The organism is Amycolatopsis orientalis, from assembly GCF_000943515.2.
GTDB lineage: Bacteria > Actinomycetota > Actinomycetes > Mycobacteriales > Pseudonocardiaceae > Amycolatopsis > Amycolatopsis orientalis.
The window spans coordinates 2,278,625-2,336,295 of record NZ_CP016174.1 but is presented as its reverse complement, the minus strand read 5'-3'; the positions used below and the strand labels follow the sequence as shown (position 1 = coordinate 2,336,295).

The following is a 57,671-nucleotide window of genomic DNA, read 5'->3' as shown; positions in this document are numbered from 1 at the left end:
GAGGAACTCCGAGAGCAGGTATCCATGCGCCAGGTGAAGCTCGGCGAAGTCGAACCCCGCGGATCGGGCGCGCTGGGCCGCGCGGGTGAACGATGCCTTGACACCCGCGATTTCGTCGCTGTCAATCGCGTGGAGCGTCCCGGTGCGGGCCTGGCCGCTGACAGACGGTACCCACTGCCGCTGTCCCGCCGGGATTCGCTGAGGCCCGGCATGGCACAACTGCAGCGCCGCGCGAGCACCTGACTTCTGGATCGCCGCGGCGATCCGCGAGAGGCCCGTGACATCCGAATCCTCGCTGGCTGACAACTGGCGAGGCCACGACCTGCTCACCATGCGGTCGATGAACGCGAACTCGACGATCACCAAACCCGTTCCGCCGGCAGCGATTGAACCGTAGTACTCGACCAGCCGATCCGTCACGCGACCCGCACTGGTCGCGTAGTTCGTTGCCATGGCGGCACGTACGACCCGGTTTCGCAGGACATGCGGACCGATCGGTATCGGGCTGAGCAAGACGTCCGGGTAGTTCAAGGCGCCCGAATCGTCAACACGGTAAGGCAAGGGACCACGAGGCACGACATCTCACCCCTACAGAGAACTCTTGCTACTGCTGTCCAGGAGATATGGTCGATCACCGACCTCGAGCGGAATATCCAATGCAGATCAAGAAAAGCCAAGAAGGCATTCTTGCTATTCTATGGTCGACTTATCGGGTGAGAGGAGGCCCAGATCGTGAACAAGTCGCCGACATGGTCATGGCCGGAGGCGCACGCCGCGTCAGCGATGTCATGGGTCGAGTTGGCGAATGACGTTCGTACGCAGAAATTCCCGGCCGCTTATCCTGGAACCTTGTGGCCATCTGACGGTTCTCCTGCCGAGCCGCAGATATCGGTGATGGTCCGGCTTACCCTGCAGTATACGCTGGTAGCGCGCGCTCAGTATCCATCCGACCAAGAACCATCACGCTGAAACGCGGTACTTTAGGGCAACCGTGTTACCTGATAACACATTCGGCGGCTGCTGGAATGGGGACGAAACCTCCGATCCGCGGCTAGTCGTTGTCGATCGAGGCCGCCGACCAACTCGCCCCCCGCAGGCCTAGGATCGGCGTCATGATCACGAACTTCCTGCTCGAGCACTCCGCCCTCGTGCCGGTGGCGATCCTGCTGGTCGCGCTCGTCTGCGCCGTCCTCGGCCATCTGTTCGCGGGCAGGCGACGAGTCCTCTGGACGCTCGCGGCAGTGGCACTCGTGCCGGTCTTCGCGCTGACGCTGGTGCCCACCGGGCGCACGATCGACGAGATCCTGTGCACGGTCCAGTTCTCCCTGCCCACGCTCGGCTCGGTGGAACTCCTGGCCAACGTCGCGCTGTTCCTGCCGCCGGTCTACTTCGCCGCGCTGGCGTCCCGTCGGCCCGTGACGATGTTCGCGGCAGGCTCGGCGCTGTCCGCGGTGATCGAGGCGCTGCAGGCGTTCGTGCCCGCGATCGGCCGTGCCTGCGACACCAACGACTGGATGATGAACACGATCGGCGCGATTTTCGGCGCCCTCCTCGCCGCGGGTACCGCCCGGCTCGCTCAGCCGGGCAGGTCCGCGCGCACGATGTCGTCATAGACGTCGCCGGGTCCGTCTCGCCACCGACGTGATGCAGGACGCCCCACACGGCGTCGAGCGCCGTCTGCACCGCACCTTCGGCCCAGCCCTCCGCCGGGGGCCGGTAGCCACCGTCAGGTAACAGGCTTGCAACTCCGTTCTCTCGGCACGCATGTGAGCGTTCGGCGCTGCACCGGGAGCACTAACGTTCCCATGACGCCTGATGGAGGAGTGGTGGAGTGCGATCACATTGCGCGGTCTACGTGGACGTCGGCTATCTGCTTGCCGCTGCCGCAACGCGGGCGACGGGCACGTCCCTCCGCTCCAGTGTCTTTGTGGACTACCAGTCGCTGATCGACAGTCTCGCCGCACAGGCTTCTGCGGAGTCTGGGCTGCCTTTGCTCCGCATCTACTGGTACGACTCGGCCCCCAATGGAGTGCCGAACACCACGCAGGAGAGCATCGGCTTGCTGCGCCGGGTGAAGCTCCGTCTTGGACGTTTAGGGGTCGGCGGCGAGCAGAAGGGCGTAGATCTTCGAATCGGGCTTGATCTCGCGACGCACGCCCGCAATGCCGCAGTCGACTCCATGTATCTGGTGTCCGGAGACGACGATCTCACCGAGGCCGTTGACGAGGCACAAGCGCACGGGGTACAGGTGACGATACTTGCTGTTCCGACCCAGGAAGGCCGTCCACATGGCGTAAGCCGCCATCTGCAGGGTGCGGCGGACGGATTGGACCTGCTCGATGGCGATGCGCTGGACGCCGCCGTGCGCGCTCGCGCGGTCGCCGGCAGCCCTCAGCAGATTGTCGAACGCAAGCGCGAGGCGACTGTCCCATCCCCATCGGTTCTGGCGAGCGGCAATCGCGTGCCGGAGCCGACGGACACAACCCCGCCTCGCGCGTCGAGCATAAGGACTTCCGAGTCTCCGTCGTCCGTGGTCTATACGAGCACCACCGGCTCCGAGCCCGTCGTCGCGTCGCAGTACCGCGCAGTGAGTGATCATGATCCGGTCATAGACCGAGTCGTCGGCAACGTTCTGAACACCTGGCTCGATGCCGCGCCCGCCAGCCGCCGGACAGAACTGTCTCGCAGCCGGCCATCGATCCCGAGCGAGGTCGATCGTGCCCTGCTCACGGACCTTTCCGACGACATCGGCGTCTACGACCTCAGCCCGGAGATCCGATATCGACTCCGGGAACGCTTCTGGCACAAGGTCGACGAGTCGAGTACGCGCACACACGACGATCGCCGGGTAGCCACGGAGCAGGCCCATGGCCACGAACGTGAAGAGCCAAGATCAACGGAAGATCGGGAAAGTTGAGCGCCCAGCGGACCTGCCAGGCCCGCCCTCTCCGAATCACGAAGACGGAGGCCGGACTCGGATCACAGTAAACGCGAGATCATCTCTTTCATGATCTCGTTGGTACCGCCGAAGATCCGCTGGGCACGGACGTCCGCCCAGGCCCTGGCGATCGGATACTCGGTCATGTAGCCGTACCCGCCGTGGAGTTGCACGCACTCGTCCACCACCCGATACGCACGGTCACTGCACCACCACTTCGCGATCGCCGCGGTGGCCATGTCCAACTCGTCCGCCAGATACGACCGGATGCAGTGATCGACGAAAACCCGGCACACGGCCGCCTCCGACGCACACTCGGCCAGGCTGAACCTGGTGTTCTGGAAATCGAACAAAGTGCCGCCGAACGCGGTGCGCTCCTTGGTATAGGCCACCGTCTCGGCCACCGCGGTCTCCATTGTCGCCACTGAGGTCACCGCGATGATCAGACGTTCCCGAACCAGCTGCTCCATCAACTGGAGTGAGCCAAGCCCCTCCGCGCCGCCGAGCAAGTGCTCCACCGGAACCCGGACGTCGTCAAAGAACAGTTCCGTGGTGTCCTGTCCCGTCATGCCGGTCTTGTCCAGGGGCCGGCCACGTCGAAAACCTTGCCGGTCTGCCTCCACCACCAGCAGCGAGATGTCATAACCGCCAGGCCCGCCCTCCGTCTTGGCGGCCACGATGACCAGATCGGCCTGGCCACCGTTCGTGATGAACGTCTTCGACCCGTTCAGTACGTATTCGGCGCCCTCCCGGACCGCTTTGGTCTTGATGCCCTGCAGGTCCGAACCGGTGCCGGGTTCGGTGATGGCGATCGCGCCGACCAGTTCACCGCTGGCGAGTTTGGGCAGCCAATGGTGCTTTTGCCGGGTCGTGCAGTAGTCCAGCAAGTAGTGCGCCACCATCGCGCTGTGCACGCTGCCGCCCCAACTCGAATCCCCGGCACGGGTCTGTTCCTCCAGCAAGACCGCCTCGTGCGCGAACGTTCCCCCTCCTCCGCCGAATTCCTCCGGGATGGACAGGCAGAGCAAACCGGCCTTCCCTGCCTTGATCCACAACTCCCTGTCGACCTGCTTCTGCGCCGCCCAGCGCTTCTGATGCGGCACCAGTTCCTTCGCGCAGAACGTGCGAGCGAGCTCGCGCAACGAGCTCAGTTCGTCGGTCATAGCCCGACGACGGTGGGATGCGCCGCAGGACGGGGAGTTTCGGTGCCGTCCAGTGCCTGTGCCAGCGTGGCGATCGTGGGGTGGGTGAACAAGTGGGCGATCGTGATGTCGGGGAACTCTCGCCGAAGGTCGGCGAAGACCTGAAGGGCCTTCAAAGAGTCACCTCCCGCTTCCAGAAATCGCTCGTCCAGGCCGATTTCCGCGCGGCCGAGCACGGCGCACCAGACCTTGGCCACCGCGAGCTGAACGCTGGTCCGAACAACCTCCGCACCCGGTGAGGCGACCTGGGCGATCATGGCGTGCAGAGCGGTCAGATCGGCCTTTCCAGTGGGTCCAAGCGGAATGAACGGCACCGTGTGGAGATGACTCGGGACGAGCGCGGACGGCAGGACGGCGCGGAGCCGAACGGTGAGGTCCTCAGGTCGTACCGCGGGCTCCGTGACCACGTACGCCACGAGGTGTGGCGGGGCATCCGGGGTCACCGATTGCGGGACCACCAGAGCCTGGACGACTTCCGGCTGTCCGAGGAGAGCGGCTTCCACCTCCCCCGGTTCGACGCGATGTCCGCGGATCTTGAGTTGCCGATCCGCACGGTTGAGGAACTCGTAATCACCATCGGCATTGCGGATGACGATGTCGTCCGTGCGGTACAGACGTTCCCCGGTGGCGGCTACGATGAATTTCCCGCTGGTCGCGTCGGGATCGTTGTAGTAACCCCTGGCCAGGCATTGCCCGCCCAAATGCAGTACGCCGCTGACGCCGTCGGGGACTTCCGCGCCGTTCTCGTCGAGCACGCAGGCGGTGACCCCTTCCAGAGGTCGCCCGATCGGGATACGGGGACGCTGGACGTCCCGTTCACGAACTCTGTGCTGCATGACTTCGATCGTCGCCTCCGACGGCCCATATGAGTTGAATGTGGGCAAATCGGGTCGTGCCCGCAGGATCGCTCGCGCGAGCCTAGGCGGGAAGGACTCGCCGGCGACGATCACCATCTGGCTGGGCAGAAATCGCTCGAGTCGTTCTCCCCGGCTCAGCGCCTCGAGCAGGGTGGGCGTGTACACCAGGGCATCGACCGGATGACTCGCGAGTTCGGCCGCGAACGCGACAGGGTCCAACAGGGTACGCGGAGAATACACATCCAGACGCCCGCCGGTGAACAACGCGCCGAATACACAATCGAGGCCGAAATCCGCGGTGAACGCCGCGGTGAGGCCGAAACTGCCGGGCTCGATCTCGCCTCTGAACCGCCGGATCGCGGAATGGTGGTTGAGCACCGCCCGATGCTCGACTGCCACGGCTTTCGGCGATCCGGTCGATCCCGAGGTGAACACGAGGTAGGCCAGATCCTCCGGAGAGACATCGGGCTCCACTTCATACGGCATCAGCGGTATGCCGTCGTCGACGGCGAGGCTCGGAAGTGAACCATCCGGTATGCGCCGCTGATGCGACGAGTCGGCGAGGAGGGCACTGGGCCGCACGGTCTCAAGCATGGCCATGAGGCGCCGGTCGGGGTCGGACGGGTCAAGATGGACATAGGCGGCGCCGACCGCCCAGACCGCGAGCATCGACACGACAGGGCGATCCGACCGGTCGTGCAAGGTCGCCACGATGTCGCCTCGGCCGATGCCCTTTTCCCGCAGCCAAGTCGCTATGCCTCCGGCACGTTGGGCGACTTCCGTGTAAGTCGTCGCGGTCGCCCCGCACCGGATCGCTGTACGGCCACCGTCAACCGCGGCCACCTGGTGGAAGATCGCCGACGGCGACAGGATTTCTCGAACTGGGGTCACGACGCGCATGGGCTTCCTAACGGTGTCGAGGGGAAAGGTGCACACCGGCGCCTTGGGAATCACGTGTTACCTGATCGGAATCCGCACGCGGGGCGATGAGCGCCCTCTCGGCGATACCCGAATTGACAAGATCGCTCACCGCGATGCCATGCCCCAGCAGGGCCACTCTCCGCAACAGGGCGCTGTAGTTCTTCAGCCAAACCTGAACGGTCTCACGGGTAAAAGATTCCTCGGCGAAGTGCAGGTTCAAGCGAATCTCCTGACTGTGCACCAGGACTGTCAAGTTCAGTGGCGACGAGGACGAAACTGGCGTGAGTTCGAGTAGTTCGACACCTGGCCCGTCGTCTCCCAAACGGCTCGTCGGCCCGACGGGGGTACCGGAGAACGTGAACGTCGTACTGGCCAGTGGCGCTGTGCCACGTTTGGCGATCCTGCCGATCCGATCGGCGGGCAGGTGCTGGTGCGAAAAAGTCAACAGGGTCATTTCCCTGACAACGGCGAGTAAATCGCTGAACGATTCGTCCGGGCGGACCCCGGCTCGCAAGACGAGCGTGTTCGCGAAATTGCCTACCAGTGGTTCGTCCTCCGGTGCTCGGCCTGCTGCCATCACGGCCACGGTGACCTCGGGTTCTTTTACGATGTCCCAAAGGAGCGCCACCCATGCCGCCAACATCACCATGTGCAGTGTGCTGCGCTCCCGACGCGCGAATTCACGGAGCGAGTCGGCCGTACCGGCGGGGATGGTCAGCTGTGGGTCCGTGGTCCTCGATGCGGCCAAAGACAGGCCGCCCTCGTGTGACGTGTCCGCCGGTAGCGGTGTGTATCGCGAGCCGGCCAGATAACCGGTCCAGAACGCCGTGAGACTTTCGGCGTCGTCCGACAACAGTCGACGTTGGGCGTGGACATAGTCGAAGTACTGGCGCTGTGGGGCGGGGGTCGCGGCAGGTCCCTCGATGAGTTCCTCGAATACCTTGTGCCATCCCCATTCATCCACGAAAAGCTGATGGAAGACGACCAGCAGAACCTGCCGGGTGCGATCGGGGAAACGGACATCGATCAGCTGATACCTGACCGGCGGGTCGTCATAGGGAGAGACGGGCACGGCCGCCATACGGTTGACCTGCTCGAGCAGCTCCCTGCGCCTGTCCAGTTCTGTTTCGCCGGAGATCACCAGTTCCGCCGCTTCCAGCCCGGCCTTCGCCGTCTCGGCCGGGGCGATGACCTGCCGAGGCTCGTCCGGAGTGTCCCGCAAGCTCGCCCGGAGCATGGAATGCTTGCGCACCAGAGAGGTCAACAGATCGGCGAGTACGTCTGGGTCGGCGTCGCCGTCGAGCAGCAGTGCGGCGGGCCGGTTGCAGGCCCCGGGCTCTTGAGCGTTTCCCATCGCCGCCAGGACCGCCAATTGCTGTTCGGACAACGGGCCTTCACCGGCCGACCGCGTATCGGTTTTCGTGGGTGAGAATTCGGGTGCCGCCGCAGCCACCGCGTTGGCGAACGCTTGTAGATCCGGCAGCTCGAAAAGGTCGAGGACGTCGAGGTCGACATCGAACCGCTCGTTGATCAGCGCGATCAGCTGGGTACCGTTCAACGAGTTGCCGCCGATGCCGAGGAATTCGTCGGTCAAGGCGAGACCGGGCTCGCCGAGGACGTCGCGGGCCATCTCCAGCACGATGTCGTCGATGGATCCGAGCAGCGGCCGTGGTGCCTCGGGTTCGGCAGTCTCCTTCCGCGGATGCGCGATCGGCGGCCAGCAGTGCTCTTCGGAGAGCGGAGCGACCGGCAGCTCGATCCGTCGTCGCGGACGGCCGAGCACGGCCTGCCAATCCAAGGCCCGTCCCTGCAGGTGGAGCCGGCACAGCGCCTCGGCGAAGGGGACGGCGGCGGGCAGCAGAGCGGAGAGCGCGGTACCCGGCGTCAGGTCGACGACCGTGCAATCGCCGGGCAACACCGAACTCAAGGCGGCCGCGTCCGGCGGCTCGACGAACTCGCCGGGTTCGGCGACGGCATCGAGAGCCGCGCCCACGCTCTCGCCGTGCGACGCTCGTGCCGCACGGCCTCCCAGTCCATGCGTGAGGAGCAGCGCGGGCTCGATCCCCGAGTCGGCGAGTACCGCCAGGGAACCGAGCATGCTCAGCAGGGCACGCTGCGTCGGCGACCAACGTCCCTCCGGCAGCTGTTCGGCCGCCTCCGCCAAGACCCGTGCGAAGCCACGGTACGAAGCGGCCAGCTGCCTCAACCGGGCAAGAGGCACGTCCTTGAGATCGCCGAGGGCCACGACGACCGGCGTCGTGGCCTGTGTCGGGTGCGTCACTGGTTCTGCCGTGCTCAGCCTGCCGGCGAGATCGTCGGTGTTCCGCACGACCCAGCCGAGCCGGTAGGGGAAGTGCTCACGACCTGCGGCCAAGACCTCGGCCGCGGCCGCCAGATCGAACCCGGCCGCGTCGCGTGCCACCAGATCTCGAAGACGTTCCACCTGCCTGGCCAGCCCGGTCGTGTCCCGCGCGGACAACAGCACCGTGCACTCGGCGGCCTCTTCATGGGCCGGCCGCGCCGTCACAGGCCCCTCTTCGAACACCATGTGCGCGTTCGTCCCGCTCAGGCCGAAGCTGCTGATAGCGGCGAACCGGCTGTGCTCGCCTGCCGGCCATGCCACTACCCGATCGGCGATACGCAGCGGAACCCCGTCGAGCGCGAGCAGCGGGTTGGGCTGCCGGAATCCAGCGGTCGGAAAGATCTCTCCGCCGCGAAACTGCGCGAGGATGCGCATCAATCCGGCGAACGCCGCCATCCCGCCGAGGTGTCCGAAATTCGCCTTCACCGAGGAGAGCCAGGGAACCGACGAGGGTTCATGCGAGGTCGACAGGGCGCCGGCCAGCCCTTGGACCTCGAGCGGATCACCGATTTTCGTCCCGGTGCCATGCGCCTCGATGTAACCGATCGATGCCGCGCTCACCCCGGCTTCCCGCCATGCCGCGGAGATCACCTCGGTCTGGGCACTGGGGCTGGGCGCCGTCAGCCCGGTGGTTCGTGAGGCGTCTTGGTTGGTCGCGCTGCCCCGGATCACCGCGCGCACACAGTCGCCGTCCCGAAGCGCGTCGGCGAGGCGTTTGACCAGGACAAAGCCGCCGCCTTCGCCAGTGGCGAAGCCATCGGCTTCCGCATCGAACGGCCTGCACCGGCCAACGGGGGAAAGCAGGCCGAGCCCGTCGACGTCGGTGCTGCGCTGCGCCGAGTCACCCAAGGCGAGCTCGTATCCGCCGACGAGGGCCGCGTCACATTCACCACGAGCGAGTTTCCACCGGGCCTCGTGCAGTGCGACCAAGAACGACGAACAGGCGGTGTCGATGACCTCGGCCGTCCCTCTGAGATCCAGATGAAAGGCGATCCTGCCCGCGAGGTAGGCGTGCAGGCTGCCGGTCTCGGCGAGGGCCGTTCGCTGATCGCTCTGGGACAGCAGGTCGAAAAGACTCGCCCGCGGCCCTCCATAATCGGCGGACAGCACAGCGACGTTGGCGCCCGCCAATTCCACGGGCGCGTACCCGGCGTCGCCGATCGCCCGCACGGCAAGCTGGAGCATCCGCCTCTGCCGTGGGTCGATCAGCTCGGCCTCGGCCCGGGACAGGCCGAAGTATCGGTAATCGAACCCGGTGATGTCATCGATCCAGCCCGCGCCGCGCTCACCCGTGGAACGCGCGACACCGGTGCTGTCGGCACGCGCGTCCGGTATCTGACGCATCACGTCGCGTCCTGCACGGAGCAGTTCTGTCAGACTCTCCCAGTCATCGCAGCCTGGGAACTCGAAGGCCACTCCGACGAGGGCGACCGCCTCGGGCTCTGCCGTATCGACCATCAATTCTCCACCACTTAATCAGCGAAAGGATGACCAGGGCGATATCCTGCAAAATCCGGATGCCGGCCGGAAACGTGACGGAACGGAAAGGACACTCATTTCGGCGACCTTATCGGCTTCGTGTCCACGACCTGGACATGGCACGATCTCACCAGTGCAGTCTTGCCTCTCCAGTCTCGGCCTACGAAAGCAGGAATTGCCTTACCCGACAGTAGTTTCAGGTCAATTCCGGGTCAACGCTAGGCATCGTGATCTGGTGGGTCAAGCGATGTTTTCATCCCATGGAACAGCACCTTCGACAGCTTAAGCCAGAACAACGCCGAGGCCGCTGGCCACTCAATCGGGGACGCTGTCAGGACGCTATCTTCAACGTCTCCTGCGCCCGGTGGTGGCGGGTGGCGGCGCCAGTCGGCGGAGGACAGGAGCAGGGAAATCGGAGTGGGTGCACGGGTGGCAAGTGTTGAGCTCGGCCTGAACCAGCGGGCCACGGCGGTGATCGAGCGGCTGGCGTGGTGGATGGCCGGCCAGGAGAAGGCTGTCCGCGACGTGCACTGCTGGCCCCTGGTGCGGGACGTGGACGAGAGCGCGCCGCGGCTGGATGTGCCGGCGAGCGTGCCCGGAGCGATGGCAGCAAGCCATCTACAACAGCATCATGGCGTTGGCGGTCAACCGCATCTGGTCGACGACCAGGCGCACAGTGTTCCCGATCCACCCTCTCCTGGTCGACGAACTGGAGGACAGCACGTCCGGCGAGCTTCCGGGACCGATCTTCGACCGTTTGCCCCGCCCGAACCCGCTGGTGCTCTTTCCTCGACCTCTGTCCGTCACCACCGGACGGACACCGCGGCGAGCTTCTCGGGTTCTACGTCTACGAACGCCGCGCAGAGGCAGAAGGCCAATTCTGCTCGACCGACGATCCCGCGCACGACGCCTTGGGGATCATGGCCGCTACCAGTTTGGTGGATGAATACGGCAACGAAAAGGACATGGACCTTACTCGCTTGACCGTGCCCATCGGGCGCGAGCAATTCACGATCGAGGACGCTACCGAGAACACGCTCAAGGCCTTCGGCGCTGAACCGGGCATGGTGCTGACGTCCGGAGCGATGCAGGACTGGGTCAGCACGCTGACGCGCGCCCGGTCAGGAACTTCGCGGCCTACCTGCAAGCAGACATCAACGAACCCAAGATCTCCGCGACACAACTCGCCACCCGAGAGAGCGAGAGCGTGGTGAACAACCCACGACTGCGCAGCCTGCGCGAACGTCCCGTTCCCACCGACATCTACGCAACCGGCGTCGCCTTGCACCTCGCCCACATCAGGATCAGCCAAACAGCACCGTACCCACGGCTGCACTTCCTCGAGGCCACCGACAAAGCCGAGCTGATCTGCGTCGGCTACCTCGGGCCCCATCTGCTCACCCGGTAACGGTCGCCTTCGAATCGCCTGTAGCGGACGTTCAGTGATTCGATCGCGTTCGTGGAGCAGATCATGTGCCGGATTTCAATTCCTTCGAAGGCTCGTCACACCTGACGCAGGCGCACCGGAAGGCTTTGCACACCGTACATCTGCAGCCCCGGATGATACGGCAGTTCGCTCTCCGGGACGGCCAGGCTGAGTTCCGGCAGCAGTGGCAGCAGTTCCCGTACCGCCACTTCCGCCTCCAGCTGCGCCAGCTGCGCGCCGATGCAGAAGTGGATGCCGAGGCCGAAGCCGAGGTGACCGGTGGTGTCCCTGGCCGGAAGGAACTCGTCCGCCCGCTCGAACTTCTCCGGATCACGGTTGGCCGAGAGCAACGAGACCAGAACCGCGTCGCCACGCCGAATCACCACGTCATCCATCTCGATGTCCTCGGCGGCGAAGCGGACGAGCGAAGTGAGCGCCGGGCTGTCGAATCGGATGATCTCCCTGATGGTGGCGGGGATCAGCGATGGATCGTCCCTCAGTTCACGGACCAGTCCGGGCCTGTGCAGCAGGCTGAAGAGGACGTTGCCGATCAGCCGGACGGCAGGCTCGTGTCCGGTGAGCAGCAGCGACGACGCCATCGAGATCAGTTCATGGCCGTCGAGTTTGTCGTCTCCGGTGTCCTTGATCAGCGCGCTCAGGAGATCGTCCTGCGGATCGTCGCGCTTGCGGGCGATGAGCCTGGCGAAATACTTGGTGATCGAGATGAACAGGTCGTTGTCCGCCTGCCCGGGGACCGTGACGGTGAAGAACGTGTCCGCCCACCCCTGGAAGGTGTCCCGGTCGGCGGCCGGGACACCCAGCAGATCGCAGATCGTGGCGGTGGTCAGCCCGCCGGCGAACTCGGTGACCAGATCGAAGGTCTCGTGCCGCACCATGTTCTCGCGCAGTTCCCGGGCGGCCTTCTCGATACCAGGCCGCATCGCATCGACACGACGTTTCGTGAACGGACGGGCCACGAGCTTGCGCAGCCGAGTGTGGTTCGGCGGGTCGTTACTCGCCAGATCCTTCGACCAGAGCTGGGACGTCTCCATGCCGGGTTGCCATCCCGCGGGCAGGCCGACGGCGGTCGGGTCCTTCACCAACCGGGGGTCGGTGAGCGCGGCGGCTCCTTCCGCGTGCCGGGTGATCAGCCAGATGGGGGCCGAACCGGGTGGTTCGCACCGGTGCACCGGCCCGGTCTCCCGTAGTTCGCCGAGCAGGTCGAACGGATTCGCCGCGAAGTCCGTCGTCCTGAGTTTGCCATGCAGGGAGGTGTCGACAGGGCACCGTCGCTCTTGGACGGTGTGGGTGGTCGAAGGGTCACTCACCGAAGCCACTCCCCTGATTCCCCTTGGGGCGTCGAGAGAAGCATCTCGACCACGAGGTTCACGGTCGGGTACTTCCACAGGGTGTCGACACCCAGCGTGATCCCGAACTCGTCCTCGATGTCGACGGCGAGAGCGACCGCGCTCACCGAATCCAAGCCGTACTGGGACAACGGCGTGTCGGCGTCGATCTCGGCGTTGTCCAGTTTCCCGTACTCGGCGGCCCGGGAGACCAGCCACGCACGCAGCTTTTCTTCGTCGATCTGTCGCAGATCGTTCTGTTCGATCATTTCCTGTCTCCTGCACTCGAGTTCAGCGGGTGTGTTGGTAGATCGGGCGCAACGAGCCGGCGAGATAGCGTTCACGCATTTCCCCGCGTTTCACCTTCCCGCTGGTGGTCCGCTGCACTCCGCCCGGGTGGAGGAACGACACGGCGGCGACCTGGGCACCGAACTCGCGGGCCACCAGGTGCACGACCTTTCGCGCCAGTTCCGCCAGATCTTCGGCCGCTGTTTCGCGCACTTCGTGTGTGATGACGACCCTGTCCGGTTCGTCCTCGGGTCCTGGAAGGCGGAAGGCCGCGGTGATCCCCGGCAGTTCCGGGAATTCCGCGTGCAAGGCGGACTCGATGTCCTGCGGGTAGATTTTCAGCCCCCGCACGACGATGACCTCCTTGATCCGCCCGGTGACATACAGCTCCCCGTCGTGACGGAACCCGAGATCACCGGTCCGGAGATACGGTCCGTCGCCCTGAGCGGTCGTCGCGTGGAACAACTGCCTGGTCTGTTCGTCCTTGTGCCAATACCCCTTGGCGACACTGCGCCCGCGCAGCCAGATCTCACCGACCTGATCCTCTTCGAGGGGCTCGAGCGTGTCCGGATCGACGAGTTCCAGATCGATTTCGTGCGGAAAACCGCAACTGACGATCTGCTTGCCGGTTTCGGCCGGGCCGGCGACCTCGAAGGCCCCACCGTCGAGCGCGTTCCGGTCCGCGTCGAGGACCCGCAGGGCGGACGACCGGCGGCTCGCCACGATCAGCGTGGCCTCCGCCAGGCCGTACGCCGGGCACATGTCAGCACTGAACCCCGCGGCGGAGAACTTGTCCGTGAAGCCTCGCATGGTGGACAGGTTGAGCCAATCGGCACCGTTCGTCGCCATTTTCCAGGTCGACAGGTCGAGCCGGGCGACCTCCTCGTCGGAGATCCGGTCGACGCAGAGGCCGAAGGCGAAGTCCGGTGCCGCCGAAACCGTGGCACGGTACCTGTCGATGGTGCGTAGCCAGGAATAGGGGCGCCGGACGAAGGTAGCGGGATCGAGCAGATACGTGGTGCCACCGAACAACAGCGGGCTCAGCAGCTGTCCGATCAGCCCCATGTCGTGGTAAAGCGGGAGCCAGCAGACCAGGCGGATCTCTTCGGGCGGCAGATCCGTGATCTCGAACAGGATCCGGGAGTTGGTCAGAATATTGTCGTGGGTCAGCACGACTCCCTTGGCGTCCCCCGTGGACCCGGAGGTGTATTGCAGGAACGCGACGGTGTCGGGTCCACCCTCCACCGAGGAGAAGTCCGCCGCCGGAACGGGTCCCAGAGCGTCGGTGAACACGGGAACCAGATCGTCGAGCTCCTCTGAGGACAACCAGTCCTGTAGGACGTCGCTGTCGCCGGAGTGGGCCAGGACCACCGAGACATCGGCGTCCCTCGCGATGGCCGTCAAGCGCCGTTTCTGTTGTTTGGAGCGTACGGGCAGCGGCGCCGGAACGGCGATCAGTCCACTGTAGAGACAGCCGAAGAACGCCGCGGCGAAATGTGGTCCGGACGGATACGTCAGCAGGACGCGGTCTCCCGGCCGGGCCAGCCGTCCGAGGCGGGCCGCGACGGCGCTCGCCTCGTCGTGCAGCCGCCGGTAACTCCAGGACACGGTGGCGTCCGGGTCGTCCGGGTCACGGACGAAGGCCACGGCCTCCCGCTCACCATGCTCCCGGACCCGCTCCTGGAAGATCCGCGCCACACCTGGAGCGGTGGTCACGTCGGTCACGGCCGACTCCCTTCCCGGCCGGCTCCGTGGCCGGCCGTAACCCTGGACGGCACCGGTGCCGCCGCACGCATACCGTCGAACGCGACTTCGAGGACTTCCGGCCCGCGCAGACTCGGGGTCGCCTTGTAGACAAGCCGATCCGCCAGCAGCTTCGGCTCGATCACCCGACCTGCGAACGCCGCGAAGGCGGCGGCTCCTTCGGCACGCGCGAGCCCGCCGCCGAGGCAGAAATGCGGGCCCGACGCGAAAGCCAGATGCCGCACGGGTTCTGTCCTGCCGGGGTCGAATTCGTCCGGCCTGGTGAAGACCGCGGGATCGCGATTGGCCGCACCCAACAGGAGGACCAGGAGGTCACCGGCCGCGATCCGCAGTCCACCGACGGTCAGGTCGGAGACGGCGACCCTCGTGGTGATCTGCGCGGGCGAGTCGTACCGCAGCACCTCGTCCACCACCGCGGGCGCCAGTTCCGGGTCCTCGGCGAGACGCCGCAACTGGTCCGGATGTTCCAGCAACGCCCGGACGCCGTTGCCGACGAGGTCGACGGTCGTCTCGTAACCGGCATTGACCAGCAGCACGCAGATGCCGAGGACTTCGCTTTCACTCAGCCGGTTTTCCTCGTCTCCGGCGTACAGCAGGGTGTCGAGTACAGGCCCACGCGGCGCCGAACGTGGTTCCGCGAGCAGCTTCTTGAAGTAGACGAGCAGACGCCCGCCCGCCCGCGCCGCGTTCTCGGTCGCCTCTTGGTCCACCGAACCCATCGGAAGCGGGTACAGCCCACGGGAAAGTGTCTTGGACCAGCCACCGACCAGCTCGTGATCCTCGGCGGGAATGCCTAGCTGGGCGCAGACCGTCGACAACGCCAGCGGCGAGGCGAAGTCCCTGATGACGTCGAAGGGGCCGTCGGCGGGCACCGCATTGAGGAGGTCGTGCACCGTCGCACTGATCCGCGGTACCGCCGGCACGAGGGCCCGCCCGGTGAACGCCTTGGACACCAGGCTGCGGAGACGGGTGTGGTCCGGCGGATCGAGGTCGACGAGCTTCCGGCTCGCCGGACGGATGTCCTGTCGGAAGATCCGCGCGCGACTCCGGTCGCTGCTGATCCGCGGATCACGCAGGATCGCCGAGCAGTGCTCGTGTTTCGCCACCACGACGACCCCGTCCGAAGCCGGATAAGGCGAGGAATCCCGGAGATCGGCGAGTAGCGGGTAGGGCCGCCTCTCGCGCAGGATCTCCGGTAATCGGGCGAAGACCTCTGCGAGGTCGGTGGTCACAGTCCGGCCCCGGAACGAAAGAGCGTGCCCTCCGACCAGATGAAGCGGACCTTTCCCCAGCGGGCGGCGGAAGCGACGTCCGGGAAGAACCCGGATCCGTTGAAGTTCGCACTGGTGTTGCACAACACCGGCACCCCGGTCCGGCGCCGGTAGGCGGTCAGCAGCTCGTGCGCCACCGGGTTCTCCGCGCCGACGGTCTGCAGCCTCGCGCTGCCGTCTACATGCACCACGGCCGGGACCCGCTCGCGCCATTCCGGGCGGACCTGATGCTCGAACAACATGTACGGGTCACGGGTTCCCGGCGAGAACACGTCGGGAGCCGCGTCTTCCAGGCAGATCGGTGCGACCGGGCGATAGGACGCGCGTTGTTTGAGCTCGTTCAGCCTGTCCAGCATCCCGGCGTCGGTCGCCGGAGCGATGATGCTCCGGTGCCCGAGCGCGCGAGGACCGATTTCGGCACGGCCGGTCAGCACGATCACCGGTTCGCCTTCGACGGCGAGCAGTTCGGCCAGTTCGTCGAGCAAGCACGGCGCCGACGTCCAGCCCGCCGGGACTTCGGTATCGGGGACGACCTCCGGGCCCGCGAAGGCCGACCAGTGCAGCGCGCTGTTGCCGGTGCGGTCGATCATCTCCGCGCAGGCCGCGCCGATGGCCGAACCCGCGTCGTTGGGAAACGGCGGCACCCAGACCTCGGAGAACAGGCCGGAGTCCCGGACCCGGGCGTTCCACTTGATGTTCAGTGCGCATCCCCCGGACAGCGCCAGCGGCGTGCCGCGGAACTCTTCGTGCTCGGTGACGAACCGGCGAAGCGCCTCGACCAGGAGTCCGCCGAGGTATTCCTGCATCGACGCCATCAGCGTGGCATCGGAAAGCTTCTTCGGCGCCAGGTCGCGCAGGACGGAGCGGCTCCACAGGTACATGGGCACGACGTCAGTGGGCTGGTGCTTCTCCGAAGCGGCGGCCATGGCGGCCAAGGCGTCGTCGTCCGGGCTCCCCAACGCCGCGTAAGCCATCGCTTTACCGGACACCGGCAGGATCACCGTCTCCAGCTTCCGGACGTCGGTGTCGAGGGCGCCGTCCCCGGTGCGGAAGGGTTCGAGGTGGGTGGCGAAGATGGGGTACAGACCGCCCAAGACGTCCGACAGCCAGCGCAGCGGCCGCAAGGAGCGGCGGACCGGGTCGTAGTGATACAGGCAGGGCGCCATGCCGCCGTCCCACACCACGATGAGCGCGGAGTCACCCCGCAGGGCGAACGGGCTGCTGCAGTAACCCGCCAGCGCGTGGTCGGTCGCATGGCTGAAACTGCGGAACTTCACCGGGCCGTCACCGAACAATCCGGCCGTTTCGAACGGACGGCTGAGCGGGTCGACATCGGTGCCGGGCCGGTCTCGATAAGGGGCCACTGGCACTGGACGCCGTGCGCCGGCGTCGTCGATCACGTGGACCAGGTGGGTGTCCGCTCCCCCGGTCTTTCCCCAGCCGTCGACCGCGATCGACGTCAGGTCCTCCGGCCGCAGCCCCTGTCCGTTGAGGACACTGAGGAGGTCGCTCCACGTGTTCAACGCCGAGTACCGGGCCCGGTTCTCCAGCTTCTCGGCCTCGATCGAGAACAGCAGTCGATCGTCTTCGATAGCGGCCAAGGAGCCGTCGTGGGTGAGCTTCAATCCACAGAAGATCTCGCGCATGGCAGTTCCCCTCAACCGCAAGCCGATTTCCCGAATAATGGGATCATCTGAACGATGGAATCTTGGTCCCATCCTGTGCGGGAAACCGAAAATGTCCAACACTCTGGCGCAGGCTTGCATTCCGGTATAAAACAGTTGCCCCTTCGGGCACTTGACAGGCTCGACCGATCGATCACGTGTATTTCGTCGTGTACTCCACGAAACAGCAGGGTTCGAGGCCCTCGCTGGGCACGTCCTGATCGCCCACTGCCCGCATACCACATCGCAAGAGACAGCCTGACCGCAGCACGGGTGTTTTCGTACACAACTGCAGTAGATCTGGACATATCCCTCTCTTTGAGATCGGCTTCGGTGCCCCTGATCGCCCAACCTGGAGAGCACTGGGAGTCCGATCGGGAGGTTCAGCCTTGGGGACAGGGGATACGAATGCGGCAAGCACACCGGTCGCAATCGTCGGGATCGGCTGCCGTTTTCCGGGCGGGATCGAGGATATGCCGAGTTTCTGGGAACTGGTCGCGTCCGGGACGGACGCGATCGGTGACATCCCGGCCGACCGGTGGCGGATCGGTGACCACTACGACGCGGATCCGGCCGCACCGGGCCGGATGTTCGTACGGCAGGGAGGATTCCTGCGGGATCCGGTCGACGAGTTCGATGCGGGCTTCTTCGGGATGTCGCCGCGAGAGGCCGCCGCGCTGGATCCGCAGCAGCGCCTGCTGCTGGAGATCACCTGGGAATCCCTGGAGAACGCCGGAATCCCGCCGAAGTCGACCGCGGCCGGCAACATCGGCGTCTACGTCGGTGGGTTCACCTTCGACGCGGCAACGCTGCAACTGACCGACTCGAACCGGCATCTCGTCGGCGCGGCCACTCCGACCGGCGTAAGCATGACAATGCTTGCCGCGCGCTTGTCGTATGCGTTCGACTGGCGTGGCCCGGCGCTGACTCTCGACACCGCATGCTCGTCGTCGCTCGTCGCGCTGCATCATGCGGTGGGCGCACTCGCCCGCGGGGACTGCGACATCGCCGTGGCGGCCGGGGTGAACGTGATGGTCAATCCGGTCACCACGGTCCTGATGTCCAAAGGGCAGTTCCTTTCGCCGGATGCCCGATGCAAGTCGTTCGACCACCGAGCCAACGGTTACGCTCGCGGCGAGGGAGCGGGTGTCCTTCTTCTGAAGCCGTTGCCCGCGGCGGTGCGTGACGGTGACCGCATCCACGCGGTCGTGCGTGGCACGGCGGTGAACCAGGACGGCCGCACGCCGGGGATCACCGTGCCCAGCGTGGACGCCCAACGCACGCTGATCGAGCGAGCATGCCAGGTCGGGGACGTCGAGCCCGCGTCCGTCGGGTACTTCGAAGCCCACGGCACCGGCACCGCGGTGGGTGATCCGATCGAGGCGACCGCGATCGGTGAGGTCCTGGGTGATTCCTCGCGTACACATTGGATCGGATCGGTCAAAGCGAACTTCGGGCACACGGAAGCGGCGGCGGGTATCGCCGGGGTGATCAAGGCGGTGCTGTGTCTCGGCAAGGGGCTGATCCCGCCCAACCTGCATTTCGAACGACCCAATCCGAAGATCCCGTTCGACAAGCTTCCGCTGCGTGTGCCGACGGAGATGGTGCCGTTCCCGGAGTTTGCGGGCCCGCGCCGGGCCGGGGTGAACTCGTTCGGCTTCGGCGGAACGAACGCACACGCCATCCTGGAGCAGTGGACGGCATCCGAGCCGCCCGCGGAGACCGAGGCGGAGACCGGTCCGGTTCTTCTGCCACTGTCTGCGCGAAGCCCGGAAGCCTTGCGTGCACTGGTGGATTCCTACGCGACGATGCTGGAAAGTCCGGAAAGCCATTCTCTGCAGAGGGTTGCGCGGGCGGCATCGCGGCAGCGTGAGCACCATCCACTGCGGACATTCGTGGTGGCCGGGGACACGGCGGAGGCGGCGGCCAAGCTGCGGGAGCTGAACTTCGAGCAGAGGCGGGCCACGCGGCCGGGCAATGCCTTTGTGTACACCGGAATGGGCCCGCAGTGGTGGGGAATGGGTCGTGAGCTCCTGGCGACGGAACCACGTTTCGCCGGGGTTGTCGCAGCTTGTGACGAGGTGCTGGCGAAATTCGGCTTGTGCATGGCGGACGAGCTCGGCCGCGACGAAGCCGATTCACGGCTGACCGAGACTTTGTACGCGCAGGTCGCGAATTTCGTGGTGCAGGCCGGGCTCACCGCGTTGTGGCGGGACTGGGGAATCAAGCCTGCCTTCGTCGTGGGCCACAGTGTCGGCGAGGTCGCCGCCGCTTATGCAGCGGGCGTGTACACGCTCGAAGACGCCCTCACCATCAGCTTCCACCGCGCGAACCTGCAGTCACGCCTTGCCGGGCGCGGCGCGATGGCGGCCGTGGACCTGCCCGCGGACGAGGTCGCCGCGTATCTGCGGGACGGCGTCGCGATCGCCGCGGTCAACAGCACGTACGCGACAACGCTCGCCGGCGACCACGACGCCTTGGCCGAAGTGAGCAAGGAACTGACGGACGCGGGAGCGTCGGTGAAACCGCTCCGCGTCGAGGTGGCGTACCACAGCCACCAGATGGAGGAGATCCGCGAACCGCTGCTCGCCGCGTTGCGGGAGATTCGCCCGCGCCCCGCGGAAATCCCGCTTTTCTCGACGGTCACCGGTGACCAGGTCGAAGGTCCGGAACTCGATGCGGATTACTGGTGGCGCAACGTCCGCGAGACGGTCCGGTTCGCCGACGCGTTCCGGCGCGTGCTCACCCGGGCTCCCGGTGCCGTGCTGGAGGTCGGGCCGCATCCGGTGCTCGCGTCCGCGATCGACGAGGCGCTGGCCGACCGGACCGACACCATCGTCCGCCTGGCTTCGTCGCACCGCAAGGAACCACAGCGCGAGTATCTGCTCACCGCGCTCGGTCACCGGTATTCCGCCGGCGCCGATCCGGCCTGGGACCGTGTGCATCCAGGACCGCGTGAGCACCTGGATCTGCCGCATTATCCGTGGCAGCGGGAGCGGCATTGGCTGGAATCGGTGGCATCGCGGGAAAAGCGGCTGGGCACCAGCGACCTCATGCTCGGCGGAAGACCGGTCGCCGGGATCACGCCGGTCCACGACATCGAGCTGTCGACCTCGACGCTGTCCTACCTCGATGATCACCGGATCGGCGAATCCGTGGTGTTCCCCGGTTCCGGTTATCTGGAAGCCGCCCTGGCCGTCTTCCCGGACGACGAGCCGTGCCTGCTCGAAGACGTCGTGTTCCACCGGCCGCTCGTGCTGGCATCGTCGTCGATTCCGACGCTGCGGGCAGGTTTCGACCCGGCACGGCAGCTACTCACTCTCCACAGCCGCACCCAACCCGACGATCCTGTGTGGACATTGCACGCCGAACTGCGCCGCGGCCATTTCGCCAAGGCGCGGACGCCGGAACGTCGTACCGAACTCGCAGGCCTGGTTGAAGGGCTGCCAGAGCTCGGACACGAAGAGGTGTACTCGTGGCTCGGTGGTACCGGCCTGAACTACGGTCCGGCGTTCCGTGCCGTGGAGCGGCTGTGGTGGCGGCAGGAGAGCCGCGAGGTGTTCGCCGAATTGCGGCTGGACACCGCCGAGCAGAAGGGCCATCGGCTACACCCCGTGGTGCTCGACGCGGCGCTGCAGGCGGTGATCGCCGGTGGGCTGATGATCGGCGACGATGTCGAACCCGGCACCTACGTCCCAGCCAGGATCGATGCGCTGCAGTTCTTCCGCAGCCCGGCCACCCGGCTGTGGGTGCACGGCCGGGGCCGCCCCGCCACAAGCCGGGGCCGGATCGAATGCGATCTGTCCCTGGTGACCGACGACGGTGACGTCGTCGCCGAGGTGAGGGGCCTGCAGGCCAGGCGGCTCGCGGAAGCGGCGGACGAGCCGCCGTCGCTGGTCTACGGGCACGTGTGGCAGCCGGAACCGCTACCGGAGGAGTCGGAGCGGCAACCGGACGGCCGGTGGATCGTCATCGGATCGTCGGCCACGGCAGCCGGGCTCGCCAAGGACCTTGCCGCAGCCGGAGCAGGCGTCGTCGCTGTGGATCCGGCCGGTGAAGATTGGCTCGATCGTGTGCTTTCCGTGGCTTCGGCCTGCCGTGGTGTGGTTTACGTCGACAGCTCCGACGCCGATACCGCGTGCGCGCCGGTCGCCGCACCGTTGCGGCTCGTGCAGGAACTGCCGGTCGTGCCCTTGTTCCTCGTGACCACGGGTGCGCAAGGTGTCTCCACGGTGAACCCGGCGGCGGCTTCGTTGTGGGGCTTCTGCCGCGTCGTCGCTGCAGAGCGCCCGGAGTTGCGATGCCGGTTGGTGGATCTCGCCCCGGGCATGTCGGAGGAGGCACTGGTTGCCGAAGTCCTTCACGACGGAGTCGACGAAGTCTCCCTCCGCCCTGACGGCCGGTACGTGCGGAGGTTGAAAAAGGCCGAAGACGGCTCGGAACTCGACCACCTCCGCACGCGCACCGACGTCACCCCCGTGCGGATGGTGTCGTCCGGTGGTGAACTCGGTTTCCTGGCCACCACTCGTCGGCCGCCCGGTGCCGGCGAGGTCGAGGTCCGGGTGTCCCACGTGGGGCTCAACTTCAAGGACGTCCTCAAGCACACCGGGCTGATCTCCTCGTACGCGATCGAGGGCAACCATTCCGGAGAGACGCTCGGGATGGAATGCGCGGGCACGGTCGTCGCGGTCGGCGACGAGGTGACCGATCTCGAAGTCGGGGACGAGGTGTTCGTGCACAGCCGGGACCTGTTCGTCTCGCATGTGACGCTCGATGCGGTGCGCGTGGTCAAGAAACCGGCCACGCTGTCCCCCGCCGAGGCCGCGTCGCTGTTCCCCGTGGCAACCGCGTATGTATCCCTTGTCCGGCTCGCGGACGTCCGTGCCGACGAGCGAGTGCTCATCCACTCCGCTGCCGGCGGCGTCGGACTCGCGGCGGCTCGGATCGCGAAATGGCTCGGTGCGAAGGTATTCGTCACCGCGGGCAGCGCGCAGCGGCGCGATTTCCTGCGCCATGAGGGCTTCACCCACGTCGCCGATTCGCGGTCGCCGTCGTTCGCGGACGACATTCTGGAGTGGACCGACGGCGCCGGTGTCGACGTGGTGCTGAACTCGTTGCCCGGCACCATGATCGACCACAGCCTCCGGGCGCTGAGCACCTTCGGGCGGTTCGTCGAGCTGGGCAAACCGGGAGATGTCGCGGACCACGCGGTGCGGCTCGCCTCGACCCGGCGGGCGTTGTCGTTCCACTCGTTCGACTACGACCAGCTGATGGCCCTGCACCCCTCTGAAGTCCGGCAATGTATGCGGGAGGTCGCTGAACTCCACGAGCAGAAGGTGATCGAGCCGTTGCCGGTCGCCGAGTTCCCGGCGAAGGACGCCGCCGAGGCCTTCCACGCCATGGCGAGTCCTGAGCACCGCGGGAAGGTCGTGCTGTCCATGGCCGACGAGGAAGTGCTGGTGCCGGCATCGTCGTTGCCGGGGACGCCGGTCCGGTCGGATCGGACGTACGTCCTCACCGGTGGTCTCGGCGGCCTCGGCCGGACTGTGGCGCGCTGGCTTGCCCAGCAGGGCGCGCGGCACCTCGTGCTCGTCGGCCGCAGCGGGGCCACCACACCCGCCGCCGAGCAGCTGGTGACAGACCTGACCGCCGAAGGCGTCGAGGTGCGCGTGGAGAAGGCCGATGTCGGCGACCACGCCCAGGTGCGTGCACTCCTCACGGACGTCCGTGCCGACCTGCCCCCGATCGCCGGTGTCCTGCACGCCGCGGCCGATTTCGACGACGTTCTGCTGTCCAACACCGACGCGGCTCGGCTCATCGCGGCGACCCGGCCGAAGGCGAACGGTGCCTGGCATCTGCACCGGGAAACCTTGGACGACAGGCTCGACTTCTTCGTGCTGTTCTCCTCGTTCGCGGCGCAACTGGGCGCGGTCAGCGTGGGCGCCTACGCCACGGCCAATGAATTCCTCAATGGCCTCGCCCGCTACCGGCGCGCACAGGGGCTGCCCGCGACCAGCATCGGCTGGGGAATGGTCGACGATGTCGGGGTCGCGGTGAGCCGCGACGGCTTCGTCGGCGATGCCCTTCGCCGAGTCGGCCACCTCGGCATTTCCCCCGCGAGGCTGGTCACCGAACTGGGAACGTTGCTGCACACGCAGCCCACGGAGGTGTCGGTCGCCGACATCGACTGGCCGCGGTGGGCACGGGCGAATCCACAACTCGCGCCGTTGCCGACATTCGCCTCCGTGGCTCCGGCCAGCGCCGCGGACAGCGGGGACGAATCCGTCGGAAAACGGCTACGGGAGGCGAACCCCGCCGACCGCGCGTCGATGCTGCCCGCGCTCGTCACGCCGTTGCTCCAGCGCACCACGGGCCTCACCGAGCAGCAGCTCGGCGAAGAGCAGGCCGTCGACGTCGACTCGCTCACAGCGGTCGAGCTACGGGTGCTGCTACAGAGGCAACTCGGGGTCGCGGTGCCCGCGGTACGGCTGCAGCGCAGCCTCAGCGTGGGCGTGCTCGCCGAGCTTCTCGTCGACGAGCTGGACCGTGCACAGCCCGAAACTGCCACTGCGCTACACGAGATCACTTCGGCTGACGGGTTGGTGATCTACGGCCACTTGAGCGTTCCCCCGGTCCCTGGACCGCATCCGGCCGTCGTGGTGTGCGCGCCAGGCGAAGGCGGAGCGTTGAACGCCGACGGCGACTACGCGCACCTCAGCGAGCACGCGCCACTGCTCGCCGCCGGGTTCGCCGTCCTCACCGTCGACCAGCGCGGCGCGCCCGGGCACGGTCCCGATTTCACCGCCAGGGCCGAAATGGGCGGCGGAGACGTCGACGACGTCATCGCGGCCACCCGGTACCTCGCCGACCTGCCCGAGATCGACGGCACCCGGATCAGCATCGTGGGCACCAGCCGTGGCGCCTACACCGCGTTGCTGGCGCTGGAACGCCGACCCGAGCTGTGGCGGCACGCGGCACTGCTGATGGGCTTGTACGACCCGGCGATGCTGGTCGCGGCCGAGCAGTCCCAGCCCGGCACGCTGCTCCCGGCGGACTCCGGGTACAGCCCGGAGGACGTCGAACGCTACTTCGGCGCACCGGAACGGCAGCCGCTCGACGGCGTCGGCACGCTCGGCGCGCCGCTGCTGATCGTGCACGGCGACGCGGACTCCGTCGTGCCCCTCGCACAGTCGGAAGAACTCGCCGCCCGGGTACGGGAAGCGGGCCTGCCCGCGGAAATGATCACCGTGCCCGGGTTGGCACACGACAGTGAGCACGACGATCAGGTATGGACCGGTTTGTGGCCCGAGATCGGCCAGTTCCTCCAGGAAGGCACACGATGACGACCAGGACAGAAGCACTGATCATCGGCGCCGGGCTGTCCGGGATAGGGCAGGCTGTGGCACTTACGCGGTCCGGCATCGATTTCGTGGTGCTGGAGAAGGCGCCGGACCTCGGCGGCACCTGGCAGTCCAACACCTATCCAGGTGCCGCCTGCGACGTCGAAGCGCATCTGTATTCGTACTCGCACACCAAGAATCCTTTCTGGCGCTCGACTTACGCCGGTCAGGAGGAAATCCTCGAATACATTCGCGGCGTCGCGGTGCGACGCGGGTTGTTGCCGCGGATCCGCTTCGGCACCCAAGCGGTGAGTGCGCGCTGGGACGAGGACACGGCGGAGTGGACCGTCGAGACCGCGGACGGCACAACCTACGTCAGCCGGTTCCTCGTGCTCGGAGTCGGTGGCCTGCACATGCCCCAGATTCCCGAGTTGCCCGGCTCGGCGACGTTCCGGGGCAGCACTTGGCACACTTCGTGCTGGAACCACGACGTCGACCTGACGGGCAAGCACGTGACGCTCGTCGGCGTCGGTGCCTCCGGGGTACAGGTCGTGCCTCACCTGGCCGAACGAGCCGCATCGCTGACTATCTTCCAACGCACTCCGCCGTGGGTGCTGCCGAAGGTGGACGCGGCGATCCCGGCCTGGCGGCAACGGCTTTTCGCGTCGCTCCCCGCCACGCAATCCTTACACCGGCTGGGGATCTACCTGCGACGGGAGAAACGCGGCTTCGGCTTCCATACCCGGCCGGACCTGCTGCGCGTCGCCGAGCCGATCGTGCGGCGGAAGATCGACGAGCAGATCGCGGACCCGTCGCTGCGCGCACTCGTGACGCCGGACTATCCCCTGGGCTGCAAGCGAGTCCTGTTCTCCAACGACTACTACGCGACGCTGAACCGGCCGGACGTCCACGTCGTGCCCGGCAGCCCGGCCGAAGTGCGCCCGGACAGGATCGTCGACGAGGCCGGCGGGGAACACCGGACCGACGTACTCGTCTACGCCACCGGATTCGACCTCACCGGCTCGTTCGACCGGATCGAGATCGCCGGCACCGGCGGCCGGCTGCTGAAGGAGGCATGGCGGGACGGCATACACGGCTACCAGGGGCTCGCGATGCCGGACTTCCCGAACATGTTCATGGCCGGAGGGCCGAACGGGTTCGCGCCGTACACGAGCGTCGTGTCGAACATCGAAGCGCAGGCCCGCTACGTGGTTCAGGCCATCCGCACGACGCGGTCGGCCGGTGCCCGAGCCTTGACCGTGCGCCAGGACGCGACCGACCGCTTCCTGGCCGAGATGCGGACACGTTTCGCCCGGACGGTCTGGGCGCCCGCCAACTGCCGCAACTGGTACCAGAACGGCTCACAGGGTGGAACGGTCCTCTGGCCGAGCTCGACCCTGCACTATCGCCTGCGCCTGCGCGCCCTGCGCAGGGACGACTACGAATTCCTGCCCGCACGGGAATCCGTTCCATCGGAGAAGTGACTCGAGTTCCGGGTCAGTCGGAGCTGCCGGGCTCCAGCCCCCACACGGGCTCCCAGGCGCGGCGCATCGCGCGGGCGTCGATTCTGCCGAAGCGTTCGTCGATGCCGTCGCGGGCCTCCTGGACACGCCTTCGGACGGAGTCCCAAGGCTCTCCCTCGAGTTGTCCGGCGCGCTTGCGCACGACGCCGTCGATCCAGACGTATTCGACGTCGCTGGGGTTGGCGTAGAAGACGAGGGCGGCGACGGGGTCACGCAGCGTGGCCGTGTTGACCGCGTCGAGCCGGGTCAGGACGATGTCGGCCTTCTTGCCGGGGGTGAGGCTGCCGATCTCGTTCTCGAGGCCGACGCAGGTCGCCCCGCCGAGTGTCGCGTACTCCAGCATCTTCGCCGCGGGGAACCGGGTGCTGCTCGGCAACCCTCCCGGACAGGTCGACTCGTTGTCTCGGAAGCGGGTGGCCTGCAGCATCAGGCGCATCTGGGTGAACATGTCGCCGTTGAAGCCCGAGACGATGTCGACACCGAGGGACGGTTGCCGCCCGGACTTCACGACGCGCTCCAGGACCGGGAACGTGCCGGACATCTGCAGTTCGGTGTCCGGCGTCGTCGAGAGCCAGCCGCCCTCGCGGGCGATGAGGGCGAGGTCGTCGTCGGTCAGGCAGTTGCCGTGCGAGAGCAGCAGGTCATCGGCGAGGGCGCCGGCGTTCGACAGGCTCTCGATGACGTTGACGTCGTCGTTGATGCCGATGGCCGCGTGGAAGGTGATCCGCGCCGGCTCCAGGGTTCGGCTCCAGGCGAGCTCTTCGAGGACCGGCTCCATGCTCGGGAAGGTGAAGAACTCGCTGCTCGCGATGCCGAAGCGCAGAAGTCCGTCATTGCTCGGGAAATGCTCTTCCCGCACCCGCGCGGCGTTGTCGCGGTGGAACCTCTCGATGGGGCCGGCGATTTCCGTGATGATCGCGGTCGGGTCGATGTCCTCGCCCGGGGTGTATCGGGGGTTGCGGTAGACGCCGTAGCCGAAGATGCCGCGGATCCCGGCGTCCTTGAGTCCCCGGACCAAGGCGTCCGAGTGCTCCGCGGAGATCTGCAGGTGGGAGTGGTCGACCACCGTGGTGACCCCGGCGTTGATCGCCTCCAACGCGCCGTAGTGATTGCCGAGATAGGCGTCTTCCACGCGGTAGCAGACGGGGTACATGGTCCGCATCTCGACCATGTACTCGAACAGGCTCCAATTCACGGCCACCCCGCGCAGCAACGACTGCCACACGTGGCGATGGGTGTCGACGAAACCCGGGCTGGCGATCATCCCGCTCGCGTCGACCACCTCGGCATCGTCGGCGTTGATCGACGGCGCGACGCGCTTGATGCGGTCGCCGACGATGAGAATGTCTCCGGTGGTGAGGTCGCGGGTCGACGGGTCCATCGTCGTCAGCAGCGCGTTCTTGATCAGTGTCTTCTTCATTTCGCGGGGTCCCTCTCTCGTTCGTCATTGAATGCGGTCGAGGCGTATGTGCGTGCCGGCGTGGCTACCGGTCTCATGAATCGGAGAGTGCGTCCCAGGGCCGCGGTCGCCGGCTCGTCGTGCGGGCCCTCGGCAAGTCGATCGGTTCCACCCCGGCGACGACCTGGTTCGAGAGCGAGCCGATGCCTTCCGCCACGAGGGTCACGACATCCCCGGGACGCAACGGCGGCGGCTCATCCCGGCCGGTTCTGGCCCAGTACTCCAGCAGGCATCCACCACCGCACGTGCCCGCTGCCAGGACGTCGCCGGGCCGGAGCTCGGCACCTCGCGACGCATAGGCGACGATCTCCTCGAACGACCACGACATGTTGGCCGAACTGTCGCCCCCACCGGGCAGGGGCATGCCGTTGACCTCGGCGTGCATCTCGAGGGCCAGGCGGTCGCCGCGGCGGTAGGGCTCGAGCTCGTCCGCGGTCACGATCCACGGCCCGAGCGTGTTGGCGAAGTCCTTGCCTTTCACCGGTCCCGCGCCGATCTGCATGACCGACGCCATCAGGTCGCGGGCCGACCAGTCGTTGAAGAGTGTGTAGCCCGCGATATGCTCACCGGCCTGCTCGGGCGCGAGGTCCTTGCCCGGCTTGCCGATGACGGCCGCGAGTTCGAGCTCGAAGTCGAGCCGGCGAGATCCCGGGGGCATCTGCACCGGTTCGTCGTGGCCGCTCACGGCGTTGGTGTTGCAGAAGAAGAAGACCGGCTGCTCGTACCACCCCGGGTGAACATCGATCCCGATCCCCTTGAGGCTCCCCTCGACGTGCTCCTCAAACGTGGCATAGTCCCGCAGGGTCTTCGGCTGGACGGGCGACAGCAGCCGGACCGCGGACAGGTCGACGGGGGCGCCCGCCGCCAGGCGCTGGACCAGTAGCGCACGCTCGGACGGGGCAGCCATCAGGAGTTCATCAAGGTCCGCGCCGGGCGTCAGCGGTTGCACCTGATCGCCGTCGACGATGGCGATGGTGACGACTCCGTCGAACTCGATCCGGGCGATCCTCATCCTGCTCCTCCGGTGCGACCGTGCGGGTGGGCGGCAGCGGCCTGGTGCAGGTGGGCCATATGCGCGAATTGCGTCAGCCGGTCAGCGCGCGGGCGCGTCGGATCGAGCTCCTCGTAGACATTCAGCACATTGGCCGCGATGCGTTCGTGCTCGGCCATGTCGGCGAACGGTGCGAGGTCGATGGAAGCGATCGCGTCCTCGAGGCTGAGCCCGTCCTCGAACCGCGCGATGGACTCCGCCTGGACGTAGGTCAGGTAGTCGCGGACCCGTTGCACCCCTGCCTTGTCGGTGACCGGGCCGTGCCCCGGCACCACGGCGACGACGTCGAGGTCGAGGATCAGGTCGCAGGCGGCGACGCACCGCGAGACCGGGCCCTCCCACACCAGTGGCGCGGCTCCGATGAACAGGACGTCGCCCGTGAACAGCACCCGGGCGTCCGGCACGTGGACGAGAACGTCGCCCGGGGTGTGCGCGGGCCCCACTTCGGTCAACCTCACGTGCCTGCCGCCGACGTCGAGGTCCAATGACCCGCTGAACGTGCGAGTCGGCGGCGTGGCGGTGATTCCCGACGGATCGAAGCCGGAGGCCACGGCGCGGACGAAGTCGCCCACCTCGTCCTCCCGGTGCCACAGGCTCGCGAGCTCTGTCGCTCCAGCCGGTGTCATCAGTTCCGCGGCGGCAGCGGAGGCGACGATCTCGACACCCGGCCCGGCGGCGAGCTGGTTGCCGAACCAGTGGTCTCCGTCGGAGTGCGTGTTGACCACCGTCCGGATCGGGCAGTCCTCGGTGAGCGTGCCGAACGCCTCGAGCATGCGCGCGGTGTGGGCCAGGTCGAGGTGGGTGTCCACGAGCAGGGATTCGCCGTCCCCTTGGACCAGGCCGGTATTGCTCTCTCCCCAGTGTCCCTGGGGCAGCAGCCACGCGTAGCAGTCGCCGCCCAAGTGGTGGGGGCCGTTCGAATATCTGGTCATCACGTCCCATCCTGTGCAGACAGTGGGTCGGATTCGCTCAGCCGCGTCCGACGAAGTCCGGGGGACCGACGATGTGCGACGCCGCCGGTCGTGTTATCTCGCTCACTTCTTGTTGCACCCGAGTGCAGGGTGTCGCCGCATTCTGCACTCGGGTGCAGAATGCGTCAAGCGTCACGTCGCGGAAAGCTGCGGAGGCCGGACCTGCGGGGATTGCGCAAACTTGCACCCGGGTGCAGTATGGCCCCTCGCAGGGCGATCAGCAGGGGCCACCACGTGGTTCCAGGAGGCATCGAAAGGGGCGAGCGATGCGCGCGATGGTGTGCGATGACTTCGGCGGACCGGACCGGTTCGACGAGCGTGAGGTCGAGCGGCCGCCGCTCGGCCCGAACAGCGTGCTGGTCAGACTGACCCACGCGGGGGTCAACCCCGGCGACTCCCGGATCCGGCAGGGCCAGTTCGCGCCTCGCGCGCGGCACCACTTCCCGCTCGTGCTGGGGCTGGAGGGTGCGGGATTCGTCGAGGAGATCGGCGTGTCCGGCTCGCCGTTCAAACCTGGTCAAGCTGTGTTCGGCTTCTTCCTGCACGACTACGCGGGCGACGGGACGTACGCCGAGCTGGCGCCGGCCCGCTCGACCCAGCTGGCCGCGGTGCCGCCCGGCGTGTCCCTGCGGGACGCTGCCGCGGTCGCGTGCGCGGGCGGTACGGCGATGGTCCTGGTGGAGGAGCTGCTGGAGGTCCAGCCTGGGGACACAGTCGTCGTCCTCGGTGCCGCGGGCGGCGTGGGTCACTTCGCCGTCCAGGTGGCCGTCGCGCTGGGTGCGGAGGTCATCGCGGTGGCTCGGGCGTCGAACCACGACTTCGTCCGGGAGCTGGGCGCCGCTCACGCGGTCGACTACCGCACCGATAACGTCGCTGAAGCCGTCGCGCGGTTGGTGCCTGACGGTGTCGATGCCGCTGTCGACACCGTCGGCGGAGAGGCTCAGTCGCAGCTGTCGGGCGTGGTGCGTCAGGGTGGCCGGGTGGCCTCGTGCGTCCATGCGCCCACGACCGACGACTTCCGCGTGCGCGACCAGCACTTCCAGTACCGGTTCTTCGAGGCGACCCCCGCCCGCATGGTCCGGCTCAGCGAGCACCTCGCCAGTGGGCATGTGCGTCCGCGGATCACCCGGGAGCTGCCGCTGTCTCAGGCCGCCGAGGCTCATCGCGCGATCGACGCCGGCGCGGTGCGCGGCAAGATCGTCCTGAGGATCGATGACTCACGATGACCCGAGCCCGCTTGCGTCCTGCCCAGGCACTTCGCCCACCATCGACGGACTTCGTCCACATCGCAGGAGATATTCCATGTGCGTGATCATCACCGTGGCGACGACCGGTCCGATCGCCACCAAACTGGACAACCCCAGCCTGCCGACCAGTCCCGAGGAGATCGCCGCCGCCGTCGGCGAGGCTTACGCCGAAGGCGCGGCGGTCGCGCACCTGCACTTCCGCGACGCGCAGGGGCGCCCGACCGCCGACCTGGCCATCGCGGAGCGCACGGTGGGACTGATTCGCGACACGTGCCCGATTCTCGTCCAGATCTCGACCGGGGTCGGCATGGACGTGGAGTTCGAGGACCGCGCCCGCCTGGTGGAACTGCGACCGCAGATGGCGACGCTGAATCCGTGCAGCATGACCTTCGGGGCGGGAGAGTTCCGCAACCCTCCCGCAGAGGTGCGCCGGCTCGCGGCCCGGATGCAGGAGTTGGGCGTCAAGCCGGAAATGGAGATCTACGACACGGGCCATCTCGACGCATGCCTGCGGCTCATCGACGAGGGACTCATCTCCGGCGATCCGCAGTTCAGCATCGTCCTCGGCGTACGCGGCGGCGCGGCGGCCACGCCGGCGAACCTGTACACGCTGGTCGAGCGCCTACCGGACAACGCGGTGTGGCAGATCATCGCGATCGGCAAGGCGAACCTGCAGCTCACCGCCATCGGCCTGGCCATGGGTGGCAACGCCCGCGCCGGACTGGAGGACACGTTGTTCCTGCGCAAAGGCGAACTCAGTCCCGGTAACACGCCACTGGTTCGCCGGAGCGTCAACCTCGCGCGGGCCCTCGACCTGCCGATCGCCTCGGTCAGGCAGGCGGCTCAGCGGTTACAGCTGGACGTACCTGCCGGCATGTGAGGCGGCGAGTGACGCGTCACCGCTATGTTCGGACGCGGACACCCTGCGGACGAGATGGTGCACCAGGGTGCAGGGCGAGTGAGACGAGTGTGTAGTTGAGTGCAGACATGCGCCATACGTCGCACGAAGACGAGGCAATGACCGGGGCGGCAGCCCAGCAGCAAGCAGGGGGCCGACGTGCACTAGCTACGCGAGACCGCCTGTACGCGGCGGCAGCGGCGTTGTTCGTCGAGCGAGGTTACGAGGCCACCTCGATGGCCGACATCGCCGAGCGCGCGGGCACTTCTCGTCGTACCGCGTTCAATCATTTCCCCAGCAAAAGCGATATTCCGATGCTGTGGACACGCCGGATCGCCGACATCGCCGTGGCCCAGGCCGCGGACGCCACGGGCGAGGTGCTGGAACGGGTCCGCGCCTACCTGCACCTGATCAGCGAGATGGTGCAGGCCGAGCCCGAGCTCTCACGGCAGATGATGCTGGGCTGGACTTCCGCCGTCGGGCCTATCCGCTATGAGTCTCAACTGCTCACCGACTTGGCCCCGCTGCTGCACGAGGGCCGAGTACGCGGAGAGGTGAAGCCGGACATCGATGTCGATGTGACGACCCGGGTTCTCAGCGACACGTTGATGGGCGCGACCCTCCGCTGGGTCCGGGAGCGCGACCGCCTGCTCCAGGATATGGTCGGCGAAGGCGTCGAGCTGATCCTCACCGCGGTGCGTCCGCGCTCCTGACGGTGAAGCCACCCAACGCGGCGGCCCCGCATCCACTCCCTGGCTCAGCGCCGAGACCTCTGCCGGGCGCCTAGCGTCACGAAAGGGCATTCGCAACGCGGACTTCAGGGCCCCTCACCGGCGCGGGACGACCTCGAACTGGCCCATCATCGAGTGCATCGCATGGTCCAGGAAGTGGCAGTGGAACGGGTACCGGCCGATTTGAGTGTCGAACGTCGCTTGGATGCGGACGACGTCACCGGGATTCAGACGTACGGTGTCCTTCGGATAGGTGTCGTGGCCAGGCTCCGGCTTCCCGTTCCGATCGAGCACCCTGAACTGCACGAGATGGAGGTGCATGGTGTGCGGGATCCCGAAAGCACCGTCGCCGTTCACGAGTTCCCAGATCTCCGTCGAGCCATGTTGGATAGTCGCGTCCACCCGATTCGGGTCGAAACCCCGGTCGTTGATGAGGAATTCGCCGGTCACGGGGTCGATCCGCAGGATGAAACGCCGGGTCTTCGACACTCGCTCCGGAGCTGGGTTCCGGGACGGCCATCCTGGTATCTCCGTCTGCACCAAGGGCCGGCCGGGAATGGTGAGCTCCGGCTTGTCCCCTGGCCCACCCCCGCCGACCCGGAACTGTATGATGTCCCGCTTGTTCTCGGAGAGGGCTACCACGTTCTGCAGCTCGACGGAGGTTCCCGCCGGTACCGACCGGAAATCCACCAGCACCTCGGCGCGCTCCGCCGGCCACAAGTCGATCTCCTGCCGTACCGCGGGCTCCCGCAGAAAACCTCCGTCGGAGGCGATCTGCAGGAACCGTGCTCCGTTGGAAAGCCGGAACTTGAACACCTCGAGATTCGAGACGTTGATCAACCTGAGGCGGTACAGCCGCCGCTTGACCTCGAAGTAAGGCTGCGGACGACCGTTGACGAGGATCGTAGGCCGGTTCATGAAGTCGTCGGGGACGAAGACGAGTTGGCCCTCGCCGTCCAGTTTCGCGTCCCTGAACATCAGCAGAACGTCGAACTCGCCACCGGGCAGCGGAAGGCGCGCGTCCACCGGATCGGACAACAGGTAGGCGCCGGAAAGCCCGCGGTAGACTTGCTCGCCCTCCAGGTGGTGTGTGTGGTCGTGATACCAGAGAGTGGCGGCCGGTTGGTCGTTCGGATATCGGTACACCCTGGACTGTCCGGGCGCGATGGGATCCATCGGATGCCCGTCACTCGACGCCGGCACGTTCGCGCCGTGCAGATGCACCGTCGCGGGGGAGCCCATGCCGTTGAACTGCCTGACCACCACGGCGCGACCACGTCGGGCGTGGACGGTGGGCCCGGGAAAGCCTCCGTTGAAGGTGAGTGTCCTGGTCCGGACGCCCGGCAGGATCTCGTGCCAGGACTCCGCGATCCGCATGTCGTAGAAATCCGTGTCCCCCGTGCGCCGGGTGGGTTTCAGCACGGGAGGAATCGACAGCGGTATCGAGAAGGGGGGTAGCTCCAGCGGATCGTCAGAGAGTGCGGACGCCAGCTGTTTCGTCGGAAAGACGAGCGCCATGCCGGCGGCGGACCCGAGTTTGATCGCGTCTCTTCTGTTCAACACGTCGATCACCTTCAGGGGAGGGGGTAGGGAGCCATAGGCGCAGGGGCGCCGCGCCGACGAGAGCGAGTACGAAGGAGTACTGCAGTACTGTGATCGCGGCGGACAACGTGTTGCCCGGGGAAATGGCGTTGCCGACGGTCAGCTTCGCCAGGGGAATCGTGGCCGACGCGGTGAAGACGGCGGACATCGCCGCGAAGATCAGCACGGCCGGGATACGTCCCGCCGCCCACCGCCGGGCGGCCGCGCCGGCGAGCAGCACGTTCGCCGTCGTCACGTGTGCGGCGAGCAAGGTGATGCCGAAGAGGTTGGGGACCGCTCGCGCGGCGATGGCGGGAGGCGGGGTGAGCGCCCCGTCCAGACCGGCATGATGTCCGGTGCCCGCGGACGGGGAAGACGACGGGCTCGGTGTGATGTCCAGATACGACGCCCAATCCCGGATCACCCAGGCCATGACCGCCGCGAGCACGATCGCGAACAGGACGAGCGGTGTGACGGGCCGGGAAACAGGTGACGCGGGCCGGGCCGTGATCTCACGTCGCACGAAAGCACCTCCCTGGCCCGCGTCACAACAGCCGGCGGTTCAGTACATCGTGTGTGGATTGGCCGATGTCGCGGGGATTTCTTCCCCGGTTGCCCAGTGCTCCACCAACTTCCCGTCGCGGACGCGGAGCAGGTCGAAACTGACACTGTTCTCGATGTCGAACAGTTTCTCGATGTGGACGATGAGCGCTACCAGATCATGCTCGGCGACGACGATCTTGACGTTGGCCCGGTATTCCGGCTGCACGGCGAACGCGTCATGGATGAACTGGTCCAACGCGGCTTTACCGTTCGGGACATTGGGATAATGCTGGTAGTAGGTGTTGTCGCCGATAAGGCGATCGAGCGCCTGCCGTCGGATTTCGTCGTTCGGCTGGTTGATGATCTCCGCGAAGGCAGCCCGCCCGGCACGTTCGCTTTCAGCGTCCGTGGCCAGCGGCAGCGGCCTGGAAATCCTGGGCGAGCTGAGCGTGGAGAACATGTCGTTGCCGATACCCGGCGGCCGGACGGCTTCGTTGGCCTCCCAGTGCTCGGCGATCTTTCCGTCGCTCAACCGGAAGACGTTGACCTTGGAGATACCGGGATCACCGGCCTTCGACACGAAATGGCTATGCGCCACGACGAGATCGCCTTGGGCCACTGTCCGCTTCACGGAGAACCGGAGATCCGGGTTCCGGTCCCGCAGGCCCGCGTGGTACTGGCGGAAGGCGGCCCGGCCGTCGGCGATCTTGGGATAGTGCTGGATGAGATCGGGACGCACGATCTTGTCGAGGTGGCCCAGGTTGCCGCGGTTCAGCGCGGCGAAGAAACCGAGGATGATCGTCCTGTTCATCGCTTCCTTGAAGCTGGTGGACGAGCCCTGCTGATGCTGCCGTGGCGCGGAAGCCGCGGCCGTGGCGAAGGCGGGCACCATCGCGATGGAGAGAATGATCACCATCGCGATTTGTGAGAATCTTCTGGATCGATGGATCTTTGTCGGCATCTGATCACACTCCCAGTCGGTTACGGCCGTACCAGTACTTTGGTGGCTGCACGCGCGTTCATCGCTTCGTAGCCGGACTCGATGTCGTCCAGGGACACCGACTTGTCGAAGATCGAGCCGGGATTCAGGCTTCCCGCCAGTACTTTTTCGACGAGATCCGGAAGATACGCCCTCACCGGTGTCAGACCGCCGGTGAGAGTGATGCCCCGGAGGAAGACCGGTGAGACGTCGACCATCGGCGGTGCGCCCATCACGCAGACGACCCCGCCGTCCCGGCAGAGCGCGAACGCCGTGGTCTGCGCCTGCGGGCTGCCGCCGCATTCCACCACCACGTCGGCGCCGATTCCTTGGGTGGCCGCACGGACGAAATCGACGGATTCCGCCACGCCTTCGGTTCCGGCGGCCAGCAAGGTATCGGTCGCACCGAATTTCTCACCTCTACGCAGCCGGTCTTCGTGTCTTCCCACCAGGATGATCCGGCCTGCCTCGGCCTCTCTCGCCGCGAGTACGGCACACAACCCGACCGGGCCGTCACCGAGGACGGCGACCGACGAACCCGGTGCGACCCTGCCCGTCCGGATGGCGTGGAGCCCGGTGGCCATCGTGTCGGTGAGGGCGAGCAGGGAGGGCAGTCGTTCGTCGTTCCGGTCCACCGGCACCGTCACCAGATTGGCGTCGGCGAACGGCACCCGGACCGCTTCGGCCTGGCCTCCGTCACCGTCCACGCCGAACATGCCGCCCGAGGCGCAGGCGCTGTACAATCCGGTCCGGCAGGTCGGGCAGGTGCCGTCGGCGAAATTGAACGGCGCGACGACCAGCGCTCCGGGGCGCAGGGTGGAGACGTCGAAGCCGGCATCCTCGACCACACCGACGAACTCGTGTCCGCATCGAGGGCCTTGAACGGGCCCGGGAAGCCCTCGATAGCCGTGGAGATCGGTGCCGCAGATACCGGCGGCGACCACTCGGACGACGGCGTCCCCGGGTTCCCGGAGTGTCGCGTCGGGGACTGTTTCCACGGTCAGCCGATGCTTCCCGTGTAGGACGGCAGCCTTCATGAGGACACCTCTCTGCGGCCCGCGGCGACCGAAACCGGCTCTCCCGGCTCGGGTCACCAGACCGTCCATCACAGCTGCCCTCAAGGCAATACAGTCTGCGATTCCGGCTGTCTGTTCGGGCATCATCGTTGGCTATTTTTCCCCGGCCCCGTTCTTTTCGGCCGCCATCCGAGTCGATTGTGGTAGTTTTCATTTCTTTTCATTGATCCAGATCTCCGGATCAATGAACCAGACTGGAATTCCACTGAACGGCGGTCGCGTACGCGCTGCCCGCCGCGCGAAAATACGATGTTCGCCGATGGCGAGTACCAGTCGAACCTATGCGCGGACGGTTACGAAGAAGCGGGGGAAATAGTGTTTTCAGAGGGGGATGAGGAAGGCCGGTGGCTCGACCCGGCGGGCGGCGTACTCAGGCCGGGCTTGGAACTGGCGGGTTGGCTCGATCTCTACGTGGACTGGCTCCTGCAGTCCGGCGCCGACACCGACGGCACGCGTGCCTGGGAGGAGCGTGTGGATCTCATGATGGGCCTCTCGAACGCCGCCGAGGCCCTCCGTGCGTCGGAACGCTGCGACCACGAATCCGCCGACCGATCGCTGCGTTCGGCTCTCGCGCTCATGCGAGGAATCGACCTCGACCGATTCGCCCTGTCCGTTTACTGACACGAGGTTACCTACGTGGGCGGCAGTTGATTCCCACGCCCGTTCCGTGAAGGACTCCTTGAGGGACTCTGGGTCCCTCAAGGAGTCCTTCACGGATTCGATGATCACCACAGGTGGCACACAAGCACCAGCAGTCACAACGGCTACGCATGAGCCGATGGGCCGCAGTCGTGAGTGGTAATGACGGTTAGAACGACACTTACCACTCACGACCAGGCATCGCACCGCGAAGCAGGATGAAAAACGCTCGGTGAAGGCGCTCGGTCGGGCAGCCTTCCTTGCCGGAAGTCACGGATTATTCCAGGTTTGCTGTGCGAAATATGCGCGCGCAGTACACAGGAGACATGTCAGCCGGCGACGTCACAGCAGCGCATCCTGCGAGGATCGACCGCGTTCTCGATGCCCAGCATCCGTACTTCTACCTCAGCGAGAACACCACGTTGATCAATCCCAGGCTCTCCACGTGGACCGGGATGGTCACCGCGGCGAGTGGGAAGCTGAAGCTCCAGGTGCCTTGGACGGCGAAGCAGGTCCGGGTCGTCACTGAGATCTGTGATGGCGGACCCGAAGAGCTGATCGAGCATTACGACGACGTCATCGAGTTCGGCTACCGGTCCGCGACCGGATCGGCCGCGGTGCTGGATTGGTCTCAAACCCTGATGAGCCCAGTGGACCTGCCGGGGCCTGGCGACTACTGCCTTCGCTATCACGTGCGGGACTTGTCCCGGGAAAGCGAAGAAGCCGGAATCGAGCGGGGCCCGATGGCGGAAGCGCTGGTCCAACTCTGGCCATCGAAGCTCAGCGAGAAGAAGGAACTGCGGATCACCGGGACCTTCGGCAATTTCTGGCATCCCGGGAGCAGGCTGAGGAGCGTCTGGGATGGCCTATAGCGCCTGTCGCTGCCCGGGCACACCCCGGCGGTGAGCAGTTCGGACATAAACAGCGGACTTCGCTGGCCTTGGTCCGGGACCACTCCACAGACTGGTTTCACTGGCCCGAGCGGACTCCGGAGGTGAATATGATGCGTGCCGCGTCGTCCGTGCTCTTGCTCGTCGCCCTGGCCGGCACGGCATGCGGGACCACCGCCCCGTCCGGTGGAACGCCTCCGGAAACCCGATCGTCCACCGTGACCGAGCGGATCCCGGTCGGCTCGGTGGCGCCACGGACGCCGGTAGCGACCCCTCCCACCCCGGTGCCCCCGTTGCCGAGCGCCGAAAGCCCTCGTCCGGACGCCGCCACGCTCTTCGCCGATCCCGCGGCCGTGAGCGCCGAATGGCTACGGCAGTGGTGCACGCTCGACTGGCGTGAGCCGATGAACGCGAATCTCGATCGTGCGGCGCGGTACCAGACTCCGGCCGCGGCCAAGGATGACCGACGGGCCGGCGACAACGAGGACACCTACCGGAGCGTGCGGGAACAACAGCTGAGCAGCGGTTGCGACGAGGTGACCGCGACGGCGAGCCCGGAAGCTCCGCAAAGCGCCAACGTGGCTTATCTGGTGCTTTCGGCCCGGCGCGTCAATTCTTCGGCGGGTGTCGCCTTCGAAAGTGAGCAGGTCCGTTCGGTGCGCCGGGTCCTCCGGCAGACCGACGGCCGCTGGCTGGTCGACATCCGGGTGGAGGCGGGCTGATGCGCCTCAAAGCCTTGTTCGCCGTCGTGGTGCTCCTCGTGGGCGGCCTGCTTCTGGTTCTTCCCCGCCCGGAGAAGGCGGAGGCGTTGAGCTGCACCGGTGCGGCTCCGCCGTCGGCGCAGCCCACGCCGGGGGAAGCCGCCGCCCCCGACCTCGCCCTCCCCCAGCTCGAGGTGGTCAAGAGCATTGTCGCAACCGCGAAGGGGATGGCGATCACGCGGCGCGGTGTCGTGATCGCCCTGCAGATCGCCAGGCAGGAATCCCGGTTCGAGGCGGACGTGGTCGTCGGCCGCGCGACCGGCGCCTTCCAGCAGATCGCCCCGGGACCGGGCAACGCCTACACCGGTTACGACCGGAAGAACGCCGGCATGGCGGCGAAGGGCTTCTTCACCGTGCTGCTCGACCGGGTACCGGGTTACGACACCGACTCCCGATCCAACGCCGACATCGGCCAGGTGGTCCAGGCCAGTGGCGCCGGCGCGAGCAAGTACGAGCCGTGGCAGCCGCTGGCGGAATCCTTGGCGAACGTACTCTACGACGGCACCACGGCGATGACCTGCGAAACCGGCCGAAGCGGACCGACGGCGGTGCGGGCCAACGGCGTCGACGTCGAACTGCCACCGGGCGCGGGCCTGACCGGAACGGTCAAGGCGCCGACCCCGGAAGCGGCACGGGTGCTCGCCGCCGCCCTTTCCTGGCTGGGAACGCCGTACGCCTGGGGTGGCGGGACGGCGGCCGGGCCCTCCCGCGGCATTCGCGACGGCGGTGTCGCCGACGCGAACGGCGATTTCGCCAAGGTGGGCTTCGACTGCAGCGGCCTCATGCTCTATTCCTACGCCCAGGTCGGCGTCTCCCTGCCGAGGACGTCGCGTGAGCAGCATGCCGGGGGCGGGGCCGTCGTGCCATGGGCCTCGGCCCTGCCCGGGGATCTGGTGTTCTACGGCGGCGTAGTGCACCACGTGGCGTTGTTCCTCGGTGTCGTCGACGGCGTCCCCTACATGGTCGAAGCGCCGCAGAGCGGCGACGTCGTCAAGGTCTCCCCGGTGCGCACCGGCGGGGACTTCCGGGCGGAAGTCGTCCGGCCCATTTCAGGAGGAGGGGCTGATCAGCATGTCTGAGCACCCGCCGGGCTACGAAGCCGAACAACCCGTCGACCTGAGCAAGCCGGTCGCCTACCGGCCGCCTCCCGTCCCGGAGCCGCCCACGCCTGCCCGCCGACCGGAAGGGCGCAAGGAAAAGCAGAAGAAGGCGCCTGCGGAGGCGGCACCGGCCGCACCCGAAGCCGTTTACGGGCTCGTCACGGTCGCCAACGTCCAGCCCCGGACGTTCAAGAGCACCGTCGCCCGTAAGCTGCACGCCGGTCTCGAACCCCGCCATGTCAACGTGCGGCTGTGGAACGGTGTCGGCTCGGTCCGGCTCGACGGCCTCGTCGTCGCAGACATGCCCGCCGACCCGCACGGCACCGACTGGCGAAGGCAGAGCTGGACCGCCGACCAACTGGTGATCCCCGTTCCCGACGACCTCCACGCGGCCAGGGCGGCGTGGTGGATGCTCGACCGGCTGGAGGCCGAAGGCCGCCCCGACCTGGTGAGCACGGCGATCGTCGTCGGCATCCAGACCGGCGCACACCGGATGCTCGGCCGGAAGATCGCCAAGACGTTCGCGGCGCGGACGGCGGAGGTCGTCCGCGTCAAACTGCCCGGCGGGGTCGTTCCCGCCGACGACGAAGCACGGTGGGAACCCCTGGTTTCCGTCGTGTCCCGCGCACTCAAACAACTCTCCTCACGAAGCCGCCCCACACAGCTCTCGCTGAGGACCCCGAATCAGATCGTCCACCTCGACAGCCGACTTCACGGGAAGGCCGCGAACCAATGATCCTGCACTTTCTCGCGCAGTCGCCGAACCCCTTCGAAGGTATCGTGCCCAATTTCGACGTCTTCGGCGTCGACTTCAACGCCGCCTGGAAGAAGCTGCTCGGCGGCGCTTGGGGGCTGGCGTTCGTCGTGGTCGCCTTCGGCACGATCCGGGCAACGCTGGAACTTCAGTCCGCGAAGCGGCACGGATATCACACGTCGGTCGCCGAACACGCGGCCTCGCTCAAGCGCTCGGTGATCGGACTCGCCGTGCTGGCGAGCCTGGGACTGATCTTCGGCGCGATCCTGTCCGTCTTCTGAGAGGCATGAGATGCCTGGAATCGACGGCCACGGTTCTCTCGCGGAGTTCGTCCCCGAACCGTCAACCCCGCTCGACGACCTCGCGAACGCGGTACACGCCTCCGCGTTCGACCTCGTCAAACAGGTACTGAACGGCTTGGGGGAACAAGGGAACGTAAATCCGGCCGCACCGGGTTTCCTGACCCAGTACGCCGCCGCGGCCGGCCTCGGCCTGATCGTCATGGCCTTCGCCGCCATTTTCGCGATTTTCCACGGCCTGCGCCGAGGCGGACGCGAAGACCTGCGCGAGTCCCTGTTCAAGTATCTGCCGCTCGCCGTGTCGCTGATCGTGTTCTTCCCCGCCATCGGGGTGTTGGTGTCCAACGTCGCGAACGCGGCCACCGAGGGGATCACCGGCTGGGGCGCCACCACGATCGGCCAGAGCGGTGACCGGGTGGAGAAACTGGCCGGGATCACCGCGGACAAGCTCCCGGGCGGCGCGTTCGTGGGTTTGGTCGTTTCGCTGTTGATAGTCGCCGGCGCGCTCGGCATCTTCCTCATCCTCGCTGTGGAGAAGATCGGCTTGCCGGTCGCCGGGATCATCGCCGGGATCGGCTGGGGCATGCTGGTGCATCCGACGTGGCGGCCGAAGGCCCTGCGGGTGCCCGCTCTCTGGCTCGGTCTCATTTTCGCGAAACCACTGCTGTTCCTGCTGCTCGCCGCAGCGTTCGGTGCCTTCGGAACGGCCGAGGGGGATCCTGCGGGCGTGCCGGGCCTGATCCAGCTCTGTCTGCTGGCCGTCGCCCTCATCGTGTCGAGCGTGGCGCCCTTGCTGATCCTGCGCAGGCTTCCGGCGAGGCGATCCGGGGGGACCGCACGTTCGGCAGCGCGGCCTTCGGCTCCGGTCGGGGTGCGTGAATCGGTGTCCGTGTCCTTGGAACGAGGTCCGACGCTCTTGCCGCCGTCGCTCGACCCTCATCCGATGCGAGCGCGTTCCATCGAGCAGGCCTACGAACAACGGCAACACGAACGGCGAAGTTCGCAGCGTGATCGGGGGCAGGCCGAGCGACGGCAGAACGCGCCCACGACATCGGGTCACCTCGAAGCGGACACCCACACCGAGAAAATCTCGTCTCCACACCTGGGGCGTGGCTGATGCGTACTTCGATTCTGGGCGGGGAGGTCGCCGGTCGCGGCCTGCTGGGCAAAGTGGACGGTCGCACCGGTGCCGCCCTCGGTGCGACCGGGTTGCTGGCCGGCTTGCTGTGGCTGGGGATCGGCGGCGTCGCGGGCACCATCGCGGGCATCGCGGTCCTCCTCGTCGGCGTCATCGTGCTGTACCCGTGGAACGGGCAGCGGTCCGTCGCGACGGGCTGGGTCCGCCGGTGGCGTTTCCTGGTGCGGCGCCGCCGCGGGGTCACGGCCTTCACCGCCGAACCCGACGGCGAGCGGGCGATCCTGCCACCTCCACTCGGCCGCGTGGCGCCGCTGGACCTCGGCGGGACACCACACGAGGACATGTTCATCCTGCGGCATTCCAATCCCGGGGAGACCCCGTACCTTTCCGTGGTGATGGAGGTCGACGGGCAGCCGCAGGGACTGCGCACCGTCGCCGAGTTCGAAGCGGCCTCGGCCCGGTACGGCGTGATGCTGTCCCAGCTGGCCAGGGACGGCTCCTTCCTCCGCGGTCTCCAGCAGATCAACCGGATCCTGCCCCATGACCCGGCGCGCCACCGCGCCTTCGTCGCGGCCAGGGTCTCCGAACGGCCGGGGATCGAGGCCCTCGTCAAGTCCTACGAGGACCTGATCGATCTCACCGCGCACACCGCCGAACAGCATCGGAACTACCTGGTGGCCCGGTTCCCGCTGAACGGCGAGTTCGCCGCGGCCGCCCGCCGGCATGGACAAGGCGAGACGGGCTGGGCCGGACTCGTCCGTGAGGAACTGGCCAGGCTCGCCGATCTGGTGAGCCGGGCGGATCTGGTGCGGCCGCGGGTGTTGGGCGAACAGCGCACCTGCGCGGTCCTGCGATCGATGCAGGATCCGGCGTTCCCGGTAGATCAGCACGAGGGGATCCGCTGGAACAACTGCTGGCAGGACTATCGCGCCGATCGCGGGCATATGACGGTGAACGGCCGCTGGCTGCATCGGGTGGCCGTGGTGCCCAGGGACGGCATCGGCGCAGTGCCGCTCGGCCCGCATTGGCTCGCGCCGCTGCTGGTCGAGGTCAACCCGGCGGTGATCCGGACCCTCAGCGTGCGGATGGAGTTCGTGCCGGCGCGGATCGCCAGGGCGCGAGCCGTTCGTGACGTCACCGTCGACGGGGCCAGCAGGCACAACGCCGCGGAGAAGGGGCAGATCGGTGACGGTACCGACGAACTGCTGCTGTCCGCGTCGCGGCGACGACTCGACGATCTCTCACCCGGCAGCGGTCACCACGGCGTCGACTGGTCCATGTCCCTCTCGGTCACCGCTTCCGACGAGGGGGAACTGGCGAGGGCGTCCACTCGGGTCGGCAACGCCGCGGCCAACTGCGCGATCGGCAGACTGGAATGGCAGGACACTTGGCACGACGCGGCGGCGATCACCACTTATCCGCTCGCACGGGGAATGGCGGTGTCCAGATGACGGTACGGACGACGGCGGGCGCGCCCGGTGTCCCGGCGGCACCACAGGCGCCACACCCGGTGGCCGAGCCGGAGCCGCGGCGGAAGAACCGCCGCGAACCGCGCCGCGCCCGCTGGCTGGACCGGGCGGGCTGGTACGAACCCCGCGAGGCCGGCGCGCGCTCGACGACACGGCAGGCAGAAGCTCTGAACCTGGCTCTCTCCTCACCGCCGACGACGCATCGAGGATTGATCCTCGGCACCGACCGGCTCTCCGGCCAGCTGGTGTGCCACGATCCTTTCATCGCCTACGACGACAAGCTGGTCTCGGCCCCCAACGTCGCGGTCATCGGCGACGTCGGCAAGGGCAAGAGCTCCCTGCTCAAAACGTGGGGAACACTGCGTCAGCTCCTGCTCTCCGGACGGCGTGTGGTCGTACTCGACAAGAAGACCCAAGCGGGACAAGGTGAATACACCCGCCTCGCCCGCGCCGTCGGCGCTCCGTCGATCCGGTTCACCATGGACGGCACCGGAAGCAAGCTGAACCTGCTCGACCCGGTCATCTCACTCGGCGACACGCGTGAGGGTGGTAAGCAGACGGGCCGTCCCACCGGGCAGATGATGCTGCTTCGTGCCGTCCTCGCCGAGGCACTCGGCCGCGAGGTGAGCGAACGGGAAGGCAAGGCCCTGCGGATCGCGCTGTTCGCCGCGACCGGTGACGCGCGGGAACGCGACCGGGTGCCGGTGATCGGCGACGTCGTCCACCATCTGATCAGACCCGCCGCCGAAGCCGCGAAGAACATCGGCATCCCCGTCTCCGAACTGCGCGAATGGGGTTTCGACCCAGCCTTTGCACTGGAACGCATGATCGAGGAGGACCTGGCCGGGCTGGTGGACGGGGAAACCTCGCCCGACGTCCAGCTCGATCACCCCAGCGGCCTGGTCCACTTCGACATCTCCGCGCTCCCCGTCGAGGGGCCGGCCCTCCGGATCGTGATGACGGTGATCAACACCTGGCAGACGAACATGCTCGCGCAGCGTTCACAGCAGCTGATGCAGACGGTGAACATCGTGGAGGAAGGCTGGCACGTCGCGGAGGGCGCGCTCGGAAAGGTGTTTCAGCGCAATACGAAACTCGCGCGCGGTCTCGGCCTGGCGACGATGGCGGGCTTCCACCACGTATCGGATCTGCCCGCGGAATCCGCCGCCCGTTCGCTGCTGCAGGAAGCCGAGACGGTGTTCATCTTCGGACAGTCGTTGCGCAGCGACGCGCTGGCCTGCGTCGACCTGTACGACCTGCCGGCGGGGACCGAGGACACCATCATGGGACTCGGCCGGGGAACTTTCCTGGCCAAGATCGGCTCCGAAGCGCCGCTACTCGTCCAGCACATCCGCTCGCCGGCCGAGATCCAGCTCACCGAAACCGATGACGCGATGACCGGCCGGCGATAGGACCGTGGCGCAAACGCCAGGGACTCTATAGAGGGTAAGGCAACGAGCGTCGGGAACGGCCGGAACGGTCGCCGCTTCCGCATCGAACTGTCGTCTGTGATCGCCAACGACGAACTGCTCCGCTCGGGCGAGAGCCCGGCGTCGTCGGCGAGCCGACGCGTTCGCGGTGGCCGTGGGAAGTGGTCGCCTGAACCGACGGCACGCCGTCCGGCCCGGGTTTGAGCACAGCGACACCCTCGTCGCTCGGAACATCGCGTCGATGGGGCGAGGAGCCAGGACTGCTGGGCCGGTAGTTCGGATTCGGATGGCAACGGCTTGGGTCGCCCGCCTCGTCGACGATCCAGACTTCCAGGACCACCCGTGACGGCAGGTCCTGCGGGTCTTCATCCATCTTGACCTCGGGGTCGATTCGATGCAGCGTCCGATCACCATGAGGGCGAGCATCTGCATCCAAGCGGTTCGTTCTGTAGCGAGGCGAACAATTTCGAGCCAGATCCGGTTGGCGTCGAACCCGTGCAGGGACAGGTTGCGCAGTCCGGTGTCTTGGCGGTGCGGATGCGGTCCTCACAGCGAAAGCGCGAGGCTAGCTACTGAGCCACTGCGCGTTCATGGCTGCACCGTGTTCGCTCGTGATGCGGATCACTCGATCTGCCGAGGCGGGCGCCGACCAGATGGTGATCTCGATGTACTCGACCGGCTCCTCAGTATCCTCCTCGTCTTCCCCCTCGTCGTCCTGGTCACGGCCCCGTGCGGCGTAGCGCACCCGGTACTCGCCCGCAGCGAGATCGAGAAGATACGAGTCGCCGTCACCCCACTCGACCAGGGACGTTTCTTCCCCGGCCTGGTAGGAAACCTCGACTACGTCTTCCCAAGAGTCGTCAAGATCAGGTTCAGCGTCGGTCACGACGACGCGGGCGCCGATGGTCCCGTATTGCGTACCGGTGTCGAAATAGAGCAGGCCTCTCACAGCAGCCCCGCATAGGCCACTGGACTGGCCGGCGAAAGTTCGTTTGACGTTGTCAAAGGCCGCACCGTAGGCGTCGGCTGCTTGCTCGTCGGTCCAGATGTAGAACTGGCCGTAGTCGATCTGCAGCTCACCCTCGTAGAGTGTGCGCATTATGCAGTACCTCTCTATCTCCTGAGCGACGAACTTCAACAGGCTCGCATGCACCCTGAATGTGAAGCACCCTGATACCGACGCGCGTCCTGTCGGTTAAGATGCCGTGAGGCTGCTCCAGGAACTAGGATTTCCTGGAGCAGCCTCACAATCTCGATCGAGCGCTCACTCAGCCCGAAACGAGGCGGTGCAACTCGAAATCGAAATCGATCCAAAGGAATTCTTCGCCGTGGGGTACCACGGCGTGACTGCAGTCCAGCATGTCCTTCAGATCCTCCGCGCCGACCGTGAAGCAGGCCGCGCCGTCCGGGGTCTTCAGATCGATCTGCACCCGCTGGGGGTCAGCGAGCGACGGGCCGACGCGGACATCGCCTTCCCCCGCGGGGGCGAGCAGACCGGCCGCCAGGAGTTCACGGGAGAACAGCCAGTCGATTTCGTTCGGGGTGCCACGCAGGAAGCATGCCTTGATCGCGAACGGATCGCTGGTGGCGTAACTGAGTTCGACGTCGACGGGCACGTGGTCGACATCCGAAACCGCTCGCACGAACACCACATCGTGACTGTGTGTCACATGTTTGATCGCGGCGTTCTCGGACATCGATGGGCTTACTTCGTTGGTCATGGTTCCAGTGTTGCCGCCGAGACTTCATTTCCGCTCAACAGGTCTCGTGCTCGGCTCCAGCGAGGATCCGGCGCCCCAGGGCAACCGGACACCTCCGGTCAGTCGCTGACCCAGCCATGACTCAGCGCCAGTGCGATGAAGCCTTGCCGGATCTCGACGATCTGCTGCCCGGTCAGCATCGGCGCGCCGAGCAGCAGCATTTCGGTGACCTCCTCACGAAGGTCCTGAGCGGTCAGCACGTCGTGGTCACCATCCACGCCGGCAGGCTTTTGTTCAGTGCGAACGCGAACTTCCTGGTTGCCTCGGTCGACCAGCGTGACGTCCGACGCCTTCAACCCGCGAGGTCCCTCTTCGGTGGTGAACCGGACCTGTACCCCGGCCGCGAGACGACGCTTGTCGAAAGTCAGATCGTTCACATGCAGGAAGACATCGTCTTCCCCGCTGTCCGGCGCTACGAAACCGTAGCCCCTCAGCTCGTCGTAGCGGACCACTTTACCGGTCATCAACATGGAGGACTCCCCTGACTTTCTTCACATAGCAGGCATGCGGGTTGCTGCACGCCGTGTTCACTCCGACACTATCTCACCAAACCGGTATTATCGGCGTTGGCAGGCTTGACCGCACCCCAACTCGGGTGCTTCCGGTCTGAAATCGTGTCCGAAATCCCTTTGCCGCGAAGGCCGTCATGCGCGGGATCGAGTTCATCGAGGTGCACCGGCGACACGTATCGGAAGCGCCGCGGGAATTTCGTCAGCCCGGCCCCAACCTCCGGACCTGACCGACCGGACAGTCCCCGGTGGGAATCAACGCGATGATCGGCGTCGAAAGTCCGTTGTCGACATAGGACTGGACACGTTCGCGGCAGAATTCCGGCGTGCCGTGAACGACGAGGTCGTCCACCGCCTCGTCCGGGATCAGCTCCATGGCCTTGCGCCGATCACCGAGCTTCCAGGCGTCGTGCATCGGTTTGAGGTCCGGACCCCGGCCGAGCCATTCGTGGAAGGCGGCATAGACGGGAACGGTCAGGTAACCCGTGATGAGTCTCCGGCCGAGCCGACGCGCCAGGGCCTTGTCCTCGGTGGGACAAACGAAGATCCTGGCTGCCAGCTCGAGTTCGGGGCCGACTTGTTCGCGGATGCGGGGCACGTCACCGGGTGCGAGCCAGTTGGTGATCGCGCAATCGGCCTCCCTGGCGGCCAACCGCAGCATCTCCGGTTTCAGGGCGGCGAGCGCTATTTCCGGTGGCGGATCGACAGGGTGCTCCAAGCGGAACTCACTGATCGAGAAGGTCTCATAGGCTTCGCTGACCTTCTCGCCCGCCAAGGCGGCCCGCAAGAACCGCAGAGTGTCCCGGACCCGGCGGAGCGGAGCCACGTACTCCGTGGCGTTCCATTTCCGCACGATCACCTCGGACGACGCACCGATTCCCAGGACGAACCGGCCCGGCGCGAGGCCCGCCAGCGTGGCCGCGTTCATCGCCAGGAGGGCCGGACCGCGGGTGTACACCGGAGCGACCGCGGTACCCAGCCGTAACCGCGGTGCCCATTGGGATGCCAGCGCCAGGGGCGTGAACGCGTCGGTACCCGCCTTCTCGGACGTCCAGACGTCGGTGTATCCCCAATCCGGAAGCTCTTCGACGATCTTCCGGTGCTCCGCGAGAGGTACGCCGGGCAAAGGGATGGTGAGACCCCACCGTTTCATGCTCTCCTCGAGTTCCGCCGACTTTCGGCGTCGTGCGCGAGTCCGGAAATCCCTGTGCTCCCTACTTGTCAGAGCGTTTACTCGCCTGCGGTCGCCAGATCGGATACAGCGACGGACCGCCGTCCAGGGTGATCGCTTCGCCGAGACGGACCTGTCCGAGACGCTCATACAGAGCCAGATTGCGCAGACAGCTGGCTTCGCCGTACACGCCGGCATCCGCGCCATCGGCAAGGGCGAACTGAGCCATCTTGAGCCTGGTCCCGAGACCCTTGCCCTGCTGACCTGGAACGGCCGACAGATAAGTGCCGTAGAGGTGTGGTGGCAGGTCCCGCGGATGGTTGTCGTTGAGGAGATTCATGAAGGCCACCGCTCGCTCGGCTTGATCGCCCAGCTCGCTTTCCAGTCTCGCCAGGACATCGGCATGGTCCTGCGCGGTGGGCAGGACGGAGGGCGGATAGAACAACGAGGTCGCGCTGAAGTCTTCGATCTGCAGGGCGAGACCACCGCCGGCGAGCGTCGATTCGACGATCACGGTGAAGAACCGCCGATTCGCTTCCGCGCGGCGTTCCGGGTCCGGAAAGATCCACGAGAAGACCGGGTCGTCGTAGAAGGCACGAGCATAGACGTCGATCAGGGCTTCGGCCCTGTCCTCGTGAACACGGCTGATGGTTGGCACGGTGAAGGTTCCTCTCGATTCGGGAAACGAGTTCGGCAGGTCATCGCCGGGCGGGGTGCTCGCGTCGTGCCGCCGCATGTCTCGCGACGTCGGCGTGGGTGCCGAACCACACGCCGGAGTGGGACGCGATATACGAGAGCAGCTCGCGCAGCACCGTGATCCGGGAACGGTGCCCGATGATGTGCGGGTGGAGTGCGAGGCTGAACAGGCCCCCCTCGGTGTAGGCCAGGTCGAACTCGTCCTGCCAGATTCGCAGGACTTCACGCGGCGCCAGTACCTGCTTTCCCAACGCGTCGTCGGGAAAGTACGGAGCGTCGTCGCGGACCCAGGACACCGGAACCTCGGTCACCCCGGTCTGCTCACCGCGATGCAGGAGCTCGTAGGGCTGATCGTCGGCCATGAGGGAAGAGTCGTACTCGAGGCCCAGCTCCCGAATGATCGGCAGCGTATGCGGGGTGAAGTCCCAATACGGGGTGCGCAGGCCGACCGGCCGGGTCCCGGCGGCCGTCTCCATCGCGTCGGCGCAGCGCAGGGCCAGCTCCCGTTCTTGCCCGGCCGTCAGATCGCCGCACTTCTCGTGAATCCACCCGTGGAGGCCGATCTCGTGTCCGTCCGCCTTCACCGCGGCGAGGCCGGCGGGGTCGAGCTCGGTGGACACCACGGGGTAGAAGAAGGTGGCGGGAACGGAAAGCCGACGGAGCGTCTCGAGCACCCGGGGCAGGCCGACGCGCGCGCCGTACCGGCCCTGGGAAAGAAGACCGGGTCCGTCCCCGCCCTGGGAGAGGACGAGGGTTTCATTGTCGACATCGACCGAGATGGCGACGGCGACCGTGGCGTTCCGGGGCCAGACTCCGCGATCCAACGCGTTCGAGGCCCCGACCTCGTCCACCATGGATCGCCACTTCTCTTCTGTCCATTCCCAAGGAAAGGAGTTCGAAGTCGACAAGGTCAAGCCCCTCCCGCTCGCATGGCCAAGGCGTCGATCAACTTCGGCAGGTCCTCATCCGTCGGCGTGGTGACGCGCAGCCCGGGAACGCGCCCGGCTTGATCACCATCGAATACGCGGACCACCACACCCGACCGGACCAACTCCGCGTGATCTCGCACTGGGTCTTCGGACGCGACGAACCGGTAGTGCACCGGCGTCCCCTTCACCACTCCCCCGAACCGGCGGTCCAGCAGCGCCTCCAATACCCGGGCGCCGTCCAGCAGCCGGGCGCGGGTCCATTCGACCCACGCCGAGTCTCGCAGCGCGGCGATCACCACCGCCGAATCGAGAAACGACAGTGGCCAGTTCAAGCGTTCGTCGGCGATCACCTGCCGCAGGCGCGCGTCGCGTGTCCACAGCGCACCCATCCGGACACCGGCCATACCGAGCACCTTGTTCGGCGAGGTGAGCACGACCACGTTGGACAGGTCCGTCGAGGCCATCGACCGTTGGCCGCCTTCGAGGAAGTCGACATATGCCTCATCGACGACGAGGGTGGACCGCGGATTCATCCGGCACACCTCGGCCAGTTCGGCCACCGGGACGTGCAGACCGAGCGGATTGTTCGGGTTCGACACCAAGACGTAGTCGTACCGGGCCATCCCCGTGGCGATCCGGTCGAGCCGGGACCCCACTGTGTCGATCTCGCCGGGGATCGGCGGCAGGTGATTGACGACGCGGCGGATGCTGTCGGTGTAGTCCGGTGTCACGACCGCGATCCGGTCACGCGGCAGCAGCCGGGTCAGGATATGGATGAATTCGGTGATCCCCCGCCCAGGGACCAGGAGTGACGGGTCCACCGCGAGGTGCTCGGCGTAGCCGGCCCGAAACGACGACTCGGCTTCGTAGGGGTGCGGCCGAAGCCGTCGAACGTCGAGGTCGTGCAGGACTTCACGCACCGCCGGCGGCGGACCGTACAGATTCACACACGTGCTCAGGTCCAGACAGGTATCCCTGTCGAGCCCCCGGAGGTCGCCTCCCTGCCGATGCACGGCTTCAGAAGAAAGACCGATCATCAACCCACCTATTCGATCGGCGATATGCGCGCCGACAGCTGAAGTGGGCGGCCACGAATGCCGCTCCACCAATACTTGGATGATCCGAAATTCGGACTTTTCACTGCCCCCAATTGCAGAACCGACCTTAGTCAACTCGGCCAGCCGATACAGGAAAGGTGGGTAACGCACGGACTTTCGTCTATTCGCCGTGCCCGAAAACACCCTCCCCGCGTTCAGGCCCGGCGCTCGCGGCGGGAGCTGAATTTCGGCGAAGGGTGCACATTGGGGCACTCCTTCGCGCTCTTCACGGGCCGAGCAGGCGAGTGGCCTCAGAATGATCCGGAACCGGCGACTTCGGGAGCGACGAATGACGGACCCCTTCACCCCTGAGCTACACGGCATGCTGCTGCGTTCCGCGGGCTGGCTGCCCGACGACATGCTCACCCATGCCCGCGGTCTGCTCGCGGATGACCGATGCGGCGAGGTCGCCCGGCTGCTGATGTTCGCGGGGCGGCGGACGGTCCTTCCCTTGACCGAGGACGACCTCGACGTGCTGGTGGAGCTCCTGGAGGCCGAGGGCGACGACTCCGGTTCGCTGACCGAGATCGAGCTCGCCCCCGACGACGCCGTGCCGCCCTGGCGATTCTCCGCGGAGTGGGCCGAACCCGAGGATGACGAACAGGGCGAGGATACGAACAACGCGATGCTGATCTCCGCGCTCGCCGAGCAGGATCTGCTCGCCGCCGCGGCCGGTGAGCCCGGCTTACGCGGCCTTTGGAGTGCTGTGCGGAGTCCTGTCGACAACGCTCCCTATCCGCTGCCCCGCGTGGTGTACGTGGCCGAGGTCGACGACTCACACGAGGAAGCCGCGGAGCCAGCCGATCTGACCGGGCGTCTCCAGAAGAGCCTTGTCGCCGCCGGCGAACGGGATCCGCAGGTCGAGGTCATCCCACTGGGTACCAACGACCTGGGCTATCAACGCGCCGCCCAGCGGAACGGCAAGTTGATCTGGGCCGCGGACACCGACTCCGACGTCAAGGTGGCCAGGGTCTTCGACAAGTCCGACCCCGAGACGGGCCCCGCCTTCGACCCCGATCGGCCGAAGATCGCCGATGAGGCCGAACGGGAAAGGCTCTGTGAATACCTCGAATCGGCCACTCTGCTGCTCGTCACCGCCGCGAGGCTGGACGATATCGTGGAGCCTGAACGCGGTGCGACGGTGCCGACGAACTTCTACACCGATGGCTCCTGGGTGTGGACCGACTCGGTCACGTACTACCTCCGGGAGCACCACCTGGCGCCGGATCCTGAACTTGTCGCCCATATCAACGAAATCGACGGTCCCCCTCCGCTTCCGGACACCGTGGAGCTCGGCCGCGTCATGGAGGCACTCACCCCGTCGGAAGACAGGGAACCCGCGCAGACCGGCTCGCGATGACGAAGACGAGATCATGAGCAGATTGGGGGATCGATGGAAGCGGTCTCATCCGGCGCGTCTGTCAAGAGACTTGACGGAGTATCACCGAAACTGATCTCGGCGAGCCAGTTCTATCGGGACGCTTTCGCCTGGAACGTCGAAATCGACGGGAAGTCACTTCTCCTGCACCTCACCGGAGGCATGGCCGCGGTCTCGGTGCCGTTCCGGGGTGGAGAGCATCTGTTCGCCGCGACCGCGGCCCTGCCCCGTGGCCCGATGTTGCTGGTCCCCGGCGCCCCCTTCCGGGCGTTCGCGCTCGTGGAATCGGACGACTGTGTCTTCTCGGACGCGGAGTTGCCGAACGGTGTGGTGTTCCACCGGTCCCCGACGAAGGCCCTGCTACCGCCGACGGTCACCCCTCGCGGCGCCGTGCGGTGGCTACGCGAACCTTCATCGAAGGATCGCTGGCTACCCGTGGCGTCCGGTGTCATCGCCGCGCTTTCCCGCCCGCAGAGGAATTCACCCGGGCCCCGCTGATTCGAGCGGCACGCGATGGGCTCAACTGAGCACACCGTATCGGAGTGCGAGCAGGACCATGCGCGACCGATCGCCCGTATGCAGCTTCCTGGAGATCTGGACGAGATGGCCCTTCACGGTGTTCAAAGACAAGCCGAGTTCGACACCGATCTCCCGATTCGACTTGCCATCGGCCACCAAAGCCAGAACATCGAGCTCGCGCCCGGACAGGCCTCGCACGTCTCTCTCGTGCGTTTCGGGCTTGAGACTGTCGCCGGATGGCTCCACTCGCTTTCCGGACACGTCGACCGGCGCGGGATCGAACCTGTCGACCAGATAACCCACCGCCTGCGCCGCGAAGGCCGCGAGCGCCGGGGCCGGATCGTGGTCGGACGCGATCACCATCACGTGTCGTCTGCCCAGCCGGCGCTGGTCCTTGACCAAGTCAGCCGTTTCTTGAGGATCCTGGCACAGGTGGAGCAGCACGAGGTCGTATCCCTCCACCCTGGAGGGATACGTGCAGACGGCGTGGGAAGCCACCGTTTCGGCACCCATGGTCTCCAGCCTGCTCGCCAGGCTCAGCCGCCGCGCCGGATGCGGATCCACCAGCAGTGCGCGAAACCTATGCCCCTGTTGTCCGTCGATGGCCTGATCGCCGTTCTCGGCGCCGACGCGTGCCACGGATTCTGAGTTGTGTGGGTTCATTCTTCTTTCGAACCTTATTTGAGGTTCGACGACTGTCAAGCCGTGGGCCTGAATCTGGAATGAAGCTGCCCGATTTTACCGCCTGTTCACGACACAAGTGCCTGCGCGTACAGAATTTTCTCACTGCTGAGAAGAAAAGCGAAAGTGATGCCTCAAAGACGAGTTTCGGTATCGTCCACGTCGTAGATCTCGCAGCCGGTGATCCTGATCAGCACTCGTCCATCCATTGTGGACGCTTCGTCGACGTTCTCGGCGGCGACGTGATTGAGCACGATTCCGTCGGGGTTCGCGCGGGAGACCGGGCCGTCGCCTCCGGTGGTGAAGAAGTCGATCCGCCCGATGGCGCGGGGAACGGCGAGGAGGTGGACACCGTTCTCGTCCGTTCGCAGCATTCGCGTCCGGGCCAAGGCGTCGAGCAGCACGGACGGGACCGGCGGATTCTCCTGCAGAGCCCGGTCCGACTCGGTCGCCGGGGGAACGAAAACCCACCGGGCGCTCGATCCGCGGGGACCTTCGACCGATTCGGAGGTCGCCTGGAAGACGCCGCCGAGGTAGACGCCGCTTCCCTGCCGATAGTACGGATCGTCCGAGTGCTTCCCGCTGACCCGTACCGCCGCCGGTGGCCGCGGCGCCAGGGGACCCAGTTCCGCGACGCAGGCGAAATGCGGCCGGTCGCGCCGCAGGACCCGGCCGCGCCGGTCCACGACGTCACTGGTGATCCGGACCTCCACCAGCACCTTGTCGCCTTCGTGACCGGTGACCTCCGCCGTCACCCGGTAAGGGCTTCCGGGCCTGGCCTTCGGCGCCACGAACGCGTGAAACCGCAGGTCACGTAAGGCGCTCACAGGGCGTTCCGGAAACAGTTCCGTCGCCGCCTCGGCTGCGACCGTGGCGAGGCCGGTGCCGTGCAGGGTGGGTTTGCCGTTCACGAGGTGTTCGGTGAGGAACCCGGCCGTCCGGTCCCCGAGTTCGAGAATCCACTCCGCCGAGCGGGTGTCGAACCGGTACGGCGTGCCGAGCAACCAAGGCGCCCGCGCGGGACGATTTCGCACGAACCCGGGGAACTGCCGGGAGAAGGTCTCCCGCTCCCTCGGGTTCAGGAACGCGACCAAAGGTTCGGAAGCGGGGAACCGGGTCAGCTCCGCGACGAAGTGGCGCACCCCTTCGGCCGGCTGGAGCGGCGCCATGATCCCGGCTCGCTCGTTGTTGCCCTGCATGAGATCCGAACCACCCATGCCGACCTCGGACCAGATCGGCCACACCAGCGTGCGTTCCTCCAGACCGCGGGCGAACGTGTTCGTCCGGGCGGCACCGTGGAGGAAGTCGTTCCCCGGCGCGTAGTCGGTTTCGCCCGGCAGGCCGACCAGGCCGGCCACCGAGCCGAAGTTGCACCACGAAAGGGGTTGCGCGTCCCCGAAGGCTTCCTTGAGGTTGTGGTATCCGCGCCGCTTCACGTCGCGGATCCGGCGGAGGCCGTCGAGAGTGATCCGCGAGATGTCGCCGCCGTTGTGCAGACCCGCTCCGTGAACGAGCAGATCCACCCGCGGGTCCGTCTCCCGGATCCGCTGGACGGCCGCGTTGACCGCCGAGGCCGAGGTGAGATCGCAGGAGAGATAGTGCACCGCGTCCTCGCCGCACAACGCACGCAGTTCGCGAAGGTTGAGCAGCGATTCGCGGGCGTTGAGCAGTTTGGCGAACCGGGCGTTCAGCTCGCGAACCGACAGGTCCGGCCGCTTCGCGCGTTCCGCCGCGATGAATTCGCCACGAAGGCTGTTCAGCCGGGAGTCCGGCGCGTCGAGGATGTTCGCGGGTACGTCCTGCAACTGCGAGGAGCCGAGGAGCCAGAGGCGGATCCGTTGCCTGGTGGCGAGTTCCTTCATACAGGCCGCGGTGATCCCGCGGGCGCCACCGGTGGTCACCACGACGGCGCCGGGGCGGAGGACCGGACCGATGTCGTCGAGATCCGACGGCGAGGGCACGATCGTGGTCCGCAGCCGCTTTCCGTCACGGTGGATCACGACGGGGTTCCCGCCGTAGTTCGCCAGCTCCCGGTTGACCTCGTCCCAGTCCGCTGTCCCGATGACCACGGCGAGCCGGGCGCCGCGCAGGTCCCACGCGAGGCTGTTCACCATGGCCGAGAAGAGCCCGGTGTCGGGGTGGGGAACGCCGCCCGCGAGCGCGTCGTCGATGACGACGCCGAGCGACCCGCCGTCGTCGATGCGGTCACGGCAGGCCTTCGCGGCGAGGAAAAGCGCCTCGTGGGCGAGCACGAGGTCATCGTTCGCCGAGGTCGGCCAGCCCGTCTTCCCGGTCGAAACGACCATGCGCACGTGGGAGAACCGGCCTTCGCCGAGGGACACCTGTTCTTCGACCGGCACGGCACTGTCCAGTTCCCGGACGACTGCACCCGCTTCGTGCACGGCAGCAGGCACCAGATCCGCGCATCCCGGCTGGGCGAGGACCAGCCAGTCGGGACCGGGCGGGATCGTCCAGCTTTCGTCCGCCGGTTCGAGATCGTCGGCCAGCGAACAGACGTAGCGGTCGTTGTGCCGGACGAGCTTGGTGCGGGCGGGCGCGGTGAGTGTCACCGTCGGAGCCGGGAAGGCCCCGGCGATCTCACGCCGGCGTGTCTCGTCCAGGGTGGCGAGCGCGGTGAGGAGGTCGATCGCACCGTGGGCGCCGAGGTAGTCGCGCCCGGGTATGCCGGGCTCCCTGCCGGACATCACAGGTGCCTCCGTCGAGACCTCGCACAACACCGGCCAGCCTGCCGCGACAGCGTCACCGCGGCGCGCCAGTGCGAACAGGAAGGCCCCCTCCCCCAGTGCCTCCCGGCCGAGGAGCGTCTCCAGTTCCGGGGTGCTGTTGCCGTTGACCGCGAGCACGAGCGCGAGGTCGAGGGTGCCGTCGCGCAGGTACCGCCGTGCGATGTCGACGGCGTCCAGCGTCGCCGCCGGACCCGCGTCCGCGAGCAGCACCGGGCCGTTGAGGTCGTAGTGGTTGGCGATCCTGGCCGGGATCACGTTGCCCATCAGGCCGGGCTGGCTGTCCTGTGTCGTCACGGGCGTCGTTTCCCGCACCAGCTTGACGGCTGCCTCGGCCGCCATGGCGAAGTCGTGTTCGGACAGCCCCGGCGGACTCCAGGACAGCAGATCGTCGGCGTAACAGCGCAAGGCCGTTTCCAGCCACGACGTCGCCGGACCGTAGTGCGCGCCGATCACGCCGGTGGACGGCTCGATGCCGCGCCAGAGCAAGCCGTTCTCCGTCACGAACCGATCGGCGACCTCCAAGGCCATCAACTGTGCCCGGTCCACCGCGTTCGACGCGGCGGGCGGCATCTTCGTGACGCGCACCGGCGGCGCGGGATAGGGCGACGGGAAAGCGGCGGCTTCGGCCGGCGGCTTCCCCGCCCCGAGCCGGTCGAGCACGGTGGCACGGTCAGGTGCGCCGGGAAGTTGCGCGGACCAGCCCACCAGGACGATCGGCTCGTCGTACCGGGGCTCCGGTTTGCTTCGGACCACCGGAGTGCCCTGCGCGGGTTCCTTTCGCAGCAGC

Annotated in this window: 45 protein-coding genes and 1 pseudogene (2 of these 46 running past the window's edge); 19 read left to right on the top strand and 27 right to left on the bottom strand. The window is 66.8% G+C overall.

The genetic code is table 11. The features are described from left to right. Positions 1–576: the 5' portion of an NAD(P)/FAD-dependent oxidoreductase gene (locus SD37_RS10490; protein ID WP_083254930.1), read on the bottom strand. 1,377 nt of this gene lie to the left of the window's left edge; 576 of the gene's 1,953 nt are visible here — the first part of the coding sequence; it begins with the start codon at positions 574–576; its stop codon lies off the left edge, out of view. A 536-nt stretch (positions 577–1,112) separates the two neighbouring features. On the opposite strand from SD37_RS10490, the gene SD37_RS10485 reads away from it, so the two are divergent. Both SD37_RS10485 and SD37_RS10480 read left to right on the top strand, forming a co-directional pair. After that, positions 1,113–1,613 carry a VanZ family protein gene (locus tag SD37_RS10485; protein ID WP_044851084.1) on the top strand — a complete coding sequence of 167 codons (501 nt, stop codon included), beginning with the start codon at positions 1,113–1,115 and terminating at the stop codon, positions 1,611–1,613. 218 nt (positions 1,614–1,831) lie between these two features. Next, a complete protein-coding gene (locus SD37_RS10480) occupies positions 1,832–2,917 on the top strand; it encodes an NYN domain-containing protein (protein ID WP_083254929.1) in 1,086 nt (361 codons plus the stop codon). Positions 2,918–2,979: 62 nt separating this feature from the next. On the opposite strand, the gene SD37_RS10475 is transcribed toward SD37_RS10480, so the two are convergent. The 4 genes from SD37_RS10475 to SD37_RS42545 form a co-directional block, all read right to left on the bottom strand. Then, positions 2,980–4,101 (bottom strand): acyl-CoA dehydrogenase family protein, encoded by a 1,122-nt coding sequence (locus SD37_RS10475; protein ID WP_044851031.1) that lies wholly within the window; start codon positions 4,099–4,101, stop codon positions 2,980–2,982. Continuing rightward, on the bottom strand, positions 4,098–5,897 hold the full coding sequence (locus SD37_RS10470; RefSeq protein ID WP_044851030.1) for a non-ribosomal peptide synthetase: 1,800 nt from the start codon (positions 5,895–5,897) through the stop codon (positions 4,098–4,100). The genes SD37_RS10475 and SD37_RS10470 overlap by 4 nt, the downstream gene beginning before the upstream one ends. A 7-nt stretch (positions 5,898–5,904) precedes the next feature. Next, complete coding sequence (locus SD37_RS10465) at positions 5,905–9,738, bottom strand: beta-ketoacyl synthase N-terminal-like domain-containing protein (protein WP_052674883.1); 3,834 nt, start codon at positions 9,736–9,738, stop codon at positions 5,905–5,907. Positions 9,739–10,377: 639 nt separating this feature from the next. Further along, on the bottom strand, positions 10,378–10,566 hold the full coding sequence (locus tag SD37_RS42545) for a hypothetical protein (protein ID WP_145926581.1): 189 nt from the start codon (positions 10,564–10,566) through the stop codon (positions 10,378–10,380). A 403-nt stretch (positions 10,567–10,969) separates the two neighbouring features. Between SD37_RS42545 and SD37_RS10460 the strand changes: the two genes are divergently transcribed. Further along, positions 10,970–11,167, top strand: coding sequence for a hypothetical protein (locus tag SD37_RS10460; RefSeq protein ID WP_145926580.1), 198 nt, complete (start codon positions 10,970–10,972; stop codon positions 11,165–11,167). A gap of 95 nt (positions 11,168–11,262) precedes the next feature. Here SD37_RS10460 and SD37_RS10455 read toward each other — a convergent pair whose 3' ends face one another. Genes SD37_RS10455 through SD37_RS10435 form a run of 5 tightly spaced genes read right to left on the bottom strand, consistent with a single transcriptional unit; the run spans position 11,263 to position 17,500 of the window. Then, on the bottom strand, positions 11,263–12,513 hold the full coding sequence (locus SD37_RS10455; RefSeq protein WP_145926578.1) for a cytochrome P450 family protein: 1,251 nt from the start codon (positions 12,511–12,513) through the stop codon (positions 11,263–11,265). Then, complete coding sequence (locus SD37_RS10450; protein WP_044851027.1) at positions 12,510–12,800, bottom strand: acyl carrier protein; 291 nt, start codon at positions 12,798–12,800, stop codon at positions 12,510–12,512. Before SD37_RS10450 ends, SD37_RS10455 begins: the two co-directional genes overlap by 4 nt. Before the next feature lie 22 nt (positions 12,801–12,822). Continuing rightward, positions 12,823–14,544, bottom strand: a complete 1,722-nt coding sequence (locus SD37_RS10445; RefSeq protein ID WP_052674879.1) for a fatty acyl-AMP ligase — start codon at positions 14,542–14,544, stop codon at positions 12,823–12,825. Then, entirely contained in the window at positions 14,541–15,815 is a 1,275-nt protein-coding gene (locus tag SD37_RS10440; protein ID WP_044851026.1) for a cytochrome P450, read from the bottom strand. Before SD37_RS10440 ends, SD37_RS10445 begins: the two co-directional genes overlap by 4 nt. Beyond that, positions 15,812–17,500, bottom strand: coding sequence for a carbamoyltransferase N-terminal domain-containing protein (locus SD37_RS10435; RefSeq protein ID WP_044851025.1), 1,689 nt, complete (start codon positions 17,498–17,500; stop codon positions 15,812–15,814). The genes SD37_RS10440 and SD37_RS10435 overlap by 4 nt, the downstream gene beginning before the upstream one ends. Positions 17,501–17,907: 407 nt before the next feature. On the opposite strand from SD37_RS10435, the gene SD37_RS10430 reads away from it, so the two are divergent. Then, the gene (locus tag SD37_RS10430) at positions 17,908–24,861 is read left to right on the top strand and encodes a type I polyketide synthase (RefSeq protein ID WP_083254927.1); all 6,954 of its coding nucleotides are present in this window, start codon (positions 17,908–17,910) and stop codon (positions 24,859–24,861) included. Next, positions 24,858–26,342, top strand: a complete 1,485-nt coding sequence (locus SD37_RS10425) for a flavin-containing monooxygenase (RefSeq protein ID WP_044851023.1) — start codon at positions 24,858–24,860, stop codon at positions 26,340–26,342. The genes SD37_RS10430 and SD37_RS10425 overlap by 4 nt, the downstream gene beginning before the upstream one ends. A 13-nt stretch (positions 26,343–26,355) precedes the next feature. On the opposite strand, the gene SD37_RS10420 is transcribed toward SD37_RS10425, so the two are convergent. The 3 genes from SD37_RS10420 to SD37_RS10410 form a co-directional block, all read right to left on the bottom strand. Then, positions 26,356–27,801 (bottom strand): amidohydrolase family protein, encoded by a 1,446-nt coding sequence (locus SD37_RS10420; protein ID WP_044851022.1) that lies wholly within the window; start codon positions 27,799–27,801, stop codon positions 26,356–26,358. Between the two features lie 73 nt (positions 27,802–27,874). Beyond that, positions 27,875–28,852, bottom strand: a complete 978-nt coding sequence (locus SD37_RS10415) for a fumarylacetoacetate hydrolase family protein (RefSeq protein WP_044851021.1) — start codon at positions 28,850–28,852, stop codon at positions 27,875–27,877. Continuing rightward, on the bottom strand, positions 28,849–29,823 hold the full coding sequence (locus SD37_RS10410; protein ID WP_044851020.1) for an MBL fold metallo-hydrolase: 975 nt from the start codon (positions 29,821–29,823) through the stop codon (positions 28,849–28,851). The genes SD37_RS10415 and SD37_RS10410 overlap by 4 nt, the downstream gene beginning before the upstream one ends. A 305-nt stretch (positions 29,824–30,128) precedes the next feature. Here SD37_RS10410 and SD37_RS10405 point away from each other — a divergent pair, with 305 nt between their 5' ends. The 3 genes from SD37_RS10405 to SD37_RS10395 all read left to right on the top strand — a co-directional run bounded on the left by SD37_RS10405 (position 30,129) and on the right by SD37_RS10395 (position 32,720). Further along, positions 30,129–31,088 carry an NADP-dependent oxidoreductase gene (locus SD37_RS10405; protein ID WP_044851019.1) on the top strand — a complete coding sequence of 320 codons (960 nt, stop codon included), beginning with the start codon at positions 30,129–30,131 and terminating at the stop codon, positions 31,086–31,088. A gap of 76 nt (positions 31,089–31,164) precedes the next feature. After that, complete coding sequence (locus SD37_RS10400; RefSeq protein WP_044851018.1) at positions 31,165–31,989, top strand: beta-keto acid cleavage family enzyme; 825 nt, start codon at positions 31,165–31,167, stop codon at positions 31,987–31,989. A 107-nt stretch (positions 31,990–32,096) separates the two neighbouring features. Next, complete coding sequence (locus SD37_RS10395; RefSeq protein WP_236725326.1) at positions 32,097–32,720, top strand: TetR/AcrR family transcriptional regulator; 624 nt, start codon at positions 32,097–32,099, stop codon at positions 32,718–32,720. A gap of 114 nt (positions 32,721–32,834) precedes the next feature. On the opposite strand, the gene SD37_RS10390 is transcribed toward SD37_RS10395, so the two are convergent. The 4 genes from SD37_RS10390 to SD37_RS10375 all read right to left on the bottom strand — a co-directional run bounded on the left by SD37_RS10390 (position 32,835) and on the right by SD37_RS10375 (position 36,878). Then, complete coding sequence (locus SD37_RS10390; protein WP_167369626.1) at positions 32,835–34,160, bottom strand: multicopper oxidase family protein; 1,326 nt, start codon at positions 34,158–34,160, stop codon at positions 32,835–32,837. 49 nt (positions 34,161–34,209) lie between these two features. Then, positions 34,210–34,842, bottom strand: coding sequence for a hypothetical protein (locus tag SD37_RS42535; protein ID WP_145926577.1), 633 nt, complete (start codon positions 34,840–34,842; stop codon positions 34,210–34,212). A gap of 39 nt (positions 34,843–34,881) precedes the next feature. Continuing rightward, a complete protein-coding gene (locus SD37_RS10380; RefSeq protein ID WP_044851014.1) occupies positions 34,882–35,778 on the bottom strand; it encodes a nuclear transport factor 2 family protein in 897 nt (298 codons plus the stop codon). A 65-nt stretch (positions 35,779–35,843) separates the two neighbouring features. Further along, entirely contained in the window at positions 35,844–36,878 is a 1,035-nt protein-coding gene (locus SD37_RS10375) for an alcohol dehydrogenase catalytic domain-containing protein (RefSeq protein WP_044851013.1), read from the bottom strand. Positions 36,879–37,166: 288 nt separating this feature from the next. Here SD37_RS10375 and SD37_RS43655 point away from each other — a divergent pair, with 288 nt between their 5' ends. The 9 genes from SD37_RS43655 to SD37_RS10330 all read left to right on the top strand — a co-directional run bounded on the left by SD37_RS43655 (position 37,167) and on the right by SD37_RS10330 (position 45,379). Next, a complete protein-coding gene (locus SD37_RS43655; RefSeq protein WP_236725325.1) occupies positions 37,167–37,538 on the top strand; it encodes a hypothetical protein in 372 nt (123 codons plus the stop codon). A 344-nt stretch (positions 37,539–37,882) separates the two neighbouring features. Next, a complete protein-coding gene (locus SD37_RS10365) occupies positions 37,883–38,428 on the top strand; it encodes a hypothetical protein (RefSeq protein ID WP_044851012.1) in 546 nt (181 codons plus the stop codon). Between the two features lie 131 nt (positions 38,429–38,559). Beyond that, positions 38,560–39,168 carry a hypothetical protein gene (locus SD37_RS10360; RefSeq protein ID WP_236725324.1) on the top strand — a complete coding sequence of 203 codons (609 nt, stop codon included), beginning with the start codon at positions 38,560–38,562 and terminating at the stop codon, positions 39,166–39,168. Then, positions 39,168–40,286 carry a C40 family peptidase gene (locus SD37_RS10355; RefSeq protein WP_044851011.1) on the top strand — a complete coding sequence of 373 codons (1,119 nt, stop codon included), beginning with the start codon at positions 39,168–39,170 and terminating at the stop codon, positions 40,284–40,286. Before SD37_RS10360 ends, SD37_RS10355 begins: the two co-directional genes overlap by 1 nt. After that, positions 40,279–41,043: a hypothetical protein gene (locus SD37_RS10350; RefSeq protein ID WP_044851010.1), complete on the top strand. Its 765-nt coding sequence runs from the start codon at positions 40,279–40,281 to the stop codon at positions 41,041–41,043. Before SD37_RS10355 ends, SD37_RS10350 begins: the two co-directional genes overlap by 8 nt. A gap of 44 nt (positions 41,044–41,087) precedes the next feature. Beyond that, positions 41,088–41,342 (top strand): hypothetical protein, encoded by a 255-nt coding sequence (locus SD37_RS10345; protein ID WP_236725323.1) that lies wholly within the window; start codon positions 41,088–41,090, stop codon positions 41,340–41,342. A gap of 10 nt (positions 41,343–41,352) precedes the next feature. Then, a complete protein-coding gene (locus tag SD37_RS10340) occupies positions 41,353–42,477 on the top strand; it encodes a hypothetical protein (RefSeq protein WP_044851008.1) in 1,125 nt (374 codons plus the stop codon). Continuing rightward, positions 42,477–43,949, top strand: coding sequence for an SCO6880 family protein (locus SD37_RS10335; RefSeq protein ID WP_044851007.1), 1,473 nt, complete (start codon positions 42,477–42,479; stop codon positions 43,947–43,949). The genes SD37_RS10340 and SD37_RS10335 overlap by 1 nt, the downstream gene beginning before the upstream one ends. Continuing rightward, positions 43,946–45,379, top strand: coding sequence for a protein containing ATP/GTP-binding site motif A (locus tag SD37_RS10330; protein ID WP_044851006.1), 1,434 nt, complete (start codon positions 43,946–43,948; stop codon positions 45,377–45,379). Before SD37_RS10335 ends, SD37_RS10330 begins: the two co-directional genes overlap by 4 nt. A gap of 428 nt (positions 45,380–45,807) precedes the next feature. Here SD37_RS10330 and SD37_RS42530 read toward each other — a convergent pair. The 8 genes and pseudogenes from SD37_RS42530 to SD37_RS10295 form a co-directional block, all read right to left on the bottom strand. Continuing rightward, a pseudogene (locus tag SD37_RS42530) lies at positions 45,808–45,957 on the bottom strand (IS1380 family transposase); the annotation flags it as partial. Between the two features lie 5 nt (positions 45,958–45,962). After that, entirely contained in the window at positions 45,963–46,535 is a 573-nt protein-coding gene (locus SD37_RS10325) for a hypothetical protein (RefSeq protein WP_145926576.1), read from the bottom strand. Positions 46,536–46,665: 130 nt separating this feature from the next. Further along, on the bottom strand, positions 46,666–47,118 hold the full coding sequence (locus SD37_RS10320; protein WP_052674872.1) for an SsgA family sporulation/cell division regulator: 453 nt from the start codon (positions 47,116–47,118) through the stop codon (positions 46,666–46,668). Positions 47,119–47,216: 98 nt separating this feature from the next. Beyond that, on the bottom strand, positions 47,217–47,627 hold the full coding sequence (locus tag SD37_RS10315; RefSeq protein WP_044851005.1) for a cold shock domain-containing protein: 411 nt from the start codon (positions 47,625–47,627) through the stop codon (positions 47,217–47,219). Positions 47,628–47,868: 241 nt separating this feature from the next. Next, a complete protein-coding gene (locus tag SD37_RS10310) occupies positions 47,869–48,819 on the bottom strand; it encodes an LLM class F420-dependent oxidoreductase (RefSeq protein ID WP_044851004.1) in 951 nt (316 codons plus the stop codon). Positions 48,820–48,880: 61 nt separating this feature from the next. Further along, complete coding sequence (locus SD37_RS10305; protein WP_044851003.1) at positions 48,881–49,573, bottom strand: GNAT family protein; 693 nt, start codon at positions 49,571–49,573, stop codon at positions 48,881–48,883. Continuing rightward, entirely contained in the window at positions 49,536–50,387 is an 852-nt protein-coding gene (locus tag SD37_RS10300; protein WP_083254923.1) for a polysaccharide deacetylase family protein, read from the bottom strand. Before SD37_RS10300 ends, SD37_RS10305 begins: the two co-directional genes overlap by 38 nt. 56 nt (positions 50,388–50,443) lie before the next feature. Further along, on the bottom strand, positions 50,444–51,499 hold the full coding sequence (locus SD37_RS10295) for an aminotransferase class I/II-fold pyridoxal phosphate-dependent enzyme (protein ID WP_044851001.1): 1,056 nt from the start codon (positions 51,497–51,499) through the stop codon (positions 50,444–50,446). A 349-nt stretch (positions 51,500–51,848) separates the two neighbouring features. On the opposite strand from SD37_RS10295, the gene SD37_RS10290 reads away from it, so the two are divergent. Continuing rightward, positions 51,849–52,919, top strand: coding sequence for a hypothetical protein (locus SD37_RS10290; protein ID WP_044851000.1), 1,071 nt, complete (start codon positions 51,849–51,851; stop codon positions 52,917–52,919). 33 nt (positions 52,920–52,952) lie between these two features. Then, the gene (locus SD37_RS10285) at positions 52,953–53,435 is read left to right on the top strand and encodes a hypothetical protein (protein ID WP_044850999.1); all 483 of its coding nucleotides are present in this window, start codon (positions 52,953–52,955) and stop codon (positions 53,433–53,435) included. A gap of 21 nt (positions 53,436–53,456) precedes the next feature. On the opposite strand, the gene SD37_RS10280 is transcribed toward SD37_RS10285, so the two are convergent. Next, positions 53,457–54,095 carry a helix-turn-helix transcriptional regulator gene (locus SD37_RS10280; protein WP_236725321.1) on the bottom strand — a complete coding sequence of 213 codons (639 nt, stop codon included), beginning with the start codon at positions 54,093–54,095 and terminating at the stop codon, positions 53,457–53,459. A 176-nt stretch (positions 54,096–54,271) separates the two neighbouring features. Then, positions 54,272–57,671, bottom strand: the 3' portion of a protein-coding gene (locus SD37_RS10275; RefSeq protein ID WP_044850998.1) for an SDR family oxidoreductase. It continues 2,126 nt past the right edge of the window; the window shows 3,400 of its 5,526 coding nt (coding positions 2,127–5,526); the start codon falls outside the window, past its right edge; it ends in the stop codon at positions 54,272–54,274.

Coding starts and splice junctions, on each gene's coding strand:
- SD37_RS10310 (WP_044851004.1), bottom strand. CDS start 48,819: ATGAAACGGTGGGGTCTCACCATCCCTTTGCCCGGCGTACCTCTCGCG.
- SD37_RS10405 (WP_044851019.1), top strand. CDS start 30,129: ATGCGCGCGATGGTGTGCGATGACTTCGGCGGACCGGACCGGTTCGAC.
- SD37_RS10395 (WP_236725326.1), top strand. CDS start 32,097: ATGCGCCATACGTCGCACGAAGACGAGGCAATGACCGGGGCGGCAGCC.
- SD37_RS10415 (WP_044851021.1), bottom strand. CDS start 28,852: ATGAGGATCGCCCGGATCGAGTTCGACGGAGTCGTCACCATCGCCATC.
- SD37_RS10340 (WP_044851008.1), top strand. CDS start 41,353: ATGCCTGGAATCGACGGCCACGGTTCTCTCGCGGAGTTCGTCCCCGAA.
- SD37_RS10290 (WP_044851000.1), top strand. CDS start 51,849: ATGACGGACCCCTTCACCCCTGAGCTACACGGCATGCTGCTGCGTTCC.
- SD37_RS10485 (WP_044851084.1), top strand. CDS start 1,113: ATGATCACGAACTTCCTGCTCGAGCACTCCGCCCTCGTGCCGGTGGCG.
- SD37_RS10320 (WP_052674872.1), bottom strand. CDS start 47,118: ATGACCAACGAAGTAAGCCCATCGATGTCCGAGAACGCCGCGATCAAA.
- SD37_RS10305 (WP_044851003.1), bottom strand. CDS start 49,573: ATGCGGCGGCACGACGCGAGCACCCCGCCCGGCGATGACCTGCCGAAC.
- SD37_RS10380 (WP_044851014.1), bottom strand. CDS start 35,778: ATGGTGATCATTCTCTCCATCGCGATGGTGCCCGCCTTCGCCACGGCC.
- SD37_RS10315 (WP_044851005.1), bottom strand. CDS start 47,627: ATGTTGATGACCGGTAAAGTGGTCCGCTACGACGAGCTGAGGGGCTAC.
- SD37_RS10400 (WP_044851018.1), top strand. CDS start 31,165: ATGTGCGTGATCATCACCGTGGCGACGACCGGTCCGATCGCCACCAAA.
- SD37_RS10420 (WP_044851022.1), bottom strand. CDS start 27,801: ATGAAGAAGACACTGATCAAGAACGCGCTGCTGACGACGATGGACCCG.
- SD37_RS10410 (WP_044851020.1), bottom strand. CDS start 29,823: ATGACCAGATATTCGAACGGCCCCCACCACTTGGGCGGCGACTGCTAC.
- SD37_RS10470 (WP_044851030.1), bottom strand. CDS start 5,897: ATGCGCGTCGTGACCCCAGTTCGAGAAATCCTGTCGCCGTCGGCGATC.
- SD37_RS10335 (WP_044851007.1), top strand. CDS start 42,477: ATGCGTACTTCGATTCTGGGCGGGGAGGTCGCCGGTCGCGGCCTGCTG.
- SD37_RS10295 (WP_044851001.1), bottom strand. CDS start 51,499: ATGATCGGTCTTTCTTCTGAAGCCGTGCATCGGCAGGGAGGCGACCTC.
- SD37_RS10330 (WP_044851006.1), top strand. CDS start 43,946: ATGACGGTACGGACGACGGCGGGCGCGCCCGGTGTCCCGGCGGCACCA.
- SD37_RS10435 (WP_044851025.1), bottom strand. CDS start 17,500: ATGCGCGAGATCTTCTGTGGATTGAAGCTCACCCACGACGGCTCCTTG.
- SD37_RS10365 (WP_044851012.1), top strand. CDS start 37,883: ATGTCAGCCGGCGACGTCACAGCAGCGCATCCTGCGAGGATCGACCGC.
- SD37_RS10450 (WP_044851027.1), bottom strand. CDS start 12,800: ATGATCGAACAGAACGATCTGCGACAGATCGACGAAGAAAAGCTGCGT.
- SD37_RS10465 (WP_052674883.1), bottom strand. CDS start 9,738: ATGGTCGATACGGCAGAGCCCGAGGCGGTCGCCCTCGTCGGAGTGGCC.
- SD37_RS10475 (WP_044851031.1), bottom strand. CDS start 4,101: ATGACCGACGAACTGAGCTCGTTGCGCGAGCTCGCTCGCACGTTCTGC.
- SD37_RS43655 (WP_236725325.1), top strand. CDS start 37,167: ATGTTCGCCGATGGCGAGTACCAGTCGAACCTATGCGCGGACGGTTAC.
- SD37_RS10360 (WP_236725324.1), top strand. CDS start 38,560: ATGCGTGCCGCGTCGTCCGTGCTCTTGCTCGTCGCCCTGGCCGGCACG.
- SD37_RS10425 (WP_044851023.1), top strand. CDS start 24,858: ATGACGACCAGGACAGAAGCACTGATCATCGGCGCCGGGCTGTCCGGG.
- SD37_RS10350 (WP_044851010.1), top strand. CDS start 40,279: ATGTCTGAGCACCCGCCGGGCTACGAAGCCGAACAACCCGTCGACCTG.
- SD37_RS10285 (WP_044850999.1), top strand. CDS start 52,953: ATGGAAGCGGTCTCATCCGGCGCGTCTGTCAAGAGACTTGACGGAGTA.
- SD37_RS10375 (WP_044851013.1), bottom strand. CDS start 36,878: ATGAAGGCTGCCGTCCTACACGGGAAGCATCGGCTGACCGTGGAAACA.
- SD37_RS10300 (WP_083254923.1), bottom strand. CDS start 50,387: ATGGTGGACGAGGTCGGGGCCTCGAACGCGTTGGATCGCGGAGTCTGG.
- SD37_RS10355 (WP_044851011.1), top strand. CDS start 39,168: ATGCGCCTCAAAGCCTTGTTCGCCGTCGTGGTGCTCCTCGTGGGCGGC.